50 protein-coding genes (2 of these 50 only partly in view) are annotated in these 57,671 nt (G+C 36.5%); 30 read left to right on the forward strand and 20 right to left on the reverse strand.

The window, feature by feature from the left end; genetic code table 11:
* Window positions 1-612: the 3' portion of an Obg family GTPase CgtA gene (gene cgtA, locus DYE19_RS02565; protein WP_115322503.1), read on the forward strand. Its footprint begins 561 nt before the window's first position; the window shows 612 of its 1,173 coding nt (coding positions 562-1,173); its start codon lies beyond the left edge, outside the window; its stop codon occupies window positions 610-612.
* 66 nt (window positions 613-678) lie between these two features.
* Here cgtA and aroA read toward each other — a convergent pair whose 3' ends face one another.
* From aroA to serC, 3 genes are all read right to left on the reverse strand, one after another.
* The gene (gene aroA / locus DYE19_RS02570) at window positions 679-2,001 is read right to left on the reverse strand and encodes a 3-phosphoshikimate 1-carboxyvinyltransferase (protein WP_115322504.1); all 1,323 of its coding nucleotides are present in this window, start codon (window positions 1,999-2,001) and stop codon (window positions 679-681) included.
* A gap of 32 nt (window positions 2,002-2,033) precedes the next feature.
* Window positions 2,034-3,131 carry a histidinol-phosphate transaminase gene (hisC, locus tag DYE19_RS02575; protein WP_115322505.1) on the reverse strand — a complete coding sequence of 366 codons (1,098 nt, stop codon included), beginning with the start codon at window positions 3,129-3,131 and terminating at the stop codon, window positions 2,034-2,036.
* A 69-nt stretch (window positions 3,132-3,200) separates the two neighbouring features.
* A complete protein-coding gene (serC, locus tag DYE19_RS02580; protein ID WP_115322506.1) occupies window positions 3,201-4,283 on the reverse strand; it encodes a 3-phosphoserine/phosphohydroxythreonine transaminase in 1,083 nt (360 codons plus the stop codon).
* 193 nt (window positions 4,284-4,476) lie between these two features.
* Here serC and DYE19_RS02585 point away from each other — a divergent pair, with 193 nt between their 5' ends.
* A complete protein-coding gene (locus tag DYE19_RS02585) occupies window positions 4,477-4,812 on the forward strand; it encodes a DUF496 family protein (RefSeq protein WP_049213993.1) in 336 nt (111 codons plus the stop codon).
* A 54-nt stretch (window positions 4,813-4,866) separates the two neighbouring features.
* On the opposite strand, the gene DYE19_RS02590 is transcribed toward DYE19_RS02585, so the two are convergent.
* Window positions 4,867-6,084, reverse strand: a complete 1,218-nt coding sequence (locus tag DYE19_RS02590; RefSeq protein WP_115322507.1) for an MFS transporter — start codon at window positions 6,082-6,084, stop codon at window positions 4,867-4,869.
* Between the two features lie 387 nt (window positions 6,085-6,471).
* Here DYE19_RS02590 and manX point away from each other — a divergent pair, with 387 nt between their 5' ends.
* From manX to manA, 5 genes are all read left to right on the forward strand, one after another.
* Complete coding sequence (gene manX, locus DYE19_RS02595) at window positions 6,472-7,449, forward strand: PTS mannose transporter subunit IIAB (protein ID WP_049213918.1); 978 nt, start codon at window positions 6,472-6,474, stop codon at window positions 7,447-7,449.
* 28 nt (window positions 7,450-7,477) lie between these two features.
* Window positions 7,478-8,281: a PTS mannose/fructose/sorbose transporter subunit IIC gene (locus DYE19_RS02600; protein WP_049213919.1), complete on the forward strand. Its 804-nt coding sequence runs from the start codon at window positions 7,478-7,480 to the stop codon at window positions 8,279-8,281.
* Window positions 8,282-8,295: 14 nt separating this feature from the next.
* Window positions 8,296-9,132, forward strand: a complete 837-nt coding sequence (locus DYE19_RS02605) for a PTS mannose transporter subunit IID (RefSeq protein WP_115322508.1) — start codon at window positions 8,296-8,298, stop codon at window positions 9,130-9,132.
* A gap of 146 nt (window positions 9,133-9,278) precedes the next feature.
* A complete protein-coding gene (locus DYE19_RS02610; protein ID WP_115322509.1) occupies window positions 9,279-9,734 on the forward strand; it encodes a DUF986 family protein in 456 nt (151 codons plus the stop codon).
* Between the two features lie 9 nt (window positions 9,735-9,743).
* Window positions 9,744-10,952 (forward strand): mannose-6-phosphate isomerase, class I, encoded by a 1,209-nt coding sequence (manA, locus tag DYE19_RS02615; protein ID WP_115322510.1) that lies wholly within the window; start codon window positions 9,744-9,746, stop codon window positions 10,950-10,952.
* Between the two features lie 58 nt (window positions 10,953-11,010).
* On the opposite strand, the gene argA is transcribed toward manA, so the two are convergent.
* Together argA and DYE19_RS02625 are read right to left on the reverse strand one after the other, a co-directional pair.
* A complete protein-coding gene (gene argA / locus DYE19_RS02620; protein WP_115322511.1) occupies window positions 11,011-12,321 on the reverse strand; it encodes an amino-acid N-acetyltransferase in 1,311 nt (436 codons plus the stop codon).
* A 137-nt stretch (window positions 12,322-12,458) separates the two neighbouring features.
* The gene (locus DYE19_RS02625) at window positions 12,459-12,722 is read right to left on the reverse strand and encodes a GrxA family glutaredoxin (RefSeq protein WP_115322512.1); all 264 of its coding nucleotides are present in this window, start codon (window positions 12,720-12,722) and stop codon (window positions 12,459-12,461) included.
* Between the two features lie 156 nt (window positions 12,723-12,878).
* On the opposite strand from DYE19_RS02625, the gene DYE19_RS02630 reads away from it, so the two are divergent.
* Both DYE19_RS02630 and ycfP read left to right on the forward strand, forming a co-directional pair.
* Window positions 12,879-13,793 (forward strand): ATP-grasp domain-containing protein, encoded by a 915-nt coding sequence (locus DYE19_RS02630; protein ID WP_115322513.1) that lies wholly within the window; start codon window positions 12,879-12,881, stop codon window positions 13,791-13,793.
* Between the two features lie 32 nt (window positions 13,794-13,825).
* Complete coding sequence (ycfP, locus tag DYE19_RS02635) at window positions 13,826-14,365, forward strand: alpha/beta hydrolase YcfP (protein ID WP_115322514.1); 540 nt, start codon at window positions 13,826-13,828, stop codon at window positions 14,363-14,365.
* Window positions 14,366-14,413: 48 nt separating this feature from the next.
* Here the strand turns inward: ycfP and DYE19_RS02640 are convergent, their stop codons facing one another.
* Both DYE19_RS02640 and fumC read right to left on the reverse strand, forming a co-directional pair.
* Window positions 14,414-15,034, reverse strand: a complete 621-nt coding sequence (locus DYE19_RS02640; RefSeq protein WP_049213927.1) for a chalcone isomerase family protein — start codon at window positions 15,032-15,034, stop codon at window positions 14,414-14,416.
* Between the two features lie 97 nt (window positions 15,035-15,131).
* The gene (gene fumC, locus DYE19_RS02645; RefSeq protein WP_049213928.1) at window positions 15,132-16,526 is read right to left on the reverse strand and encodes a class II fumarate hydratase; all 1,395 of its coding nucleotides are present in this window, start codon (window positions 16,524-16,526) and stop codon (window positions 15,132-15,134) included.
* A 236-nt stretch (window positions 16,527-16,762) separates the two neighbouring features.
* On the opposite strand from fumC, the gene DYE19_RS02650 reads away from it, so the two are divergent.
* The 5 genes from DYE19_RS02650 to DYE19_RS02670 all read left to right on the forward strand — a co-directional run bounded on the left by DYE19_RS02650 (window position 16,763) and on the right by DYE19_RS02670 (window position 21,672).
* A complete protein-coding gene (locus tag DYE19_RS02650) occupies window positions 16,763-17,191 on the forward strand; it encodes a DNA polymerase III subunit chi (protein WP_115322515.1) in 429 nt (142 codons plus the stop codon).
* A gap of 11 nt (window positions 17,192-17,202) precedes the next feature.
* Window positions 17,203-17,655, forward strand: coding sequence for a DIP1984 family protein (locus tag DYE19_RS02655; RefSeq protein WP_115322516.1), 453 nt, complete (start codon window positions 17,203-17,205; stop codon window positions 17,653-17,655).
* Between the two features lie 207 nt (window positions 17,656-17,862).
* A complete protein-coding gene (tpx, locus tag DYE19_RS02665) occupies window positions 17,863-18,360 on the forward strand; it encodes a thiol peroxidase (protein ID WP_115322517.1) in 498 nt (165 codons plus the stop codon).
* A 166-nt stretch (window positions 18,361-18,526) separates the two neighbouring features.
* On the forward strand, window positions 18,527-18,700 hold the full coding sequence (locus tag DYE19_RS11235) for a hypothetical protein (RefSeq protein WP_153266351.1): 174 nt from the start codon (window positions 18,527-18,529) through the stop codon (window positions 18,698-18,700).
* Between the two features lie 107 nt (window positions 18,701-18,807).
* The gene (locus tag DYE19_RS02670) at window positions 18,808-21,672 is read left to right on the forward strand and encodes a valine--tRNA ligase (protein ID WP_115322518.1); all 2,865 of its coding nucleotides are present in this window, start codon (window positions 18,808-18,810) and stop codon (window positions 21,670-21,672) included.
* A gap of 124 nt (window positions 21,673-21,796) precedes the next feature.
* On the opposite strand, the gene DYE19_RS02675 is transcribed toward DYE19_RS02670, so the two are convergent.
* Both DYE19_RS02675 and prfC read right to left on the reverse strand, forming a co-directional pair.
* The gene (locus tag DYE19_RS02675; protein WP_049213933.1) at window positions 21,797-22,276 is read right to left on the reverse strand and encodes a Dps family protein; all 480 of its coding nucleotides are present in this window, start codon (window positions 22,274-22,276) and stop codon (window positions 21,797-21,799) included.
* A 231-nt stretch (window positions 22,277-22,507) separates the two neighbouring features.
* Window positions 22,508-24,097: a peptide chain release factor 3 gene (gene prfC, locus DYE19_RS02680; protein WP_049213934.1), complete on the reverse strand. Its 1,590-nt coding sequence runs from the start codon at window positions 24,095-24,097 to the stop codon at window positions 22,508-22,510.
* Between the two features lie 174 nt (window positions 24,098-24,271).
* On the opposite strand from prfC, the gene DYE19_RS02685 reads away from it, so the two are divergent.
* The 4 genes from DYE19_RS02685 (at window position 24,272) to DYE19_RS02700 (ending at window position 28,438) form a co-directional block, all read left to right on the forward strand.
* Complete coding sequence (locus DYE19_RS02685) at window positions 24,272-25,132, forward strand: phosphoribosylaminoimidazolesuccinocarboxamide synthase (RefSeq protein WP_115322519.1); 861 nt, start codon at window positions 24,272-24,274, stop codon at window positions 25,130-25,132.
* Window positions 25,133-25,197: 65 nt separating this feature from the next.
* Window positions 25,198-26,058, forward strand: coding sequence for an SDR family oxidoreductase (locus tag DYE19_RS02690; protein ID WP_115322520.1), 861 nt, complete (start codon window positions 25,198-25,200; stop codon window positions 26,056-26,058).
* 55 nt (window positions 26,059-26,113) lie between these two features.
* Window positions 26,114-27,454 (forward strand): argininosuccinate synthase, encoded by a 1,341-nt coding sequence (argG, locus tag DYE19_RS02695; protein WP_115322521.1) that lies wholly within the window; start codon window positions 26,114-26,116, stop codon window positions 27,452-27,454.
* Window positions 27,455-27,571: 117 nt separating this feature from the next.
* Entirely contained in the window at window positions 27,572-28,438 is an 867-nt protein-coding gene (locus DYE19_RS02700) for a VirK/YbjX family protein (RefSeq protein ID WP_115322522.1), read from the forward strand.
* 71 nt (window positions 28,439-28,509) lie between these two features.
* Here DYE19_RS02700 and argF read toward each other — a convergent pair whose 3' ends face one another.
* The 6 genes from argF to DYE19_RS02730 form a co-directional block, all read right to left on the reverse strand.
* On the reverse strand, window positions 28,510-29,514 hold the full coding sequence (gene argF, locus DYE19_RS02705; protein ID WP_049213939.1) for an ornithine carbamoyltransferase: 1,005 nt from the start codon (window positions 29,512-29,514) through the stop codon (window positions 28,510-28,512).
* Between the two features lie 185 nt (window positions 29,515-29,699).
* Window positions 29,700-31,013: a putrescine-ornithine antiporter gene (gene potE, locus DYE19_RS02710; protein WP_115322523.1), complete on the reverse strand. Its 1,314-nt coding sequence runs from the start codon at window positions 31,011-31,013 to the stop codon at window positions 29,700-29,702.
* A gap of 54 nt (window positions 31,014-31,067) precedes the next feature.
* Complete coding sequence (gene speF, locus DYE19_RS02715; RefSeq protein WP_115322524.1) at window positions 31,068-33,230, reverse strand: ornithine decarboxylase SpeF; 2,163 nt, start codon at window positions 33,228-33,230, stop codon at window positions 31,068-31,070.
* Between the two features lie 301 nt (window positions 33,231-33,531).
* Window positions 33,532-33,693 (reverse strand): leader peptide SpeFL, encoded by a 162-nt coding sequence (gene speFL / locus DYE19_RS02720; RefSeq protein ID WP_082303051.1) that lies wholly within the window; start codon window positions 33,691-33,693, stop codon window positions 33,532-33,534.
* Window positions 33,694-33,970: 277 nt separating this feature from the next.
* Window positions 33,971-36,742 (reverse strand): M16 family metallopeptidase, encoded by a 2,772-nt coding sequence (locus DYE19_RS02725; protein WP_115322525.1) that lies wholly within the window; start codon window positions 36,740-36,742, stop codon window positions 33,971-33,973.
* Between the two features lie 78 nt (window positions 36,743-36,820).
* The gene (locus DYE19_RS02730; protein WP_115322526.1) at window positions 36,821-39,259 is read right to left on the reverse strand and encodes a TonB-dependent receptor plug domain-containing protein; all 2,439 of its coding nucleotides are present in this window, start codon (window positions 39,257-39,259) and stop codon (window positions 36,821-36,823) included.
* Window positions 39,260-39,484: 225 nt separating this feature from the next.
* Here DYE19_RS02730 and cmk point away from each other — a divergent pair, with 225 nt between their 5' ends.
* From cmk to yciH, 7 genes are all read left to right on the forward strand, one after another.
* On the forward strand, window positions 39,485-40,168 hold the full coding sequence (cmk, locus tag DYE19_RS02735) for a (d)CMP kinase (protein WP_049213944.1): 684 nt from the start codon (window positions 39,485-39,487) through the stop codon (window positions 40,166-40,168).
* A gap of 105 nt (window positions 40,169-40,273) precedes the next feature.
* Entirely contained in the window at window positions 40,274-41,923 is a 1,650-nt protein-coding gene (gene rpsA, locus DYE19_RS02740) for a 30S ribosomal protein S1 (protein ID WP_049213945.1), read from the forward strand.
* A 75-nt stretch (window positions 41,924-41,998) separates the two neighbouring features.
* The gene (locus tag DYE19_RS02745) at window positions 41,999-42,283 is read left to right on the forward strand and encodes an integration host factor subunit beta (protein WP_049213946.1); all 285 of its coding nucleotides are present in this window, start codon (window positions 41,999-42,001) and stop codon (window positions 42,281-42,283) included.
* 95 nt (window positions 42,284-42,378) lie between these two features.
* On the forward strand, window positions 42,379-42,672 hold the full coding sequence (locus DYE19_RS02750) for a LapA family protein (RefSeq protein WP_115322527.1): 294 nt from the start codon (window positions 42,379-42,381) through the stop codon (window positions 42,670-42,672).
* The gene (gene lapB / locus DYE19_RS02755) at window positions 42,672-43,850 is read left to right on the forward strand and encodes a lipopolysaccharide assembly protein LapB (RefSeq protein WP_115322528.1); all 1,179 of its coding nucleotides are present in this window, start codon (window positions 42,672-42,674) and stop codon (window positions 43,848-43,850) included. The genes DYE19_RS02750 and lapB overlap by 1 nt, the downstream gene beginning before the upstream one ends.
* Window positions 43,851-43,886: 36 nt before the next feature.
* Window positions 43,887-44,585: an orotidine-5'-phosphate decarboxylase gene (gene pyrF / locus DYE19_RS02760; protein WP_115322529.1), complete on the forward strand. Its 699-nt coding sequence runs from the start codon at window positions 43,887-43,889 to the stop codon at window positions 44,583-44,585.
* A 9-nt stretch (window positions 44,586-44,594) separates the two neighbouring features.
* The gene (gene yciH / locus DYE19_RS02765) at window positions 44,595-44,915 is read left to right on the forward strand and encodes a stress response translation initiation inhibitor YciH (RefSeq protein WP_115322530.1); all 321 of its coding nucleotides are present in this window, start codon (window positions 44,595-44,597) and stop codon (window positions 44,913-44,915) included.
* Window positions 44,916-44,980: 65 nt separating this feature from the next.
* Here the strand turns inward: yciH and DYE19_RS11555 are convergent, their stop codons facing one another.
* Window positions 44,981-45,331 carry a SirB2 family protein gene (locus DYE19_RS11555; protein WP_049213951.1) on the reverse strand — a complete coding sequence of 117 codons (351 nt, stop codon included), beginning with the start codon at window positions 45,329-45,331 and terminating at the stop codon, window positions 44,981-44,983.
* Between the two features lie 55 nt (window positions 45,332-45,386).
* Window positions 45,387-48,077 carry a DNA topoisomerase (ATP-hydrolyzing) subunit A gene (gyrA, locus tag DYE19_RS02775; protein WP_115322531.1) on the reverse strand — a complete coding sequence of 897 codons (2,691 nt, stop codon included), beginning with the start codon at window positions 48,075-48,077 and terminating at the stop codon, window positions 45,387-45,389.
* A gap of 152 nt (window positions 48,078-48,229) precedes the next feature.
* Between gyrA and ubiG the strand changes: the two genes are divergently transcribed.
* The gene (gene ubiG, locus DYE19_RS02780; protein WP_115322532.1) at window positions 48,230-48,958 is read left to right on the forward strand and encodes a bifunctional 2-polyprenyl-6-hydroxyphenol methylase/3-demethylubiquinol 3-O-methyltransferase UbiG; all 729 of its coding nucleotides are present in this window, start codon (window positions 48,230-48,232) and stop codon (window positions 48,956-48,958) included.
* A gap of 128 nt (window positions 48,959-49,086) precedes the next feature.
* Here the strand turns inward: ubiG and parC are convergent, their stop codons facing one another.
* Together parC and parE are read right to left on the reverse strand one after the other, a co-directional pair.
* The gene (gene parC, locus DYE19_RS02785) at window positions 49,087-51,339 is read right to left on the reverse strand and encodes a DNA topoisomerase IV subunit A (protein ID WP_115322533.1); all 2,253 of its coding nucleotides are present in this window, start codon (window positions 51,337-51,339) and stop codon (window positions 49,087-49,089) included.
* Between the two features lie 337 nt (window positions 51,340-51,676).
* Complete coding sequence (gene parE, locus DYE19_RS02790; RefSeq protein WP_115322534.1) at window positions 51,677-53,575, reverse strand: DNA topoisomerase IV subunit B; 1,899 nt, start codon at window positions 53,573-53,575, stop codon at window positions 51,677-51,679.
* Between the two features lie 201 nt (window positions 53,576-53,776).
* Between parE and nspC the strand changes: the two genes are divergently transcribed.
* The 4 genes from nspC to DYE19_RS02810 form a co-directional block, all read left to right on the forward strand.
* Complete coding sequence (gene nspC, locus DYE19_RS02795; protein ID WP_049213994.1) at window positions 53,777-54,892, forward strand: carboxynorspermidine decarboxylase; 1,116 nt, start codon at window positions 53,777-53,779, stop codon at window positions 54,890-54,892.
* 199 nt (window positions 54,893-55,091) lie between these two features.
* Entirely contained in the window at window positions 55,092-56,330 is a 1,239-nt protein-coding gene (locus DYE19_RS02800) for a saccharopine dehydrogenase family protein (RefSeq protein WP_115322535.1), read from the forward strand.
* Between the two features lie 149 nt (window positions 56,331-56,479).
* A complete protein-coding gene (locus DYE19_RS02805) occupies window positions 56,480-57,397 on the forward strand; it encodes a DUF7916 family protein (RefSeq protein ID WP_115322536.1) in 918 nt (305 codons plus the stop codon).
* A 37-nt stretch (window positions 57,398-57,434) separates the two neighbouring features.
* On the forward strand, window positions 57,435-57,671 hold the 5' end (the start) of the coding sequence (locus DYE19_RS02810; RefSeq protein WP_115322537.1) for a class I SAM-dependent methyltransferase. 1,245 nt of this gene lie beyond the right edge of the window; 237 of the gene's 1,482 nt are visible here — the first part of the coding sequence; it begins with the start codon at window positions 57,435-57,437; its stop codon lies beyond the right edge, outside the window.

The raw sequence follows: 57,671 nt of genomic DNA on the forward strand, positions 1-57,671 counted from the left end.
GATTATCCTTTTACGACATTAGTACCAAGCTTAGGTGTTGTCCGTGTTGATGAAAATCATAGTTTTGTAGTGGCGGATATTCCAGGGTTAATTGAAGGGGCTGCTGATGGGGCAGGATTAGGAGTACGCTTTTTGAAGCATTTAGAGCGTTGCCGTGTCTTAATCCATTTAGTCGATATTGCACCGATTGATGAAAGTGATCCCGCCGATAACATTGCGATCATTGAATCTGAATTATTTCAATATAGTGAAGCATTAGAGGATAAGCCTCGTTGGTTGGTATTTAATAAAATTGATACAATGAGTGATGAAGACGCTCATGCGCGAGCAAAAGCGATTACTACGCGCTTAGGTTCGGAAGATGACTACTATCTCATTTCAGCTGTCACAGGTAAAAATGTACAACCACTTTGTCGTGAGATTATGGATTTCATTGAGGCAAACCCACGCCAAGAAGAACAAGATCTTGAACAAGATACAGAAGTGAAATTTAAGTGGGATGACTATCATCAATCACAATTAGCTGAACATCAATTTGATGAGGACGATGAAGATTGGGACGATTGGTCAGAAGAAGATGAAGAAGGGGTAGAAGTCATCTATAAACCATAAAAAAAGAGCGGTCGGTTTTTACTAAATTTTATTTAAAAAGCTAAGGTTAAAACCTTAGCTTTTTTGTTATGTATTGACTGCTTCTGCTAATTTGAGAAACTCTGTAAAAAAAGTAGGGAAGGTTTTTGCCGTACAATTCGGATCCAATATGGTGACTGGACTGTTGGATAGAGCGATTAGCGAAAAACACATTGCTATACGATGATCATTATAGGTTTCGATTTGAGCATGTTGGAATTTGGTTAGTTCTAATGGTTGAATACGAAGAAAATCTTCACCTTCTTCTACGTCTGCACCAATTTTACGTAATTCGGTAGCCATTGCGGCTAAACGATCTGTTTCTTTAACTCGCCAGTTATAGATATTACGGAGGATTGTTTCTCCTTTGGCAAAAAGTGCTGTTGTCGCAATCGTCATTGCGGCATCTGGGATATGGTTCATGTCCATATCAATCCCTTTAAGCTCACCTTTTTCGACTTGAATAAAATCGTCGCCCCATGTAACGTTAGCCCCCATTTGTTCTAATGAATTGGCAAATAGGCGATCGCCTTGGATACTGTTTTTACCAACACCTCTTACTTTGACTTTACCTTTAATTGCAGCAGCAGCAAGGAAGTAGGAGGCAGAAGAGGCATCACCTTCAACTAAAAATGTTATAGGTGACCGATATTGCTGATTTCCTTTAATGAAAAAGCGTTGATAATTTTGATTTTTAACCTCTACACCAAAAGTTTGCATCATATGCAATGTTATATCAATATAAGGCTTTGAAACTAATTCACCGATAACTTCAATTTCTGTATCTGCTTTTGCCATTGGAGAGACCATCAAAAGTGCGGTCAAAAATTGAGAAGAAATGGAACCCTCTATTTTTATCGTGCCCCCATTTAGACCTGTATTGCGAATTGTGATGGGAGGATAGCCTTCTTGTTCTAAATATTGGATATCTGCACCAGCTTGTATTAGCGCGTCAACTAAATGTTTAATTGGGCGCTCTTTCATACGAGGCTCACCAGTGAGAATAATTTCATTTTTTCCTTCAGATTCTGGTGAAGATAAACATAATGCTGCAGCCAGTGGGCGCATTGCAGTACCTGCATTACCTAAAAATAATGCTAGACCATTTTGCCATTTAAATGGTCCACCTAAACCATCTACTTCACAAATAGATTTATCTTCCGATAGTTGATAGTTAACACCTAATTGTTTCAGTGCATTTAGCATGTGGCGTACATCATCACTGTCTAATAAATTAGTGAGAGTGGTTTTACCTTGTGCAAGAGCAGCTAAGAGTAAAGCTCGGTTAGATAAACTTTTTGAACCGGGTAAAGTGACTTCACCTTCGATAAAATTAATTGGATTTAAAGTAATTGATGTTGCTTGTTGCATGATTTGTTTCATCCCTTACATTAGAAGTGCTGCTAAATATCTAACACTTCGCTTAGTGCTTGAATAAAGCGCTGGTTTTCTTCGGGCAGCCCGATACTAATGCGTAAATGGTTTGGTAATCCATATCCACCAACTGGACGAACAATAACACCTTTACGTAGCAATGCATCATAGATCGGCAAAGCAGGTTGTTGTAAATCTAATAGAACAAAGTTACCTTTTGATGCGATATATTTTAATCCTTTACTAATAAAGAGGTTTTCTAATTGTTTTAATCCTTGAAGGTTATTTTCTGCAACTTTGGCAATAAATTCTTCATCATTAATGACGGCGGTCGCAGCAGCCAGAGCCAAACTATTACAATTAAATGGTTGACGCACACGGTTAAACAAATCGGCTATTTCTGTAGATGAAACTGCATAACCGATACGCAAACCTGCTAAGCCATAGGCTTTAGATAATGTACGACAGACAACAAGGTTTGGATGTTTTGCTAATAATTGAAAAGCATCAACTCGTTCTTCAGGTAACGTAAATTCCGTATATGCTTCATCTAGGACAACAATAATATGATGAGGTACCTTATTTAAAAACTCAGCAATTTCAGCAGTACTTAAAAATGTCCCTGTTGGATTGTTTGGATTTGCAATATAAATGAGTTTAGTTTTATCGCTAATCGCATTTAAAAAACTATTTAAATCAGCGCCATAGTTTTTAGCAGGGATTTCAATTTTTTTTGCATTGATAGCTTGTGTTACTAATGGGTAGACGATAAATGCATATTGTGAAAACATGATTTCATCGCCTTCCGAAGCAAATGTATGTGCAATAAGCTCTAATAAATCGTTTGAACCATTACCTAACGTAATTTGCTCAGGCGCTAAGCCAAACTTTTTAGCGACAGCTTGTTTAAAATAAAATCCATTACTGTCAGGGTAACGAGTTAAATTGTTGAGTTCAGCTTGTATTGCTTGCTTAGCACTTTCAGGTAAACCAAGTGGGTTTTCATTTGAGGCAAGTTTAATAATGTTTGAAATGCCTAATTCACGTTCTAATTCTTCGATAGGTTTACCTGCTTGATAAGGCTGAAGTTGTTTTACTCCTTCATTTACGATATTGATATATTGCATATTTTCCCTTTTATTGATGTGGGTAGAGGAGGTATCTACCCATAAAATGTTTAAAAAATTGACCGCACTTTAGCTATTTTCTGATGAGAATCGCTGCATAAATGCGATCAATGCTTCAATCCCTTCAATGGGCATAGCGTTATAAATCGACGCACGCATACCACCTAGTACTTTATGACCTTTAAGTGCATGTAGCCCAGCTGCAGTTGCTTCAGCAACAAATTTAGCATTTAACTCATCATGGCCTGTCGTAAAAGTGACATTCATTAAAGAGCGATTTTGTTTTGCTACTGTATTGTGATAAAAGTCACTTTGGTCTAGATAGTCGTAAAGCAATTTAGCCTTATCTTGGTTATGTTTTTCCATTGCTTTCATGCCACCCTGAGACAATAAATGTTTGAAAACTAATGCACATAAGTACCAAGCAAAAGTAGGTGGTGTATTGATCATGGAGTCTGCATTTTTTTGTACTTCATAATTCCAAATTGTCGGTGTGGTGTTACGCGCACGCCCAATGAGATCATCACGCACGATCACAATAGTAATCCCTGCTGGACCAAGATTTTTCTGTGCTCCAGCATAAATAAGACCAAATTGACTGATATCAATCTCACGTGACAGAATATTAGATGACATATCAGCAACTAAGATTGCATTGCCAACTTTCGGTATATCAAAGATTTCGACACCACTAATCGTTTCATTTGGGCAGTAGTGGACATAATCATATTGAGTGGCAATGTCGCTAAAATCCAAGTTATTTACTTTTAATTCATGACCTTGTTCAAGAATATTGATTTCATCAATCTCACCAAATAAACGAGCTTCTTTTGCTGCAGTCGCTGACCAATAACCACTTGTGAGGTAAAGCGCTTTACCATTTTCGCTGAGTAAATTCATTGGGATTGCCGCAAATTGACCACGAGCACCGCCTTGTAAGAACAGAATCTGGTAGTTTTCTGGTATATTGTAAAGTTGACGTAAATCATCGACAGATTGTGCTGCCAATTCCATAAATAATTTACCTCGATGACTTACTTCCATGACGGAGGTTTGTTGTTCTTGCCAGTTAAGCAGCTCAGTTTGTGCTTGTGCTAAAACTGCACTTGGTAGCATGGCAGGTCCTGCACTAAAATTAAATACTTTTGCCATTTTCACATCCTTAAATAGAGAAAAATAATTCGTTAGTTTTATCACCTCAGTTCATTCTAGGCAATGGTATTTTGTTGAATTTTTGTTATTTTTAGATTTAATGTTGAAAAACTGAATGAACGCTTTGACGGGGAAGCGAAAAATAGATAAATTAGGAATAGTTAATTTTTATTTATTGTAAGAGAGTCGTATGATGGAAAATGTGAATAAACAGTCATTTCAAGAAGTATTAGAGTATGTGCGTATGTATCGTTTAAAAAATAAATTAGCACGAGATCGTGAAGATAATAACCGTAAAATTCGTGATAATCAAAAGCGTGTGTTGCTATTAGATAACTTAAACCAATATATCCGTGATGATATGTCGATTGCTGATGTACGGGCAATTATTGAAAATATGCGTGATGATTATGAAAGACGAGTAGATGATTATATGATTAGAAACGCGGAAATCTCACAACAACGCCGAGATATTCGTGAAAAAATGAAAGAACAAAAACAAGCACATGAAGCATTAATGAAGAAATAATAATACAAAAAATAAAAGCGGCTTAATTTAAAAAAGAGCCGCTTTTATTTTATCTTAATCTAATTGCTTTCCTTTTAATTCAGGAATTAAGAAGATAGTGGCAATCATATCAATGATATAAATGCTCGCCAAGAAAGCAATGGCTAGTTGGAAAGAGTATGTTGAGACTAATGCCCCTACTACAATCGGTCCAAATCCCCCTACTGCACGTCCTAAATTGAATAATACATTCTGTGCTGTTGCACGCGCTTGAGTTGGATAAGCTTCCGACATTAATGCGCCATATCCACCCATCATACCATTCACGAACATACCTAATATGGCACCTGCGAATAGCATATAAGTAGGATCACTCATTTGTGAATAAGTAAAAATACTGATAACAGCACCGAATTGGAAGAGTAAAAAGCTTGGTTTACGTCCAATACGATCAGCTAGTTGACCAAATAGCCATATACCAAACATCATGCCGCAAATCGTGACAGCCGTCCACAAACCAGATTTAGTTAAGCTAAAACCTAGTTGCTTTGATAAGAAGTTTGGCATCCAGATCATGATACCGTAGTAACCAAAATTTTGTACTGAAGTTAAAATGACGATACCAATACTAATTTTAGTTGTTGCTTTGTCTTTTATTAAGAGTCTAAATGGTTCTAAACGAGAGGCTTTTTGACTTTCAAGTGCGGTCTGTTTTTGTACAAAAATCTCTGGCTCATGTAATTTAGCGCGTAAATACCAAGCAACAAAAGCGGGGAAAATACCGACTAAGAACATGCCTCTCCAGCCAATATGTGGAAGTAATAATGGCGTCAATAATGCAGCCCCTAAAACGCCAACTTGCCAACCTAGTGCAACATAAGAAGAGGCCTTTGCACGATGTCGAGCAGGCCATGCTTCTGCTGCTAGCGCCATCCCTATACCAAATTCACCACCGAGTCCAATACCTGCAATTGTGCGGTAAATGAGAAGATCCCAATAACCTTGTGCAAAAGCACAAAGACCTGTGAAAACAGCGAATAAGACGATAGTCCAAGTTAAAACTCGAATGCGACCATATTTATCACTCAATGCACCAAAGATAATACCACCAGCAACTGCACCAATTAATGTCCAAGTTACTAATGAGCCTGATTGCGCTGGTGTTAGAGCAAGATCAGCTGAAATTGCTGATAACATGAAACCAAGGATAAGAAGATCGAATCCATCCATAGCATAACCTACAGCAGATCCTAGTAAGGCTTTCCAGCCATCTTTATTGACATTGTCATTCATTTTTGAACCTTTTGCTACTCTCTGGTAGCCCTTTAAAGTTGAAAGAAAGAATTTCTTTGTTTAAGAAATCGGCGCGTAGTTTACGGATTTTTTTGAACTTTGCAAGAAAAACAAATGAAAAACATATTTTAATTAAATAGTTAATTGTGTTATTAAAATGTTAAAAAATTTGATTGATTTTTTAAATATACAAATGAAGTATTTTATCTTCATTATTACTGAAGCAATACTCCATATTTTTGTGTAAAAATGTGACTAACGTTATCTTTTTTTATTATTTATAGACAATAATTGTGATCTAAATCACATCATTGTATTTGCCTTTACTCTATAATCCGCGATTCAAATAACTCTATTTGATTTTTAATTTTATAAAGGAGTCAAACAATGACTATTGCTATTATTATAGCGACTCATGGTGTTGCAGCAGAGCAGTTATTGAAAACGACAGAGATGTTGATCGGGGAGCAAGAAAATGTTGCGACTATCGATTTTGTTCCTGGCGAAAATGCTGAAACGATTATGACCAAATATCAAGAAAAGCTAGCGACAACACTATCACATTGCGATCATGTGCTGTTTTTAGTGGATACTTGGGGCGGTAGCCCATTTAATGCAGCTAATCGTGTAGCGGAAGGTCAGGATAATATGGATATTGTGACTGGTGTTAATATTCCTATGTTAGTTGAAACGTTTATGGCACGTGATGATGAGCCGAGTTTACAAGAGCTTGTTGCAATTGCTCTTGAAACAGGTCGTACAGGTGTTCGTGCTCTACGTTATCAAGAAGAGGAGGAATCATCTGCTCAAGACGTTACACCAGCTATTAAGCCTGTTGAGCCAGCTGTAGTAACAGCAAATGGTATTGGACATTTAGAAATCGGTTTGGCACGTATTGATGATCGATTAATTCATGGTCAAGTTGCGACACGTTGGACAAAAGAAAGTAAAGTCACTCGTATTGTTGTCGTTAATGATGAAGTGGCGAAAGATAGTGTTCGCTCAACTATGTTGAAAAGTGTTGCACCGCCAGGTGTCACTGCACACGTAGTGAATGTAGAAAAGATGATTCGTGTATATAACAATCCAGAATATGCTGGTGAGCGTATGATGTTATTGTTTACTAATCCAACAGATGTAGTGCGTTTATCTGAGGCTGGCGTTGAGTTTAAATCAATTAACGTTGGTGGTATGGCATATAAAGAGGGTAAGAAAATGATTACCAGTGCTGTTGCTGTAGATGATAAAGATATTGAGGCATTTAAAGTGCTTGATGCGAAGAATATTGAGCTGGATGTGCGTAAAGTATCAAATGATAGCCGTCAATATATGATGGATTTACTGAAGAAAAATAACCTCATTTAAATAAAGATGTTCATGAAAGGAAATTAGAATGGAAATTTCAACTTTACAAATCATATTAGTCTTCCTTGTTGCCTGTATGTCAGGTATGGGGTCAATTCTCGATGAATGGCAAACACATCGTCCACTAATTGCTTGTACCTTAATTGGTTTGGTTCTCGGTGATATTAAAACGGGGATCATTGTGGGGGGAACATTAGAGTTATTGGCGTTGGGTTGGATGAACATTGGTGCTGCACTTGCGCCAGATGCAGCATTGGCCTCTGTTGTATCTACAATCCTCGTCATTGTGGGAGGACAAGATATTTCTACAGGTATTGCGATTGCCATACCACTTGCTGCAGCAGGTCAAGTATTAACTTATGTTGTACGTGCTATTACTGTTGGTTTCCAGCATGCGGCAGATAAAGTCGTTGAAACAGGTGATCTGAACAAGCTAGATTGGATTCATCGCTCTGCATTATTATTACAAGCAATGCGTATTGCTATTCCTGCCTTAATCGTTGCGATGACCGCGGGTACAGATACAGTACAACAAATGCTTAATGCAATTCCTCCAGTTGTTACAACAGGTTTAAAAATCGCAGGTGGTTTTATTGCAGTTGTGGGTTATGCAATGGTGATTAACATGATGCGTGCAGGGCATTTAATGCCATTCTTTTATGCTGGTTTCGTCATTGCTGCATTTACTGAGTTTAACTTGGTCGCGCTTGGTGTGTTAGGGGCAATTATGGCAGTGCTTTATATCCAGCTTCACCCAAAATACAATCAAAGTAAACAAGTGGTGCAAGTTGTGAATAATGGTAACAATGAGCTTGATAACAGATTAGATTAATAGGAATTACAACAATGACAACTGAAATGAAAAAAGTAACGCAAAGCGATTTAAACGCAGTAGTACGTCGTTCTAATCTTTTCCAAGGTTCTTGGAACTTTGAACGTATGCAAGCATTAGGATTCGCTTATTCAATGGTACCTGTTATCAAACGCTTATATCCAGATCCAAATTCACAAGAGCGTAAAGATGCTGTAAAACGCCATTTAGAATTTTTTAATACACAACCATTTGTTGCCGCACCTGTGCTAGGCGTCACTATTGCAATGGAAGAAGAACGGGCAAATGGTAAGCCAATTGATGATGCTGCAATCAATGGTATTAAAGTCGGTCTTATGGGACCTCTAGCTGGTGTTGGCGATCCAATTTATTGGGGGACAGCACGCCCTGTATTTGCAGCGTTGGGTGCAGGTCTAGCGATTAATGGTAATATTTTAGGACCTATTTTATTCTTTGTGTTATTTAATCTTGTACGTTTAGCAACACGTTACTTTGGTGTTACTTATGGTTATAAAAAAGGTCTTGATGTTGTGGGTGACATGAGTGGTGGTCTTCTTCAAAAATTAACAGAAGGTGCCTCAATTCTGGGCTTATTTATCATGGGAGCACTTGTTCAAAAATGGACAAGTATCAATGTCCCATTTGTTGTTGCTAATATTCAGATGCAAGATGGCACTACTAAAGTAGAAACAATTCAGACCATTTTAGATAGTTTGATGCCTGGTTTATTGCCTCTTTTACTGACATTTGCGTGTATGTGGTTATTGCGTAACCGAGTGAATGCACTTTGGATTATCATCGGCTTCTTTGCTATTGGTATTTTTGGTGCATGGACAGGTATTTTAGCGTAGTCATTGATACAACTTACTAAATGATGATTGATAAAAAAGAGGATGAATAAGCAGTTCATCCTCTTTTGTTATAGGTTAAATTTACTTTTTTACTTTAATGAGTAAGTTTGTTACTATTTTTTGCAATTACAATAGTCTAACGTCTTATGATTAATATATTACTGTTTATTGGTATCTTATTTTTCTTTGCTTATGCACTTTATGATCAGTTTGGTATGGATTTTTGGAAAGGAAAATCATTACTGAAACTGAATTTAAAAAAACAGGCAAAGAAAGATGGTGTTATTTTTATTGTGCTGCTCATTGTGATTATCTATCAAACTCAAGCATCGATTACAGCAGTAAGTTTATATTTGCTAGCAACATTGATCATTTTAACTATTTATGCAGCGTTTATTCGTTCCCCTGTATTAATTTTGAAGCAACAGGGGTTTTTCTTTGGTAATGTTTATTTCTCATATAAGAACATTTATCAGATTAACCTTGCAGAAGGAAATATTCTGGTAATTGATATGCAAAGTGGAAAACGTTTATTGGTACATTTGTTGACGGAGAAAGACCGTGAACAAGTTGTTGAGTTTTTTGGTGGCTATAAAAATTAAGGAATCAGCATGGCAATTTATGAATTAACAGGTCAGATACAACATTATGCGTGGGGTGGAAAAGAATATATTCCGCAACTACTTAATATAACGGCAAAAAAAGAACAGCATTATGCAGAATGGTGGTTAGGTGCCCATGTGTCTGCTCCTTCTATGATCTCAGTATCATCAACATTACAACCTCTCACAGAGTTTTTAGCCCAAAAACCAACCGCACTTGGTCAACGTAGTAGAAATAAATTTGGCATGGATTTACCTTATTTGTTAAAAATTTTAGATGTAGCTAAACCTCTTTCTATTCAATTACATCCTACAAAACAACAAGCTGAGCAGGGCTTCATACAGGAGAATGCTAAAGGTATCAATTTGGCAGATCCCAAAAGAACTTATAAAGATAATAACCATAAGCCTGAAATGATGATCGCATTATCAGATTTTTGGTTATTACATGGTTTTAAATCAAAAACACAAATTTTAGAGACATTAAAAGCGCGTCCTTCATTGAATGAGCTTGTCGCAAAGCTTGAATTGCAAGATTTACATCGTTTCTATGCGGATATTATGCAAGCAGATCAAGTCCAATTAGCACGATGGTTATTGCCTATTGTTGAGGAAAATAGAGCTAAATATCAGGCTAACCAGCTTGAATTAAGCAATCCTGATTATTGGTTGCTATATACTATGGATGCTATGGAGATTTCAGCAGAAAAATTAGATGCAGGACTTGTGTGTTTTTATCTATTTAATATTGTGCACTTAAGAGAAGGTGAGGGTATTTTTCAAGATGCTGGCATTCCACACGCTTATTTGCGTGGGCAAAATATCGAATTAATGGCTTGCTCAGATAATGTGATTCGTGGAGGTTTAACGCCAAAACACGTAGATATTCCCGCGCTATTATCGGTTATTGATTGTCGTGAGGTTGAGCCTAATATTATTCCAATTGCACCAGAAGAAGCGAGAATATTTACTTATGCAACACCTGCACAAGATTTTGCGTTAACAAACGTTCGTTACACGCAAGGTGAAGTGCATCAATGTCAATCGAACAGTGCAGAAATTTTACTCGTTATGCAGGGTTCACTTAAAATTTTGCAAAACTCTACCGCACTTTATGTAAAAAAAGGCGAATCTGTATTTATTGAAAGCGATGAAGAATATCAAATCGAAGGTATTGATACAGGTTATTGTGCGATTGCTCATTTGCCAGCAGAGTAATCTATTTATAAGAAAAGGCTAACTTACATTGAGCTTTAAAAGTTAGCCTTTTGTTTTTTTAATCAATTTGACGGATTAAGATTTTAGAGCGGCGTTGGTAATTATAATGTTGGCGTTTTTTGAGTGGTAAATCTTCAATATTAGCCAATTGAAAACCACGTTCTTGGAACCAATGTACAGTACGCGTCGTGAGAACAAAAAGTCTTTCAATACTAAGTTGTTTAGCTCTTTTTTGAATCGCCTCAAGTAAAATATCACCTCGTGATGAATTTCGGTAATCTGGATGTACTGCAACACAAGCCATTTCAGCCATTTTTTCTACGGGATAACAATTTAATGCTGCACAAGCTATAATCACACCATCACGATCGATGATCGTATAATTATGAATATCCATCTCTAATTGTTCCCGTGAACGTTTAACAAGAATACCTTGTTGTTCTAATGGGGAGATAAGTTCAAGCAATGCGGGAATATCAGTGATATTTGCCAAGCGAATAGTTTCGGATAATTCCATCGATAGTTGAGTTCCTACACCATCACGTGTAAATAACTCTTGTAGTAAGGAACCGTCTTCTTCATAACTAATTAAATGAGCACGTTTGATTCCAGATCGACAAGCTTCGATAGCAGCTTGTAAAAAGCGTGCTTGTGAACAATGATATTGATTTTGTGTGATAAATTTCTGTAAATGTAATTCTGCCTCTTGTGGTAATAAATCACTGATAGTTTGATGGTCATTATCTAGAATACCTTGAGTACCAGAAAAACCTATTAGTTTTTCTGCTTTTAATTTTATGGCGACTTGCGTTGCAATTTCCTCAAAAGGTAAATTAAACGTTTCTCCTGTTACTGAAGGGGCAATTGGGCTGATCAAGACGATTGCATTTCGATCTAATTGCTGTTGAATACTTTCCGTATTGATACGACGGATTTTTCCACTTAGCTGATAATCCACCCCGTCGTCCACACCAATTGGCTGTGCTAATACAAAATTACCAGTTACAACATCAATTAACGTCGAATGCGGTAAACGTAATGAAAGGCGAGATACAATATCATAAGTCAATTTGCCAACTGCTTGTTTGACTAATTCAAGACTGGTTAAATCAGTGATACGGATATTTTTATGATAAACGGATTGAATTTGATGTTGTTGTAATAATGTATTGATTTGATAGCGTGCTCCGAAGACAAGCACAAGTTTAGTGCCTAAACTATGCAATAAACTGATATCATTGATGATATTAATAAAATTTGGACAAGCAATAGTATCGCCATCCAGCATAATGATAAAGGTTTTCCCTCTATGCATATTGACATAAGGTGTGGATTGTCTGAACCAATGAACTAATTCTGTATTATGCATATTACACCTGAATTTATAATTATTCATATTTTTTGAATTTATATTCATTTTTGTGAATATGCAAGTAAAAATTTATGTTTGTTTCATGAGCATAAAAAATGCGATGAGTTTTCATCGCATTTTGGGAGTACTATCTTTTATGCAATCACATTAAATTGTGCTTTCATTAAGGCTTCAAAATCAGTACAGCCACCAATTGGTTTTTCATCAATAAAAATTTGTGGCACAGTCTCTACAGGCTTACCAACTGACTTAGATAAGTCAGCTTTAGTGATGCCTTCTGCGACGATATCAACATAGCGATAATCAAAATCAGTAACCGTTTCTTTTAATTTTTCAGCTAAATTTTTAGCACGTACACAATATGGGCAACCAGAGCGACCGAAAATAACAACAAACATATGATTTCCTCTTTTGGGTTGAAAATAATTCATCTAATTTAAGGTTGCTTATTTTACCTTAATGTAAAGAAAAAGAATAAACTATTTTTTAGTATAAGCTGGATGAGTATAATAGAACAATTTCTCATGTGACTTTTCTTTTCCAGTAAACTCGTTATGAAATTATTAATGCTATGCCGCGAACCTCGCTTATATAGTTGCCAACGTTTAAAAGAAGCTGCTGAAAGTAGTGGACATCAAATGGATATATTGGATCCCAATCGTTGTTTATTAAAATTAACTGAAAATAGACCGCACTTTGAGTTGTACTATCAAGCGAATATGGAGGTTGAACCAATACTTTTACCACAATATGATGCAGTTATTCCTCGTTTTGGTACATTAAGTACTAAAATGGGATGTGCCGTATTACGTCATTTATCGGCTAAAAAGGTACCTTGTTTAAATTCAGAAAGCGCATTTTTAACTGCAAGAGACAAATGGCTGAGTCTACAAGTTTTAGCTGAAAATGGCGTTGCGATTCCTCAGTCACTATTATCTGGTCCAGAGTTTCAGGCTATTCCAGCTTTAGAGAAAATGACATCACCTATGATTTTAAAAACTTTAGCTGGCGCACAGGGCATAGGTGTTATTTTGGCCGAAAAGAAACAAAGTGCGGTGAGTATTTTAGAAACATTAAGACAAGCAGATGTCCCCGTGCTTGCTCAAGAGTTTATTGAAGAGGCTAAAGGGTGTGATATTCGTTGTTTTGTGATTGGAGATCGTGTTGTAGCTTGTATGCAACGTATTGGGCAGAATGGTGAGTTTCGCGCTAATTTTCATCGAGGTGGTTTAGCTGAAAAGGTCGTTTTATCTGAGCAAGAAAAACAGATGGCGATACAAGCAGCACAAATATTAGGCTTAGATGTGGCTGGTGTTGATTTAATTCGTTCAAAACGTGGCCCATTAGTATTAGAAGTCAATGCCAGTCCTGGTTTAGAAATGATCGAGAAAACTAGCGGCCTTGATATTGCGTTGCAAATGATCGTTTATCTTGAAAAGAAATGCAAAATAGCGCAAAGTGCGGTATAACATTCAGTAATGTTAATGATTAGGAGTCATAAATGATTATTTATTTACATGGTTTTGATTCAAGCAGCCCAGGTAATCATGAGAAAGTAATGCAATTAAAGTTTATTGACGATGATGTTCGTTTTATTAATTACAGTACGCTACATCCTCGTCATGATATGCAATTTTTGTTAAAAGAAGTGCATAAATTAGTGTCGGAAAGCAAAGACCCAATGCCTTTAATTTGTGGTGTAGGTTTAGGTGGTTATTGGTCTGAACGTATTGGTTTTTTATGTGGTATTAAACAGGCTATTTTTAATCCAAATCTATTTCCTTATGAAAATATGCAGGGCAAAATAGATCGTCCTGAAGAATACGAAGATATTGCAACAAAATGTGTTGAGAACTTTCGTGAGAAAAATCGTGGTGACTGTTTAGTTTTTTTATCAAAAGATGATGGCGTGCTTGATTCACGACGCAGTGCTGATGTGTTATCCCCATTCTATGAAATTATATGGGATGAAGTGGAAACACATAAATTTAAGAAAATTTCTCATCATTTACAAAAGATTAAAGCATTTAAGCAAAGTTAGTTAATAGGTCAAGCCTGAATATAAAAAGGACGAAACTTTATCGTCCTTTTATTTTAACTGTGAAAATTCGTTATTCCTATTTTCTAATTGGTAATTGGGCGGTAATTCTGGATTGGCTGAATCCTCTGTGAGTGGGGCGACTTTGGGTGTCGCATTCGGTGCTTTTTCATCGCTTGCTTCTTGTTTTTCATCACCTAATAACTTAGGTTGTAACTTAGGAAAACTTGTATTAGGAGAGAGCCAAATACTAATTAATGCTTGTGTAAATTGAGTATCAAATTCTTTGTCCAAAATTGTGTCATTCAGTACAAAATAGCCACGATCGTCAAGAGCAATATAATTTAGAACATCATTTGGTGAAATATCAGGTAAAATTTCTTTGAGTGCAGTGAGATATTGCTTACTATCAATTTCTTTTAGCTTCAAATTGTCGATTTCTTTTATCAGGCTAATCGCAAAATTTTTTCCTTCAATTGGTTTTGCATAGTTAAAAGTTAACATCAATGGGCGTAAATTTTCTTCATAATGCCCTGTTTCTGTATAAAGGCTAATTGTATAAACATGAAAAGGTCCCCAGTTATAATCGGCTTTACCGACATTTAGCCATTGTGCAGAAATTGCCGTTGAAAATAAGCATAAAAATGAAAATATTAATGCATTAAATCTCATTATAAACTCGTCATAAACCTGTAATAGTGTCTGATTATAACAAAACAAATAAAAAAAAGGCGAACTTTAGGTTCGCCTTTGTATGAAATTTAATAGTTTATTTTAAGCTTCCCACCATATCTTCTGGACGAACCCACTCATCAAATTGTTCAGCGGTGACTAAACCTAAATTGATCGCTTCTTCTTTTAATGTCGTGCCATTTTTATGGGCTGTTTTAGCAATTTTTGCTGCATTTTCATAACCAATATGCGTATTCAGTGCAGTGACTAGCATTAAAGATTGCTCTAACTGTTGTTTAATACGCGGATAGTTTGGCTCAATACCTATAGCACAATGTTCATCAAATGATACACAAGCATCACCTAATAGTTGTGCAGATTGTAAAAAGTTAGCTGCCATGACAGGTTTATACACGTTGAGTTGGAAATGACCTTGTGTACCAGCAAATGAAATTGTCACATCATTACCTAATACTTGTGCACAAACCATTGTCATTGCTTCACACTGTGTTGGGTTAACTTTACCTGGCATAATAGAAGAACCTGGTTCATTTTCAGGAATTAAAATTTCGCCAATACCAGAACGAGGGCCTGAAGCTAAAAGGCGAACGTCATTAGCAATTTTGTACAATGACACAGCAAGTTGTTTTAAGGCACCATGTGTTTCGACAACTGCATCATGTGTTGCTAAAGCTTCAAATTTATTTTGTGCAGTCACAAAAGGTAAGCCTGTAAATTCAGCAATATAGTTTGCGACTTTAACATCATAACCTTTTGGTGTATTTAAGCCAGTCCCTACTGCAGTACCGCCTAATGCTAATTCAGCTAAGTGTGGTAGGGTGTTTTCTAATGCTTTAATACCAAAAGAGAGTTGTGCAGCATAAGCAGAAAACTCTTGACCTAATGTTAATGGAGTGGCATCCATTAAGTGTGTACGTCCAATTTTTACCACATCTTGGAATGCTGCTGCTTTTTCCGCTAATGTTTTTTGTAAACGTTTGACACATGGTAGAGTATGCTCAACGACTTTTTTATAGGCTGCAATGTGCATTGCTGTTGGGTAGGTATCATTTGATGACTGTGATTTATTTACATCATCATTGGGATGAATAATTGACTTTTCACCCAATTTTCCACCATTAAGTACATGTGCTCGATTCGCAACAACTTCATTCACGTTCATATTAGATTGTGTACCTGAACCTGTTTGCCAAATCACGAGTGGAAATTGATCATCTAATTTTTTTGCTAAGATTTCATCACAGGCTTGGGCAATTAAATCGCGTTTCTCTAAAGGTAATACACCTAAATCATGGTTCGCATAAGCTGCTGCTTTTTTCAGATAACCAAAGGCTTCGATAATTTCTTGTGGCATGGAAGCTTCAGGTCCAATTTTAAAATTATTACGAGAGCGTTCAGTTTGTGCAGCCCAGTATTTATCGGCAGGTACTTGTACTTCGCCCATAGTGTCTTTTTCGATACGGAATGTCATAGTGTTACCTCTTGTTGAAAAATATAAAAATGAATAATGAAATTCTAACACTTGAGTGTTATTTGTGGAACGCTATGCCTCAAGCAAAACTTGGTTTTGTGATTTAGATCATAAAGTGCGGTTTGTTTTATAAAAGTTTTGAAAAAACTAAAGTGAAAAGTCGCAATGACTTTATCTTCGCATGCTTTTTCGTTAGAATCCTACAGTTATACCTTTTATAAAGGATTTATTGCAAAATGTCTAAAAATGCGCAATTTTACTTGTTAAATACTGATGCTCAAGCTGAAAAAATAGCTTGTGATTTAGCTGCTTCTGCATGGCGTTTAGGTAAACGAGTTTTAATTGCTTGTGAAACGGAACAACAAGCATTAGATATTGATGAAGCACTTTGGGCGAGAGAGCCTGATGAGTTTGTTCCTCATAATTTATCTGGTGAAGTGACAACATATGCAACCCCAATCGAGATCAGTTGGAAAGGAAAGCGGAATGCACAACGACGAGATTTATTGATCAACTTACAAGTTGCAGTACCAGATTATATTGGAAGCTTTAATCAACTGATCGATTTTGTTCCTGTTGAAGAGCATCTAAAAGTTTTAGCAAGGGAACGTTATAAACAGCTTCGACAACTTGGTTGGACATTATCGACAGAACAGATGAAATAAAGAGAGATAACATGAAACTAGCTGAAGCTCTTATGCAGCGAGCAGATGCACAGCGTCGCCTTGCACAACTGAATCAACGCTTACAACAAAATGCAAAATATCAAGAGGGTGAAAAACCAGCAGAAAACCCGATAGAGCTATTGATGGAATATCGCCAAGTTGCAGATAGTTTAGAAAAATTAGTAGTACAAATCAATCAAACGAATAACCTAATAGCCCTATCAAATGGGATGAAAATGGTAGAAGCTCTTGCAAAACGCGATCGCTTGAAAGATGAGCATTCTGCGCTGATTAAGCTAGCAGAATCAGCTTTACCAGAGCAAGATCGTTATAGCCGTAGTGAAATTAAAATGCTTTCTGCGGTAGATATTAAAGCAATTCGTCAACAAGCAGATCAGGTTGCTAAAGCACATCGTGAACTTGATGTGTTTATTCAGCAAGCAAATTGGCAATACGATTTGTAGAAAGTGCGGTTCGTTTTAGGTATTTTTAGTCAGGGGCGAACACAAAACACACTCATGGGAACGAAGAGCCGTTCATTTCTCTGAACAACTTCTGCTCCGTACAAGTGAAATCGTACAAAAACATTGTACTGTAACAACCCTGTGTTGATCTGACTAAAAATGGGTGGGATAGGGGATTTAATCTGATGAATAGAAGAGGACAAGATTATGAGTAAAATTACATTGGCTGGCACAGAAATTGAGGTTGCAGGCGTATTTCCACAAGTTGGCGATGTGGTTGCAGATTTCACTACAGTGAGTGCAAAATTAGAGGACACCACTTTAGCAAGCTTTGCTGGTAAACGTAAAATTTTAAACATTTTCCCAAGTATTGATACGGGTATTTGTGCGACATCCGTACGAAAATTCAATGAGCAAGCATCAAAATTAACAAATACCGCTGTATTATGCCTTTCAGCAGACTTACCATTTGCTCAAACACGTTTTTGTGGTGCAGAAGGACTTGAAAATGTTGTGACACTATCGACTTTTCGTAATAAAGCAGTTCATCAGCAATTAGGGGTGGATATAACAGAGGGACCGCTAGCAGGTTTAACGGCACGTGCAGTGATTGTGTTAGATGAAAATAACTGTGTATTGCACAGCGAGTTAGTCTCTGAAGTCAAGCAAGAGCCGAATTATGAAGCAGCTTTAGCTGTTTTATAAACTCTGCTATAGCGATAGTAGTGAGTTCAAATATTAAAAGATGCTTTAAGTAATTAGCTTGAGCACAGCTGTATTTTTAGTAAATATTATTGATGTGATCAGCATAATAATTACTCAAATATAAATGAAAGGTAATTGTACAAAGAAATAAAACGGGAGTGAAACCATGGAAATGCGTTTTTCTTGGTTAAAAATTGCGATACTTTTGGGCGGAGGTTTTTTTGCCTTCCAACAATTAGATAGAAGTAATTTTGATTTGCTTTGGTTTAGATTTAATTCACTGTTAAATCGTTATTTTTTAGATTTTATGAGTGAGTTTGATTTATTTCTTTTTTGGTAGTCAATTTATATATTAATACGCATTGAGAGCATAAACGTTCTATGCTTGTATTTAAACTTAAGAAAAAAATAGTTTAAATTAAGATTTACATCATACAGAGAACTAAAATGACAAAACAATTTGAAATGGCAGATCGTTTTACACCATCTGCAGTGGAACAGGCACTTTATAAACACTGGGAAGAAAGTGGTTATTTTAAACCGTCAGAAGATACGACAAAACCAAGTTATTCAATTGCAATCCCGCCACCAAATGTGACGGGTAGCTTACATATGGGGCACGCTTTCCAACAGACATTGATGGATATTTTAATTCGTTTCAATCGTATGGAAGGGCATAACACCTTATGGCAAACAGGCACTGATCATGCGGGTATCGCAACTCAAATGGTGGTGGAGCGTAAAATCGCTGCTGAAGAAGGGAAAACTCGTCACGATTATGGACGTGAAGCGTTCATTAATAAAATTTGGGATTGGAAAGCGTATTCAGGCGGCACGATCAGTCAGCAAATGCGCCGTTTAGGTAATTCTATCGACTGGGATCGTGAACGTTTCACAATGGACGAAGGCTTGTCTGAAGCGGTAAAAGAAGTGTTTGTTCGTTTGCACGAAGAAGGCTTAATTTATCGTGGTAAACGCTTAGTGAACTGGGATCCAAAATTACATACGGCGATTTCTGATCTTGAAGTAGAAAATAAAGAGAGCAAAGGTTCACTTTGGCATTTCCGTTATCCATTAGCAAACGGTGCGAAAACTACTGATGGTAAAGATTATTTAGTGGTGGCGACAACGCGTCCTGAAACAATGCTAGGTGATACCGCGGTGGCAGTTCACCCTGAAGATGAGCGTTATCAGTCGCTTATCGGTAAAACTGTTGTGTTACCCTTAGCTAATCGTGAAATCCCAATTATCGCAGATGATTATGTGGATCGTGAATTTGGAACAGGTGTAGTAAAAATTACTCCAGCCCATGATTTCAATGACTACGAAGTGGGTAAACGTCACCAATTACCAATGGTGAACGTGATGACTTTGAATGCAGATATTCGTGCTGAAGCAGAAATTATCGGTTCAGATGGCAAAATTCTTGAAAATTACACCGCACTTATTCCAGCAAAATACCAAGGTATGGAACGTTTTGCAGCGCGTAAACAAATCGTGGCAGATTTTGAGGAATTAGGTTTATTAGACGAAATCAAACCACATGATTTGAAAGTGCCTTACGGCGATCGTGGTGGTGTGCCAATCGAGCCAATGTTAACCGACCAATGGTATGTGAGCGTAAAACCGCTTGCTGAAGTGGCTGTGAAAGCGGTAGAAGACGGCGAAATCCAATTCGTACCAAAACAATATGAAAATCTGTATTTCTCTTGGATGCGTGATATTCAAGACTGGTGTATTTCTCGCCAATTATGGTGGGGGCACCGTATTCCAGCTTGGTATGATGAGGAAGGCAATGTATATGTGGCACGTGATGAAGATGAAGTACGCCAAAAACATAATTTATCTGCTGATGTAGCCTTAAAACAAGATGAAGATGTGCTTGATACTTGGTTCTCATCTGGTTTATGGACATTCTCGACATTAGGTTGGCCGAAACAAACACCTGATCTGAAAATGTTCCACTCAACAGATGTGTTGATCACGGGATTTGACATCATTTTCTTCTGGGTTGCACGTATGATTATGTTCACAATGCATTTTGTGAAAGATGAAAATGGCAAACCACAAGTACCATTTAAAACGGTGTATGTCACAGGTCTGATTCGTGATGAACAAGGACAAAAAATGTCCAAGTCAAAAGGTAATGTGATCGATCCATTAGATATGATTGATGGTATTGATCTCGAAAGCTTGTTAGAAAAACGTACTGGCAACATGATGCAGCCACAATTGGCGGAGAAAATTTCTAAAGCCACAGTTAAAGCGTTTCCAGAAGGGATTGCAGAACACGGTACCGATGCGTTACGTTTCACATTAACTGCGTTAGCGACTAATGGTCGTGATATTAACTGGGATATGAAACGCTTAGAAGGTTACCGCAATTTCTGTAACAAATTATGGAATGCAAGCCGCTTTGTTTTAACTAATGATAAATTAGATTTGAGCGAAGGCTCTGTAGAATATTCGGTAGCAGATCGTTGGATTCAATCGGAATTTAATCGCACGGTAGACACATTCCGTAATGCCTTAGCACAATTCCGCTTTGATTTATGCGCAACTGCGCTTTATGAGTTCACTTGGAATCAATTCTGTGACTGGTATTTAGAATTGACTAAACCTGTTTTTGCCAATGGTACAGTGGCGCAAAAACGTGCTGCAAGTCAAACATTGATCAACGTGTTGGAAAAGTTATTGCGTTTAAGTCATCCTGTAATGCCATTTATTACTGAAGAAATTTGGCAAAAAGTGAAAGAGTTCGCTGGCGTAAATGGTGATACTATTATGTTGCAAGCATTCCCGAAATTTGAACAAAATGCATTGGATTATCAAGCGGAAGCGGAAATAAACTGGATGAAAGATGTGATTGTGGCGGTACGTAACATTCGTGCAGAAAGCAATATTCCACCAAGCAAAGGTTTAGATTTATTGCTGCGCAATCTTTCAGACACCGATCAAAACTCATTGGAAAACAACCGCACTTTAATTCAAGCAATGGCAAAATTGGACTCTATTCGTGTGCTCAAAGTAGATGAAAATGCGCCACTTTCTGTGACAAAATTAGTGAATAATGCTGAATTATTAGTACCAATGGCTGGTTTTATCAATAAAGAGGCTGAGCTTACTCGTCTAAATAAAGAAATTGAAAAATACCAAGGTGAAATCCAACGTATTGAAAATAAACTTGCTAACGAGGCCTTTGTTGCCAAAGCACCTCCAGCAGTTATCGAAAAAGAGCGTGCTAAAATGGCGGAATATGCTGAAGGATTGAATAAACTCAAACAACAGTATCAGGCAATTGAAGCATTGTAATATGAATAAGAGGCAAATTTATTTGCCTCTTATTTTAGCTTTCTATAAATTGTTTTGGCATGCTCATAAAAAAATGCGATGACTCGAATATCCATCGCATTTTTTATATTCAGTGTTGTTTAGATTACGCGTTGCAGCTTTCACAAGCAGCAGTAAACATCCAAATTAACTTCTCTTGTTCTTTGATGTAATCACTCATTTGAGATGCAGTACCTTCATCATCAGCATCACCAGCAAGCACTAAAATTTCACGTTGTTGTTTTAATAAAATTTTGAAACCTTCTAATGTTCCTTTCAAGCATTCTTTTGCTGTGCTAACGCCAATGTCTTCTTTAATAGTAGAAACGCTAAGGTATTGGCTATAGGCGTTATTTGGTGTATGGCCTAAAGTTAAAATACGCTCTGCAATTTCATCGACTTTTACTACTAAATCATTGTAAATTTCTTCAAATTTTGCGTGTAACTCAAAGAAGTTCACACCTTTGATATTCCAGTGATAACCACGTACATTAGTGTAAAAAACTTGATAATTAGCTAATAAATTATTCAATTCTTTAGCGAGTTTTTCAGATGAGGTTGCGCATAAACCAATAGCTGTTGTCATGGGTATTTCTCCAATAATTAAAATTTTATTTAAATTTCTGTCATATTTTATAAAACCAAGCTCATTACATGAGCGATATGGAGTCATAATACAACTTATGGGTCAAGAAAGGAAATTGTTAGAAATAATGACTTTGATAGGTAATATAAATTAATGCCTATTTTTTAAAAGGGTATTTTGTGTAAAAAGTGCGGTCTATATTGCTCAATGTTGACCGCACTTATGAATAAGTTAGTGTTCTCTAGTTTTGAAGAATTGCACGTCAGGATAACGTTCTTGTGCAAGATTTAAATTCACCATTGTTGGGGCAATATAGGTTAAGTTATCACCACCATCTAAGGCTAAGTTTTGTTCATTCTTGCGCTTAAATTCTTCAAATTTTTTGCTGTCAGTACATTCAACCCAACGTGCTGTAGCTACATTAATATTTTCATAAATAGCTTCTACGTTATATTCAGATTTTAAACGTGATACTACAACATCAAATTGTAGTACACCTACTGCACCAACAATCAAATCATTGTTCATTAATGGACGAAATACTTGCACTGCGCCTTCCTCTGAAAGCTGCACAAGACCTTTTAATAGTTGCTTCTGTTTGAGTGGATCTTTTAAGCGAATGCGGCGGAATAATTCTGGAGCAAAGTTGGGAATTCCTGTGAATTTTATCTCTTCACCTTGAGTGAAGGTATCGCCAATTTGAATTGTACCATGATTATGTAAACCAATAATATCACCTGCATAAGCCTCTTCAGCATGAGTACGATCGCCCGCCATAAAAGTAAGTGCATCAGAAATGACCACATCTTTACCAATACGCACATGGCGAAGTTTCATACCTTTTTCATATTTACCTGAAACTACACGCATAAACGCGACACGGTCGCGGTGTTTTGGATCCATATTGGCTTGAATTTTAAAGACAAAGCCCGTGAGTTTTTGTTCGGAGCTTTCCACTGTGCGACTATCGGCTTGGCGAGCTTGTGGTGCGGGTGCCCATTGTGTTAAACCATCTAGAAAATGATCAACACCAAAGTTACCTAATGCGGTACCAAAAAAGACAGGGGTCAATTCACCATTTAAAAATGCCTCAAGATCAAATTCATTGGACGCACCTTGCACTAATTCTAATTCATCACGTAATTGTTGAGCTAAATCATCGCCTACAGCCATATCAAGTTCAGGGTTATTTAAGCCTTTTACAACACGCACTTCTTGGATAGTGTGTCCTTGTCCAGTTTGATATAAATAAGTTTCATCTTTATATAAATGATAAACGCCTTTAAACAACTTACCGCACCCTATTGGCCAAGTAATAGGTGCACAATGAATATTAAGCACGCTTTCTACTTCATCAAGTAATTCCATTGGATCACGAATATCACGATCTAATTTGTTCATAAAAGTGAGGATTGGTGTATCACGTAATCGAGCCACTTCCATCAATTTAATTGTACGCTCTTCAACCCCTTTAGCACTATCGATCACCATTAAGCAACTATCTACTGCTGTTAAAGTGCGGTAAGTATCTTCAGAGAAATCTTCGTGTCCTGGTGTATCTAATAAATTGACTAAGCAATCATGATAAGGAAATTGCATAACAGAAGTGGTAATTGAAATTCCACGTTGTTTCTCCATCTCCATCCAGTCTGATTTAGCATGTGCACTTGAACCTTTCCCTTTTACAGAACCTGCAGTTTGGATTGCTTGTCCGTAGAGGAGAACTTTTTCTGTGATTGTAGTTTTACCTGCATCGGGGTGAGAGATAATTGCAAAAGTGCGGCGTTTATTAACTTGTTGTGGGTAATCGTTTAATGACATGGTCTGTGTATTCATTTATGAGATTAAAAAATAATGGCGTATTTTCGCTTATTTTAGCGTTGTTCTCAAATTTATTTATAGAATTATAAAAAATGCAAACGTTTGCTTATCTTTCAGAGTAAAGTGCGTTACAATACTTCGCAATTTTATAATACAAAAACAAGGTGTAAACACATGACACAGCTAAGTCTAAACAAAATCTATTCAGGTAAGGTACGTGATCTATATGAGATAGATGAGAAGCGTATGTTAATGGTAGCAACTGACCGCTTATCCGCATTTGATGTGATTTTAGACGATCCTATTCCTCGTAAAGGGGAGATTTTGACGCAAATTTCTAATTTTTGGTTTCAGAAATTAGCACATATTATGCCGAATCATTTCACAGGTGAAACAGTATATGATGTGCTACCCAAAGCTGAAGCTGACTTGATAAAAGACCGTGCAGTAGTCTGCAAACGCTTGAAGCCAATTAAAATTGAATCTATCGTTCGTGGTTATTTAACGGGGAGTGGATTAAAAGATTATCAGAAAACGGGCACGATCTGTGGATTAGTATTACCAGCAGGTTTAGTTGAAGCAAGCAAATTACCTGAGCCGATTTTTACGCCTTCAAGTAAAGCCGAAGTAGGCGATCATGATATTAATATTAGCTATGAAGAATGTGAAAAACTAATTGGTCAAGAGTTAGCTGCTCAAGTCAAAGAAAAGGCTATTGCACTTTATAAAGCTGCTGCAGACTATGCTTTGACGAAGGGGATTATTATTTGTGACACTAAATTTGAATTTGGTTTAGATGAAAATGGTAAATTAACTCTCATGGATGAAGTATTGACGCCAGACTCAAGCCGTTTTTGGTCAGTTGATACTTATCAAGAAGGGATTAATCCTCCGTCATTTGATAAACAATTTATTCGAGATTGGTTAGAAAATAGCGGTTGGAATAAAGAACCTCCAGCGCCTAAAGTGCCTATGGAGGTCATTCAAAAAACTGTTGATAAATACCAGGAAGCATTGGATTTGTTAACGAAATAAGTGGAAAATAGGCTTTCTTCCTTTGGGAAGAAAGCTTTTTTCAATATAAAAATGCAAGGAGAATTATGAAATCGGTTTCAATAGTGGGGTTGGGTTGGCTAGGCTTACCTTTAGCTCGCCATTTGAAAAATTTAGGTTGGGAAGTGAAAGGAAGTAAACGGACACATGAAGGTGCAGAACAAATGCGGCTTATTCGTCTTGAATCTTACCCATTGGAGCTTACTCCTGAAATTAATGCCGATCCTGATGATTTGACTATGCTTTTATCAGTAGATTCGTTAGTGATCAACATTCCACCAAGCCAGTATTTTTTTAATCCACAACATTATGTATTAGGGATTCAAAATTTAGTTAATGAAGCCTTGTTACAGGGCGTTAATCATATTATTTTCATTAGTTCAACCTCTGTTTTTCCTGAAATTACAGGACAGTTTGATGAGTCTTCTATACCGCAGCCAAATTCTGAAATAACAAAAGCGCTTATCGAAGTTGAGCAATGGCTTTTCCAGTTAGACAATATTGATTGTGATATTATTCGATTTGGTGGGTTGGTAGGTGATGATCGTCATCCTGTTTATTCGTTAGCAGGAAAAGAAGTCAAAGCAGGCAACTCACCTGTCAATTTAGTCCATTTTGATGATTGTGCGCGAGCGATTCAATTATTACTCGAAACGCCAAGTCATCAGCGCTTATATCATGTCGTTGCGCCAGAGCATCCACGTAAAGCGGAATATTATTCCATAATGGCGAAAAAACTGGGTGTAGAAGCACCGCATTTCATTTCTTCTGACGACGATCCTGTACGTATCATTCTTGCAAATAAAATTTGTCAGGAAATTGATTTTGTTTATCAATATCCTGATCCTTATTCAATGCTACCAAATAAAGAAAAGTATAGTGGACTTTCTGACGAATTTTTGAAATAATAAAGTGATTATTTAATCACTTTTTTTGCGTAATTATTTAGTTTAAGGTTTTAGTATGTCAAACACAATTTTACAACAGCTCCCAAAAGGTCAAAAAGTGGGAATTGCATTTTCTGGTGGTTTAGATACCAGTGCAGCATTATTATGGATGCGTCAAAAAGGAGCAGTACCTTATGCATATACCGCAAATTTAGGTCAGCCAGATGAAGAAGACTATAATGCTATTCCACGCAAAGCGATGGAATATGGTGCTGAAAATGCGCGTTTGATTGATTGTCGTGCACAATTAGCGTATGAAGGTATTGCAGCTATTCAAAGTGGTGCATTTCATATTTCAACAGGCGGAATTGCTTATTTTAACACCACGCCATTAGGTCGCGCCGTAACAGGTACAATGCTAGTGTCTGCAATGCGTGAGGATGATGTAAATATTTGGGGAGATGGCAGTACTTTTAAAGGGAATGATATTGAGCGTTTCTATCGTTATGGTCTATTAACCAATCCAAATTTAAAAATTTATAAGCCATGGTTGGATAATCAATTTATCGAAGAATTAGGCGGTCGCCATGAGATGTCTGAGTTTTTAATTGCGAATGGTTTCGAGTATAAAATGTCTGTGGAGAAAGCGTATTCTACAGATTCAAATATGCTTGGTGCAACGCATGAGGCAAAAGATTTAGAGTTTTTAAATACGGGGATTCGTATTGTTAAACCTATCATGGGTGTAGCATTTTGGTGTGATGATGTTGATGTGAAAACTGAAGAGGTAACAGTACGCTTTGAAGAAGGTATTCCTGTTGCTTTAAATGGTAAAACATTTAGTGACCATGTTGATCTGTTTCTTGAGGCCAATCGTATTGGGGGACGTCATGGTTTAGGGATGTCAGATCAAATTGAAAACCGTATTATTGAAGCGAAGTCACGTGGTATTTATGAAGCACCAGGGATGGCACTATTACATATTGCTTATGAGCGTTTAGTGAGTGGTATTCATAATGAAGATACGATAGAACAATATCGTATTAATGGGTTACGTTTAGGTCGTTTACTTTATCAAGGGCGTTGGTTTGATCCTCAAGCATTAATGTTACGTGAAACTGCACAACGTTGGGTAGCTCGAGCTATTACTGGTGAAGTCACTTTAGAATTACGCCGAGGTAATGATTACTCGATCCTTAATACAGAATCACCAAATTTAACCTATATGCCTGAGCGTTTAAGTATGGAAAAAGTGGAAAATGCACCATTTGACCCAATTGATCGTATTGGTCAGTTAACAATGCGTAATCTGGATATTGTTGATACTCGTGATAAGTTAGGCATTTATACTCAAACTGGCTTATTGAGTATTTCTAAGGATTCTTTTTTACCTCAGTTAAATAATCAAAAAGACTAATACAAACTCTTTTTAAAAATAAACCGCACTTTTCTATGATGTAACATTGAAAGTGCGGTTATTTTTGATTAGAATTTGCCCTTAAATTTTTCCTTTCTCACCAGTTTTAGTGTTGTTATGTCTAATATATTCTCATTTCCTAACTTTTCTCAGATGTATCCTAATGAAAAGCGTTTTTTAAAACGTTTACGTGAGTTTTTACGTTATATGGGTAGAATGGCTTTATGCTATAAGCAGACAAAAAGGTTAGAATCATTTCTAAATCAGCAAACTCTATGGGCAAGGCTTTTTAATCAACACTTGTATCGTGTGAATACTTTGCTGTATGTTTATTGTGATAAAAGATTTAATGCACAACAACGCTTAGACGCAATAACACAGCACTTTACCTTGGCAGAACAAAAGCTAGGAGCAACACTCTGTGAGCAATTAATTACACAGAAATCAATTACGTTATCTCATTTAACTGAAAATTTATCATTGCAATTGAATATTAATAATATTGATCCATTGGAAGGTTTTTTTTCATTAAATATTCAAGACCATGAAACTGGACAAAGTGTTTATGATGCTTCATTTACTTTTTTAGCCTCAAATCAACTCTTAATCACTTCAATACAGGGACCTAAAGGAGAAAATTCACAAGAACTTGTACGTATTGCGACAAAACAGTTACATGGTGTGAGACCAATGTTTATGTTAGTGAATGCCTTTAAAATGTTAGCACAAACATGGAATTGTGAATTAACAGGAATTCCACATAAGAAGCAAGCAAAGTATCGTTGGAATGACTCTGCCCGTTTATTATTTAATTATGATGAATTTTGGCAAGAGAATAAAGCTCAATTAGCCCAGTATTGGTGGATTCCAGTAGAAATAGAACGTAAACCATTAGATGAGATTCAGAGTAAAAAGCGTTCAATGTATCGAAAACGCTATGAGATGTATGACAAAGTATTACTCGATATACAAACTCGTTATTAATCATGAACTCTCCAAAAGTGCGGTATATTTTTGGAGAGTTTTTTATGCGTAAATAAGATATTCGTTTTTAGTTAATTACCTAAAGTTGCGACCATGACCGCTTTAATTGTATGTAAACGATTTTCTGCTTCATCAAAGACAATAGATGCTTCTGATTCAAAGACATCGTCTGTGACTTCTAAACCATTCATACCATATTTCGCTGCCATTTCTTTTCCAATGGTTGTATTTTCATCATGGAATGCAGGTAAACAGTGCATGAATTTTACTTTTGGGTTTCCTGTTTTCATTAATAATTCATGATTGATTTGATAAGGTTTCATTAAATTAATACGTTGTTCCCATGCTTCCTCTGGTTCGCCCATTGATACCCAAATATCGGTATAAAGGAAATCTACGTCTTTTACACCTTCTTCTACATTTTCTGTACAAGTGATGCGAGCTCCCGTTTTTTGTGCCATTTCTGCAACCTCATCAAGTAGTTTCTGTTCTGGCCAATATGCTTTTGGTGCAACTAGTCGTAAATCCAGCCCCATTAATGCAGCTCCCTCTACGAAAGAGTTACCCATATTGTTTCTTGCATCTCCCAAATATGCCATTTTCATCTGATTTAAACGTTTACCTTCACCATGTTCAAGCATAGTAAGGAAATCAGCGAGTATCTGTGTTGGGTGAAAATCATCAGTCAATCCATTCCAAACAGGCACACCAGAGTAATTAGCAAGTGTTTCTACAAGTGTCTGACCATATCCTCGATATTGAATACCATCATACATTCTTCCTAAGACTCTAGCGGTATCTTTCATGGATTCTTTATGACCAATTTGAGAACCACTTGGTCCAATATAAGTGACGTTTGCACCTTGATCGTAAGCGGCCACTTCAAAAGCACAGCGTGTACGAGTAGAGGTTTTTTCAAAAATCAATGCAATATTTTTTCCTTTTAGGCGAGGTTGTTCTGTCCCTGTATATTTTGCTTTTTTTAGATTTGTAGAAAGGTCAAGTAAGAATTGAATTTCAGTTGGAGTAAAATCCATTAAGCGTAAGAAATGACGATTATGTAAATTGACTGGCATATATTCTCCTAATTTGAATTGATTTATGGTGGGATTTTAAGCAAACGTTTGCGTAGAAAATTATACTCTAATTTTTTGAAAAGGCTAGAGAGAAAATTGAGTAAATAGAAAGAGATAGTAAGGGAAAAACAAAATAAAAAAATGCGGCTTAACAATATAAGCCGCACAATAAAAAGATGTATGATTTATGCTTTTGCTTTCATATCGAATTTATATGAGACAAAACCATATAATGTCCAACCAATGAAGGTAGCAATAGAACCATATAACATTGCTTGTTCACCAGCAGCATATAGCGCGTATAAGCTATAAACAGAGCCGATAAATGCAACAATTGTGGTGATTTTTGCCTTGTTTTCTGGTACTTTTTCTACTTTTTGTAATACCATTAATGCAGCCATAGATAATAAATATGGAATGACATTAGTGACTACGGCTAAATCAACGAGCACATTGAATTGTTTATTTAATGATGGGCTGATTGTCATTAGTGAAAGCAAACTTTGAATTGTAGTAATTGTTACCATACCTACAATTGGAGCATCTTTACTTGTAACTTTTTTGAAGAACGCAGGGAAATAGCCTTCTTCGGCAGAGCTTTTAAAGACCTGTGCAATTGTAAACTGCCAGCCTAAAAGTGAGCCGAAACAAGACATAACCATTAATCCCATGACAATTTTACCAGCTGTTTCTTCAAACATATGTGCGAATGCGAGACCGAATGGCGCAGTTGAGTTTGCAAGCTCCATGTTTGGTACAATACCTGCAATCACATTTGTTGAAACGATATAAATAACCGCAGCACCTAGCGTTCCACCTAACACAGCAATTGGTACATTACGTTCTGGATTTTCAACAACATCAGTATTAGCACAAGCAGATTCTAGCCCTAAGAATGCCCATAATGTCATTGAAATTGAAACACCGATGGCTTCAAATGTTGGAACATTGTGTGGATTCCACGCACTAACGTACATTTCACCATCAAACCAATACCAACCAATTAAACAGATACCGACGACTGGAATAATGACACCCCAAATGGTAAATGAACTGATATTCCCCGTGATTCTTGCACCACCAAAGTTTAATACTGTGGCTAACCATAAAGTAAAAATTGTCCATCCAGCAATGGCAGTCGGAGAGAGTGTTACCTCAAGTAGCTCTGAACCATAGCCTACAGCAGATATTGCAATTGCGGTATTAGCAATAACAAGTGATACCCCATAGGTATAGTTTGCCATAAAGTTTCCTGCTTTACCGAAGGAATATTCAGCGTAGCCGCCCATCCCGCCAGATTTTTTACTGAACATCCCACATTGTGCGAAAGCATAAGCAAGTGCGGTTGATCCTACTGCTGTAACTAACCAAGAAACAATTGAAATTGTACCAATTTCAGCAAGTTTAGTTGGTAACATGATAATACCTGAACCCATCATGTTTACCATTGTAAGAATGGTGAGTTGGACAACGCCAATTTTATTATTTTTTGCACTCATAATTTTGTCCTCACAAAAGTGCGGTAGATTTATACCGCACTTTTAATTAATAGTTTAGTTTTCAGTTAATACATATCCATAAGCACGAGTACGACCATCAGGATCTTTTTGTAAATAAACGCCTTGAATTTCTGGGGCAAAACCAGGTAATACGTTGATACCTTCTTCTAAAGCAAGGAAGTATTCTTGCGCAGTTTTACTCCATTTTTCTCCTGGTACAACACAAAGAACACCTGGAGGATATGGTAAAGCACCTTCTGCAGCAATACGACCAACGATATCTGTTAACGGAACAAGCTCGACTTTATTACGTACAAACTCAAGGTTAGCTTCATGTGGGTTCATTGCATATTCAGGTAATGTTGCTTTACGGAATAAGTTGCGTTGTAAAGTTTTCACATTACGGCTTACATAAAGATCGTGCATTTCTTGGCAGAGACGACGGATGGTATAGCCTTCATAACGTTCTTCATTATTTTTATAGACAGTTGGTAAAACATCTTTTAATAATGAATCGTTTTTAATGTGTTGTTCAAATGCAGCGATTTGAGCAACTAAGCTTTGCATTTTTGTTAGTGTTTCTGCTGGAGTTAATAAAAAGAGAATTGAATTTAAGTCACATTTCTCAGGAATAATGCCGTTTTCACGTAAATAGTTAGCTAAGATAGTTGCTGGCACACCGAAGCTTTCATATTCGCCTGTTTCAATGTCAATACCTGGTGTTGTTAACATGAATTTACAAGGGTCTACAAAATATTGATTATCGACATAACCTTCAAATTTATGCCATTTATCTTCGGCATGGAATTTAAAGAATTCTAAGCTATTAGCCATTTCTTCAGTGTCATAATCTTGCCATTTTTTACCATTCACATAAGGTGGGATGAATGGTTTGATTAAATCACAACTATTTAACACCATTTTACGGGCTTCAATACCAATTTTGACACAGTCATGCCATAAGCGGATACCTGCAGGAGTACCTTGGATTCTTGCATTAACATCTAATGTTGCAAATAATGGATAGAATGGACTTGTTGAAGCATGTAACATAAAGGCATTATTGAAACGTTTATGATTACAATAACGATCTTGTCCTTTGATGTGTTTATCTTTTTTATGGATTTGAGAGGCTTGTGAGAAACCTGCTTGTTGTTTATGAACAGATTGTGTAACAAAGATACCAGGATCGTTTTCATTTAACTCTAATAATAATGGAGTACAATCTCTCATCATTGGAATGAATTGCTCATAGCCAACCCAAGCAGAGTCAAATAAGATGTAATCACAAAGGTGACCAATTTTATCTACAACTTGACGTGCATTATAAATAGTACCGTCATAAGTACCTAATTGAATGACTGCAAGACGGAATGGACGTTTTTGGTTGAGTTTTTCTGGTGCGACTTCTTTGATTAATGATTTTAAATAATCCTCATCAAAGCAATGACTATCAATACCACCAATGAAGCCAAATGGATTACGTGCGGTCTCTAAATAAATTGGTGTAGCACCAGCTTGGACAAGTGCACCATGATGGATTGATTTATGGTTATTTCGGTCGAAAAGAACTAAATCGCCTGGAGTAAGTAAGGCATTAGTGACGACTTTGTTTGCAGAAGATGTACCATTTAATACAAAGTAGGTTTTGTCTGCATTAAAAACTTGGGCCGCGTGTTTTTGGGCATCACATGCCGCACCTTCATGAATGAGTAAGTCACCTAATTTCACATCCGCATTACAAATATCGGAACGGAAAATATTTTCACCGTAAAAGTCATATAAGTAACGTCCAGCAGGGTGCTTACGGAAATATTGTCCGCCTTGATGTCCTGGACAATCAAATGCAGAATTTCCCATTTCGACATATTCACTTAACATTTTGAAAAATGGCGGTAGCACTTTTTCTTCATAAAGGTGTGCTGCTGTTTCAATTTGACGGCTGTATAAAGTGATATCATAATTGTTTAGATCTTGAACATGATAGACTTTATCAAAGAGTTTAGGGTCGAGAAATTGACCTTCTGTTACAGCGACAAAAACAGGAATATTAAACTTAGTTGCACGAATCTCATCAATATAATCATTAATATCTTCGGCACTCAACACAACTGCTGCTACATCAGTAAAATCTGTTTCTTGAACAGAAACTAATGCTCTTGTTGTATTAAAGTAAGGTTGAATTAATGGACTATATGCAATTTTAAAATTTAACATAAATGACTCCTTATTTATTTTTTTCTGGTAATAGAATCCCCTCTGTTATTATTTAATAACAGAATAGAATTTTACGCATAATTTAATTAATTCTATTTTCATTATTCTTAATAAATAATAAAAATTGAAATTAATAATTTATTCGTATTTTAAAATCGGTTTGTGATTTTTAAATATAACAATGATGTATAAGAAATATAGTGAATGTTTCTTATGAATACAGTTATATTTAATAATGATAAGCTATTACGCGCATGCAAGTACGAGTACAAGCACGAACATATACTTAACAGGAATACGCTCAACGAGCGTCGTTGTATGCGGATATTTGCGAGTTAAAAATTGAATAAGAGAAACAAGAACGATGTGAAGGCATCATGATATGTCTTGTTCTACGAATGTGGGCCATAATGGATCGCCCTTTATCTGGGTGATATTCTTTGTAGTAGTCATGTATTAGCATAAAACTCTCCAATTATCTTTATTTAACATCAGATTGCTTTGCCTTAATTTTTAAACGTAGGATTTACGTGTCTTATATTCTATGCTTTTTTTTATAATTTTCAATATTCTTTTTTTATTATTTGTGATGTATATCACCTTTTTTATACATTTAATTTTTTATTAACATTTTTTTAAATTAATTAACAGTGATTTATTTCTCTATGTTTTAATATATTATTCCCGCTTTTTTATATCAATATAAAGAGCGGGAATGTTTTATATAATTTAAATATATATTAAGGTGTTAATGTTGCTTGAAAACGAGCAGAAGGATGTAAAATTTTCCGTACGATATCATCAATTTTATTTTTATGTGAGAGTTGCTCTAATTTTTGATAGAGATAGATTCCTTCTGTACTATTCGTGTGCCAAAAACTCTGCTCAATAATAGCCGCAATTGAAACTAAAGAATCAAATTGTTGCTTAATTTGTGTATGCTTTTCATTCACTTTCTTTTGTAATAAAGACGATTCAACACCATTGCGCATCATTTCATCTAAGATTTGGTGAGTTTTTGCCGTCAGCTCTTGCACGCGTTCTGGCGCACAGCTAAATTCAATTTTTCCTTCCAAGTAATCCTGATCCTTATCTTGTCCAAACCAACTATTTACAGCATAGATCCCCGAGGATTGTTCACGCAAAGCAAGACGCAATTTTTCTTGCAAAATATCACCTAGTAAATCTAATTGATATTGTAATTCAGGTTGCCATTGATTTTGAGTGCTCAGATAAATTTCTACTTCTGCACGAGGTTCTCCTAAACCATGCATCACAAATGGTTTATTTGGTGTTTTCGGTGACACATCATAAGTTTGACGGCTTTGAGTGTTGACTTGAATAGATGCTAAATAAGTTTTAGCTAATGCTTCGACTTGTTTCTGGCTAATATCACCAATGATAAAGTAAGTAAAATCAGTTTTACCTAACACTGCATGTTGATAGAAGTCGGTCAATTGTTTTGCCGAGAAAGAGAGTAATTCTTGGCGAGTTGAGTTATAAACCGTCGCAATATTTGGATAGCGCAGCGCAGAAACTTTTTGGATGAACTCTGTTTCTTTATCTATTTGACGGAAATAATCTATCGTTTCTTTTTTATAACGTTCAAGTACTTGTTCGGTGACTGCTGTACCTTGTAGCTTTAATCGAAACAATTTCAATAAATCGTCAAGTTGTTCTGTTTTACCTACTGCTGTAAAACCCTGTTTATAATCGTCAACAATAGTTGCTAATGCAATTGGGCTCTGACTAAACAATTGATTAATATCAGAGAGGGTTAGATTACCTACACCAGAATCGTCAGTTAATGTGACTGCTGTTTTGAAAAGATGATAGTCTTTAGAAGAGACCGAACGTAATCCTCCGTTTGTAATTGCTTTAAAATAAACTTGATTTGGAGTTTTATCACTATAGTGATAAATTAATTTACTCCCATTTTCTAATTGATATTCTGTAATATCGCCTTTTTGCCAATATTTATATTTTTTGATTTCCCCACTTGCGATATTGATTGCTGGCATTTCTGCTTTTTGTTTTTGTTGTACCCAGTTATGTTGAGGGGTAGTAATTGTTTTCTGCCACATTTTTTCTACATCATTCTGTTTTAATAACAATGTTGTAGCAGGGTAGGGCTGGGTGATTAACAATAATTTTGCTTGGATATCTAATAATCGTTTAAATTGTTGGTTAATGTCATCCAGCGTAATATCTTGTAAAAAACGTTGGTTGAGACGATAGCGATCTTCATTACTCACGACGATTTGGTTATTCGCAGCAGATATAATGAGGTCATCAGCTATTTTTAAACTGCCCGATTTGATTGTTCGTTGTTTTTCATTGAGCTTAACTAAACGAGAGATTTCTTGCTGGAACTCTTGCTCAGAGAAACCATGTTGCTTGATCTCCGCGATAAATGAAAATAAAGACTGTGTTACTTTTTGATAGTCAGTATCAAAAAGTTGTAATAAGAAAATGTTTTGTAAGGTTTCTTTGCCTAAATGAGCTCGATAGAAATTGGCTGATTCTATGTTTTGATTTTCTACCTGTTCCCAAGTTTGTAAGCGTAAATTAGTTAAGCGGATTAAAATTTGTTGAATTAAGTCTTGTTTATAAGACGCCAGTGTATTTTTTTCTTTAAATGTTTCAAAAAAACTCAGTTCTATTGTTGGAATATTTGTCCCCTTTTCTGAGATACTAGCAAGCCGCCATTGATTTACTAGTGGGATAGAAAAATCAATTTTTTGTAATGGTGTTTCACTGATTGGATTAACAATATTAAGCTGCTCTTTTAACAAGGAAGTGACTTCTTTTGGCTTAATGTCACCAACAATAATGACTGACATATTATCAGGGCGATACCATTTATGATAAAAATCGGCGACACGTTGTCTAGATATATTGCGGATAATATTCATATCGCCAATTGGATCACGTAAAACGTAACGAGAACCAGCCATTTCAACCGCACTTTTTTTATCGCCTAAACGTAGCATTGGACTTAAGCGACGTCGCCATTCTTCTTGTACAATACCTCGTTCATTATCTAAGTCTTTTTGTAAGATAGTTAGGTTGTGCATCCACTCATTTAACACATCAAAAGCTAATGCAAGACTCTTATTATCATTTTTATCTAAGTTCAGAGTATAAACCGTATTTTCAAAATCTGTGAACGCATTAATATCACGAGCAAATTTCATACCTAATTTTTCAAGGGCATTAATAATTTGATTCTCGGGGAATTTTTTTGAACCATTAAATGCCATGTGCTCAACTAAATGTGCAATGCCTTTTTGATCGTCATCTTCATGCATAGAACCTGCGTTCACCACTAAACGAATATAGACTCGATTAGCAGGATCAGGATTTTGCATAACATAATAAGTTAAACCATTTTCTAGCTTGCCATGTTGAATACTGTGATCAAAGGGCAATTGTTCAGAATGAGTTTGAGTTGTCGAGTGACAAGCGAATAAAAACAAAAATGCACTTAAAAGTGCGGTTAGTTTTTTCATTATTTTTACCTAATGTAGAAACAGTAAAATCTACGTATTATAAACATAACACGTAGATTTTTTGTGAGAAAAGGTTATTTAAAATTCATAACCTACTTCAAGCCAGAACTCACGACCAGGGGTGTAGATGCTATATTCGGATGTGCTTGAAATAGAAACAGAGCGAATTTTTCGTGTTTTATTTAAGACATTCAGAATATCAGCTTGAACATAGATATTATGTTTACCTGCAAATTTAGGTTGCCAGCGAATACTTGAGTCCCATTGTGTGTGTGTTCCATAGTCAAAAGTACGGAAACGAGGAATACCATCTGGATGATTTATATCAAGCTCATCATACCCTTTAATAGGTGCTTTAATATACACTTTATTTGACCAAGTTAAATCCCAACTAGGCATAGCCATATCAAGACCTAAACGAGCAATCCAGTCTTCAGTATTTGAATTTACTTTTTGTTGCATGGTTTTGCGATTCATTAAGCGTCCATCCAAATACACAGGATCATTTGGATTGAGTGAGTTTGCTAAGTCAGCTCGTTTTGTTTTTAGCCAATCGAATCCTAATGATGCATTCCAGTAAGTTTTCCCTAACTGCCAAGGCTCAATATTATTGATTTGGATAGTGTGGATATCTACTTTATAATTATTCGAATTACTATAGTATTTGGCATATTCAGGACGACCTGTCTTATTGATTTGTTTACGTTTTAAAGTTATGCGGTTTTTGTTTTCACGGTGGATATAGCCTAACTTAAATAACAAGTTACGATATTCTTGCTCAAAGCTTAAGCTTAATTCGTCAGCATAAGGCGTTTTTAAGCGACCAGATAATTGGAAATCGCGAATATTGGTCGTATCTCGATTAATTTTTAAAATTTCATTAGTCAATTTTAGTGAAGCAAAAGAACGTCCATAATAGCGGTTCAAACCTAAACTTAAACGGGTTTCTTCTAGAGGCTTAAATCTTGCAACAAAACGAGGCGCGATATTATTATTTTTTAAATAATCATCACGTTCAAAACGAATACCTGGACGTAATTCAAATTTTTTCCAGCTAATTAAGTCTTCAATATATAAGGCAACATTCTGGTAACGCGTTTTGGCATTCCCTTTAGGTATAATAGAAGTGGTAGAGCCATCGTTATTCGGATACCAAGTAATATTAGAGTCTCCTAATTGTGCTTCACCTATTCTAGAATAAACATCTTTAGGACGATAGAATTTATATCGTGTAAATTGATAAATTCCACCCAATGAAATAGAGTGGGTGAATGAGCCCAAATCAAAGGGTTCAAAGGCATATTCGGTAGAATAATGGAGGTTTTGTTGTGTCAGTTGACTATCTCCATAACCCCCTTTTTCATAATCATATAATATGTCGTAGTTATCATCCATTACACTCACTGTGTCTACGTGATTAGAACTGGAATTGCGTTTATCTTTAAAATGATCGTAGGCTAAGGTATTTGTCCAAACACCAGAGTTAAAGCTACGAATCCAAGCTAATGTTGCACCAAATGCTTTATGGTAGTCAGATACGTTACTATTTACATTGGTTTGAGAATATTTTTCTTCTCGATAATTGGAATAACGGGTACTCAGTTCTAAACGATTATTATCATTAATTGTCCAGTTAAAATTTAAAAGAGCATTATCAGAATCACGAGTATGTGCTTGTTGGTGTAATTGTGCTTCTGTAGAGAAGCCGATGAGACGATATTGATCAATACGTGAGGTACGGCGGCTTAATCCAAACACTAATCCTAAGTTATCAGTTAATCCTTTTTCAGTAACTAAGCTAAAATTATGTTTTGTATATTTAGGTTGTAAATCAGTTGCACCATCCAACCCTGGACGGACTTTGTTTAACACTTTTTTTGAGTCGCCACTTTCTACAAGTTTGCCCCATGAGGAATCAGTTGTGCGATATTTTAATTTAATACCATCTTTACCACTGTATTGTTTTGTTTTTGCAATGACAGCTCCCCCAGTAAATCCACCAAGACTAGCAGAGATATTACTGTCTTGTACTTCAACTTTCGATAACATATTTGCATCAAAGAAATAAGCTTGAGTATGTGAGATGCCAGGTAAAGTTTGCATTGCACCATCAAATAATTCACTTTCAATTGTTAAATCATTATTAACATTCACATTATCTACAAAGTAAGCTGTTTGGTTTGTATCTGCACCATTAATGGAAATATTTTCGGGTTTGATTTCACCGCGTTGTAATCCATTTTGATCGCTATTTTCATAACGTACATGTGGATTTGACCGTAAATAATCAGTAATGTTGCCATTAGTGACAGGTGTTTTTTTCATATCATCCTGACTCACACTTTGTGTTGATGTCATTGATTTATTTTGATCACCGTATACAACAATTTCAGTTAGTATATTGCTTTTTTCTTGGCTTTCTTTTTTTGTATCAGTTTCTGCATGAACAGGTGTGATAGCTGCACAGACCAAAATTGCAATAAGTCCTTTCTTAAATGTTTTTAATTGCGCGTCCATTTTTTTATTCTCTTTTTTATTGAATTGATAACGATTATCAATTTTATTTTTATTTTTGCTTTTTGCAAAGAAAAAAATGAATAAAAATATAACAAGTTGTTTAAAGTTTAATCATTATCAAATTTTTTTAAAAAATAGACTATAGACTATACTGACAATCTCATCAAAATCCTGTGGATTATGGTATGCTTTAGCATAATTTTTAGATAAGAAAGAGTATTCTATATGCAGAAAAATATTGTGATTACTGTTGATGGCCCAAGTGGTGCGGGTAAAGGCACATTATGCTACGCGTTAGCAGAAAAGCTAGGGTTTGCTTTATTAGATAGTGGAGCTATTTATCGTGTCACAGCATTAGCAGCTTTAAAAAAGGATGTTGCATTGGATAATGAAAGTGCGTTAGCTGAGTTAGCGAGAAAATTGGATATTCAATTTTTACCACAAGATGGTGAAGTAAAAATTATCTTAAATGGTGAAAATGTAAGCAGACAAATTCGTACTCAAGAAGTGGCTGAAGCAGCCTCTAAAATTGCTGTTTTTCCAAAAGTACGAGCAGCATTACTGCAACTTCAACAAGATTTTTCGACTATAAAAGGTTTAATTGCAGATGGGCGAGATATGGGGACGGTGGTTTTCCCACAAGCTCAAGTGAAATTATTTTTGGATGCAAGTGCGGAAGAAAGAGCAAAAAGACGCTATAAACAGTTGCAAAATAAAGGGATTAGTGGTAACTTTGACCAGATTTTAGCCGAGATAAAAGATCGTGACTTTCGTGATAGAAATCGCACAGTTGCGCCCCTCAAACCTGCTGAAGATGCTTTATTGTTGGATAGCACGACATTAACAATTGATGAAGTGATTCAACAAGCAATAAATTATATTCAGCAACATCTTGATATTAAAGCTTAAATTATTTTTAACCGTTTATCCAGGGAAGGATGAACATGTATTCTCAACCCCACATTCAACGGATTTTGAAGTGGACGTTATTATATTTTAAATTGAAGATTAATTATGACTGAATCTTTTGCTCAACTATTTGAAGAATCATTAAAAGAACTTGAAACCCGTCAAGGTTCTATCGTTAGCGGTACTGTTGTTGCTATTCAAAAAGGCTTTGTGCTTGTTGACGCTGGTTTAAAATCTGAATCAGCAATCCCTGTTGAAGAATTCTTAAACGCACAAGGCGAATTAGAAGTTCAAGTTGGTGATGTAGTTAATGTTGCGTTAGACGCTGTTGAAGATGGTTTCGGCGAAACCAAACTTTCTCGTGAAAAAGCAGTTCGTCACGAATCTTGGATTGAGTTAGAAAAAGCATACGAAGAGCAGGCAACTGTTATCGGTTTAATCAACGGTAAAGTGAAAGGTGGCTTCACAGTTGAGTTAAACGGTGTTCGTGCATTCTTACCAGGTTCATTAGTGGATACTCGCCCAGTGCGTGAAACTCTACACTTAGAAGGTAAAGAGTTAGAGTTCAAGGTTATCAAACTTGACCAAAAACGTAACAACGTTGTTGTTTCTCGTCGTGCTGTAATCGAATCAGAAAATAGCCAAGAACGTGAACAAATTCTTGAGAACTTACAAGAAGGTTCTGAAGTTAAAGGTATCGTTAAGAACTTAACCGACTACGGTGCATTCGTAGATTTAGGTGGTGTTGACGGTTTATTACACATCACTGATATGGCTTGGAAACGTGTTAAACACCCAAGCGAAATCGTCAATGTTGGTGATGAAATTACTGTTAAAGTATTGAAATTTGACAAAGATCGCACTCGCGTATCTTTAGGCTTAAAACAATTAGGTCAAGATCCTTGGGTTGCAATTGCTGAAAATCACCCAGTTAACAGCAAATTAACAGGTAAAGTAACTAACTTAACCGATTATGGTTGTTTCGTTGAAATTTTAGATGGTGTTGAAGGTTTAGTTCACGTTTCTGAAATGGATTGGACAAACAAAAACATCCACCCATCTAAAGTTGTAAGTTTAGGTGATGTTGTTGAAGTCATGGTATTAGAAATTGATGAAGAACGTCGTCGTATTTCTTTAGGTTTAAAACAATGTAAACCTAACCCATGGTTACAATTCGCTGAAACACACAATAAAGGCGACAAAGTTGAAGGTAAAATCAAATCAATCACGGATTTCGGTATCTTCATCGGTCTTGAAGGTGGTATTGACGGTTTAGTTCATTTATCTGACATTTCTTGGAATGTATCTGGTGAAGATGCTGTTCGTAACTACAAAAAAGGTGACGAAGTTGCAGCAGTTGTATTACAAGTCGATGCAGTGAAAGAGCGTATTTCTTTAGGTATTAAACAACTTGAAGAAGATCCATTCAACAACTTCGTAGCAGTAAACAAAAAAGGTGCAGTATTAAGCGCTAAAGTTGTTGAAGCTGATGCGAAAGGTGCAAAAGTTGAATTAGACGGTGGTGTAGAAGGTTATATCCGTGCAGCTGACTTAACAAATGAAGTGAATGCAGGTGATGTAGTTGAAGCGAAATACACTGGCGTTGATCGTAAAGCTCGTATTGTTCACTTATCTGTACGTGCGAAAGACCAAGCTGAAGAAGCAGCAGCAGTTGCAACTGTGAATAATAAGCAAGAAGAAGTTGCTATTCCGAATGCAATGGCTGAAGCATTCAAAGCAGCTAAAGGTGAATAATTAAGTTTCCCTTGTAAAAGTATAGCTAGCGTGAATTATTCACGCTAGCTTTCTATATTAAGTTAGGAGAAAATTATGACTAAATCAGAGCTTATTGAGCGTTTAGTTCAAAAAAATCATTCAATTGCAGCAAAAGATGTTGAAAATGCAGTAAAAGAAATTTTGGACCAAATGTCATTCGCCTTAGAAAACGGTAAGCGTATTGAAGTGAGAGGATTTGGTAGTTTCTCTTTGCATTATCGTCAACCTCGTTTAGGGCGTAATCCTAAAACGGGTGAACAAGTGAAATTAGACGCAAAATCTGTACCGCACTTTAAAGCTGGTAAAGAGCTAAGAGAGCGTGTTGATATTTACGCATAATTTCAACTAACTTTATATAACGACACTTTAAAGTGTCGTTTTTTGTATTTATTTTTGGCATAATGAGAACACTCATTTTTGTCAGGAGATAGTTGATGATTAAATATATTTTGGGATTAATACTTGTACTTGCCATTGTGCTTGTTGCTATCACGATCGGTGCGAACAATGATCAAATCATTAGTTTCAATTATATGGTAGCGCAGAGTGAGTTCCGTTTATCAACTTTAGTTGCGATTTTATTTGGTTTAGGTCTGATTTTAGGTTGGTTAATTAGCGCTCTTTTTTATATCAAATTAAAATTGAAAAATATTTCATTAGCTCGTCAAATTAAACGCCAGACTTTACAAATTAATGAATTAACAGCTCGAGATAAGGTTATTAAATAATGCTCGAGTTACTCTTCCTACTTTTACCTATCGCAGCTGCTTATGGCTGGTATATGGGGCATCGTAGTGCTAAAAAAGATCAGGAAGATATGACCAATAAACTCTCTCGCGATTATGTGACGGGAGTGAATTTTCTATTATCAAATCAACCAGATAAAGCAGTTGATTTATTTCTTGATATCCTACAGAAACAAGAAGCGGAAAATGAAATCGATAGTGCCTCACAATTTGAAGCCGAGTTAACATTAGGTAACCTTTATCGTTCTCGTGGTGAAGTTGACAGAGCACTACGTATTCACCAAGCGCTTGATCGTAGTCCTAATTATACTTTTGAACAAAAGCTGCTAGCTAAACAACAATTAGCAAAAGATTTTATGGCGGTTGGTTTTTATGATCGAGCAGAATCTCTTTATATTATGTTGGTAGATGAGCCAGATTTTGCAGAAAATGCACTACAGCAGCTAGCTGTTATTTATCAAAAAACAAAAGAGTGGAAGAAAGCAATCAATGTTGCAGAAAAGCTTACTAAGATTTCGCCACAGCAAAATAATATTGCATTAGCTCAGTATTATTGTGAATATGCACAAAATCTACCTTCTGATCATAAACAAAATCCAAAAGCGCTATTAGAATCTGCTTTAAAAGTTGCGCCTAATTGTGTTCGTGCATCTATTTTATTAGGTGAAATCTTAATCAAAGAAAAACGATATCAACAAGCCGTTGAAGTGTTAGAAAATGTGCTTGAGCAAAATGCTGCATATGTTGGTGAGGTTTTAAGTCTGTTAAAGGATAGTTATCATAAACTTAATCAATTAGAAAGTTTTGAGCTCTTTTTAATTAAAGCAAGTCGGATTACTAAAAATAGTGCAGTAGAACTTGCCTTATCTGATCTGATAGAAGAAATGGATGGTAGAAGTGCTGCACAAGCAAAACTCTATCAACAGTTAAATCAGCATCCAACAACGTTTTTATTTCACCGTTTTATTCAATATCAGATTAATGATGCAGAAGAAGGACGAGGGAAAGAAAGTCTCGTTTTGCTACATAAAATGGTGGGCGAGCGTATTAGACAAAATTTTGATTACCGTTGTACTAATTGTGGTTATCAAGCCCATAAACTTGCGTGGTGCTGCCCATCATGTCGGCATTGGGAAACTATCAAGCCTATTGAAGATTAACTGAACATAATTAATTGAACACTGAGAGGGAAAATTATGACGAATAAAATTATTGTAGCGCTAGATTATGAAAAGGAAGAAGACGCATTAGCGCTAGTTGATCAAATTGATCCAAGTTTGTGTCGTTTGAAAGTAGGTAAAGAAATGTTTACTACATTGGGCACTAAATTTGTGAAAGAATTACATAATCGTAATTTTGATGTATTTCTCGATCTCAAGTTTCATGATATTCCGAATACAGTAGCAAGAGCGGTGCGTTCTGCAGCAGATTTAGGGGTATGGATGGTAGATTTACATGCAAGTGGTGGTTTACGCATGATGGAAGAAGCAAAAAAAATTCTTGAACCTTATGGCAAAGATGCACCATTGTTGATCAGTGTTACTGTACTCACAAGTATGGAAGATCTTGACCTACTTCAAATAGGTATTAATGCTTCACCAATGGAACAAGTAATTCGTTTAGCCAATTTAACGCAACGTGCAGGACTAGATGGTGTTGTATGTTCACCACAAGAAGTTGAAATTTTACGTGCTAATTGTGGTAAAGATTTCAAATTAATCACACCAGGAATTCGCCCAATTGGCAGTGATTTTGGTGATCAACGTCGTGTGATGACTCCTGCGGGGGCAATTCAAGCAGGCTCTGATTATTTGGTGATTGGTCGTCCAATTACACAAGCAGAGAATCCAGCTGAAGTGCTTAAAGCAATTAATGCATCGTTACCAACAAATTAGTGAAGATCTATGAGTAGTAGTGAATTAGTTTATTCTACCAAGTTAGGCCGAATTAAAGCGGAAAAACCAGAGGTAGTTCGTCCAAAAGGGGATGGTATTGTCCGTATTCAACGCCAAGTAAGCGGTCGTAAAGGCAGCGGTGTTTCTGTGATTACAGGCTTAGATTTATCGGATGCTGAATTAAAATTACTTGCTGCAGAACTTAAAAAACGTTGTGGTTGTGGTGGTTCTGTTAAGAATAGTTCTATTGAAATCCAAGGCGAAAAACGGGATTTACTTAAACAGCTGCTTGAACAAAAAGGATATGTAGTAAAACTCGCGGGCGGATAGCTATTTTTTATAAAAGAAAAGGATTGAATTTAATAGTTTCAATCCTTTTTTGTTTGCTAGCCTATTTAAATAAAATAGGCGATGATTATCACGCACACCAAAGAAAGTATTGAGCTAACAAGATAGGCTTTTTTAAGTTGATAGTCTTTTTTATTGAATGCTTTTATAGACTCCGTAATATACATAATGATCAGTACCATTTTCACAATGAAAAGAGGTTCAAGACTACGATCAGACAGAATAAAAAGAACTATGCCTGTTGCGAGCAATAGTGTGTCAGTTAAGTGTGGTAAAATTTTAAGGAGTGTGTAGTCACGCCAATTTTTACCAGTGGCTACCATTGCCGCTCGTATGAGTAATAGAGCCAGGCTTAGAAATGCACAGATAATATGTGTATAGATTAAGTTAATTATCATAGGTTCCCCACAAATAAAAAAGCAGTAGCAATGTACTGCTTTTATTCAACATTATTTATTCAGCTGAAATGTCTTCAATATCGACCGCACTTTCATTATCGATGACTTCTGGATCTTCATCATCGACTTCACAAACACGTTGTAAACCAACCAAGGTTTCATTTTCGGCGGTACGAATTAAACGCACTCCCTGTGTGTTACGACCAACAATGCTAATCTCACTGACACGTGTGCGGACTAGCGTACCTGCATCGGTAATCAACATGATTTGATCGGCTTCATCTACTTGTGTTGCAGCAACAACTTTGCCATTGCGATCACTCACTTTAATTGAAATGACACCTTTAGTATTACGCGATTTAGTTGGATATTGTTCCAATTCAGTACGTTTACCATAGCCATTTTGTGTTGCTGTCAGAATTGCACCTTCACCTTTAGGAATGACTAATGAAACAACTTTATCAACATTTAAATCCAATACATCGTTTGTGTTGTCATCTGAAATTTCTTCAATTTCGACCGCACTTTCATCTTCAGATATATCGTTAGTGAGTGCTAGTTTGATACCACGTACACCTGTTGCTGCACGCCCCATCGCACGTACAGCACTTTCACTGAAGCGTACTACACGACCTTGAGCAGAGAAGAGCATGATTTCATTGCTACCATCAGTAATATCGACGCCGATTAATTCATCTTCATCACGTAAATTTAATGCAATAATACCACTTGAACGTGGGCGACTAAATTCAGTCAAGGCAATTTTCTTCACAATACCACCTGCAGTTGCCATGACCACGAATTTGTCTTCTTCATAAGCGGTTACTGGTAGAATAGCAGTGATACGTTCATTTTCATCTAAAGGCAAGATATTTACGATTGGGCGACCACGTGCACCACGACTAGCTTGTGGTAATTGATATACTTTCAACCAATATAAGCGTCCACGACTTGAGAAACACAAAATTGTATCATGTGTATTGGCAACAAGTAGGCGTTCAATGAAGTCTTCCTCTTTTGTTTTTGCTGCTGATTTACCCTTACCACCACGACGTTGCGCTTCGTAATCAGTTAATGGTTGGTATTTAACATAACCTTCATGTGAAAGGGTGACAACTACGTCTTCTTGAGCAATTAAGTCTTCAAGATTAATATCTGCAGAACTTGCAGTGATTTCAGTACGACGAGGATCATTAAATTGTTCGCGAATTTGTTCTAATTCTTCGCGTATCACTTCCATTAAACGTTCTGGACTGCGTAAGATATAAAGTAGTTCGCCAATTACATCGAGTAATTTTTTGTATTCATCTAGGATCTCATCATGTCCTAAATTAGTTAATTTTTGTAAGCGTAGATCTAAAATAGCTTGTGCTTGGACTTCTGTTAAATAATACATTCCATCACGGATGCCATATTGTTCTTCTAATTCTTCTGGACGAGCTGCATCAACGCCTGTTGCTGCAAGCATATCGGCGACATTGCCTAATTTCCAAGCTTGAGCAATTAATTCACGTTTTGCTGTTTCAGGGTTTGGTGCTCGACGAATTAATTCAATAATCGGATCAACATTAGCTAATGCGATAGCTAAACCTTCTAAGATATGTGCACGTTCACGTGCTTTACGTAATTCGTATACAGTACGGCGTGTAACTACTTCACGGCGATGTAAGACAAATGCTTCAATAAGCTGTTTTAAATTAAGGAGTTTTGGTTGACCTTTGTCTAAAGCAACAATATTGATCCCAAAAGTCACTTGTAATTGAGTCAGTGCATAAAGATTGTTTAATACCACTTCACCCACGGCATCGCGTTTGATTTTAATTTCAATACGCATACCGTCTTTATCAGATAAGTCAGTAATGGCACTAATGCCTTCAATTTTTTTCTCTTTGACTAGATCAGCAATTTTTTCAATCAGTTTGGCTTTATTAACCTGATAAGGAATTTCATGTACAACGATAGTTTCACTACCTTTTTCGTCTGTTTCTACTTCGGCTTTCGCTCGTACATAAATTTTCCCTCGCCCTGTTTTATAGGCTTCTTCGATTCCTTTACGACCGTTGATTAATGCAGCAGTAGGGAAGTCTGGACCAGGAATATACGTCATTAGCTCATCAATCGTAATCTCATTATTTTCAATATAAGCTAAACAACCGTCTAATACTTCGCCTAGGTTATGTGGAGGAATATTTGTTGCCATCCCAACGGCAATACCTGATGAGCCGTTAACTAAAAGTGCAGGGACTTTAGTGGGTAATACTTCGGGAATTTGTTCAGAACCATCATAGTTTGGTACGAAGTTAACGGTTTCTTTGTCAAGATCAGCTAATAATTCGTGTGCAATTTTAGTCATACGGGCTTCGGTATAACGCATAGCTGCAGCAGCATCACCATCAATCGAACCAAAGTTACCTTGTCCATCAACTAACATATAGCGTAAAGAGAATGGCTGTGCCATGCGTACAAGCGTGTCATAGACTGCACTGTCACCATGAGGGTGATATTTACCGATAACGTCTCCAACGATACGCGCAGATTTACGGTAAGGCTTGTTATACGCGTTACCGCCTTCATGCATAGCAAATAACACACGACGATGTACAGGTTTTAAACCGTCACGTACATCAGGTAACGCACGACCTACGATGACTGACATCGCGTAATCAAGATATGAAGATTTTAGTTCTTCCTCAATGCTGATTGGGCTAATATCTTGATGAATAGTATCTTGGACTGAATCGGTCATTGAAAACTTCCTACTCATTGAGTTTGATTAATCAAAAAATTAGCGGAATTATAGCATAAAATCTGTTGCTTCCCTAATTTTATAGTGAAATTTTATGGGATTTGAGGAATAATAACGCATTGTTTCTATTCAAAATCATAAGAAGAACGCACATGCAAAATATTGATCAGCAAGAACTTGATAAATTTGAAAAAATGGCGAAAAGTTGGTGGGATCCACAAGGGGATTTTAAGCCGATTCATCAACTTAACCCGTTACGTTTAAGTTACATCGCTCAACAAGCGAATGGGTTATTAGGTAAAAAAGTTTTAGATGTTGGCTGTGGTGGCGGTATTTTATCAGAAAGTATGGCAAAACAAGGTGCCAGAGTAACGGGGATTGATATGACATCAGCACCGCTGCAAGTTGCAAAACAGCATGCACAAGAAAGTGGGGTGACTATTGATTATCAACGAACTACGGTTGAAGAATTTTTGCAAAAACAGACCGCACTTCATGGTGAAAATTGGCACACTGAGAAGTTTGATGTCATTACTTGTATGGAGATGTTAGAACATGTGCCAGATCCAAATTCTGTGATTGAAAGCTGTAAGCAATTGCTGAAACCAAACGGTAGCATTTTTTTCTCAACAATTAATCGTACTTTGAAAGCATGGACACTGGTGATCTTGGGCGCGGAATATGTATTAAAAATGCTACCAAAAGGTACCCATGATTATGAAAAATTTATTAAACCTGCTGAATTATTGAATTGGTGCGATGAGTCACAGTTAACTTGTTTAGATATGGTTGGTTATCATTATAATCCACTTACAGGAAAATTTTGGCTCAATAAAGATGTCAGTGCTAACTATATAGCCAGTTTTAAAATCATTTCTTAAGTTTATGAAGCTAGCTTAAAATGAGCTATCTTAATCTTACTAGTAGAAATTGTAGCTAGGCTACAGAGGATTTAAAAATAAGCACCTGAAAAGAGAATCATATCAATCTCATTTTTCAGGTGCATTTTTTATTCACTTTCAGGTGCAATCACTTCAATTTCAGCATGGCTATGTAAGCCACGAGGGAGTTGAGTTCCTTTTCTGCCTCGCTCTGCACGGAATTTTTGCAGTTCTTCAGGTTTTAAGGTGATTTTCCGTTTACCTGAATGGAAAACAAGCGTAGAGTTTTCTCTAATTAATAATAACCGTACGAGCAACTCTGTACGGGCTTTTGCGTTGGCTGCTGGAATTGTCACAATTTTGTTGCCTTTACCTTTAGTCAGTGAGGGTAAATCATTGACTGGAAAGATCAACATTCTGCCAGCTGAAGTCAGTGCGACTAATAAGGCGTTGTTATCAGTAAGCGTTAAGGGCATTAATACTTTAGCGTTTTCAGGTAATGAAATCAGTGCTTTACCTGCTTTATTGCGTGCAACTAAATCCTCAAATTTACAAATAAAGCCATAGCCAGCATCAGATGCCATCAGCAATGCTTGATTTTCATTTTCAATTAAAACATGCTCAATTGTTGCTCCCGATGGTAATGTCAATTTACCTGTTAATGGTTCGCCCTGAGAGCGTGCAGAAGGTAAGCTGAGTGGATCTAATGCATAGCTGCGTCCGGTACTGTCAATAAATACTGCAGGCTGATTACTTTTACCATATGCATGATCAAGATATTTATCACCCGCTTTATAACTGATGTTTTGGACATCAATATCATGGCCTTTAGCGCAACGCACCCAACCCATTTCTGAGAGAATAACGGTTACTGGCTCAGCCGGTGTCATTTCATTTTCCGAAATTGCTTTAGCTTCCGCACGTTCAACTAATGGTGATAAACGTGGACTGGCATAAGTTTTTGCATCTTGCTGAATTTCTTTTTTGATTAATGAATTTAAACGGCGATCAGATCCTAATGTGAGTTGTAAACTATCACGTTCCTCTTCTAAACGTTTTTTTTCTGCTTGTAATTCGTGCTCTTCTAATTTAGCTAAATGACGTAAGCGTAAGTTTAGAATCGCTTCGGCTTGTTCATCTGTTAAACTAAAGCGAGTCATTAATACAGGTTTTGGCTCGTCTTCATGACGGATAATGTGTATCACCTCATCGATATTGAGATATGCAATCATTAAACCTTCAAGAATATGTAAACGTGTTAGGACCTTATCAAGGCGATGCTGGAGGCGACGAGTCACGGTAGTTCGACGGAACTGAAGCCATTCCGTCAGGATTTCGACTAAATTTTTTACAGCTGGCTTATTATCTAAGCCAATCATATTCATATTGACACGATAACTCTTTTCTAAATCAGTAGTTGCAAATAAATGTGCCATTAACGCATCTACATCAACACGATTAGAGCGAGGGACAATAACAATACGAGTGGGATTTTCATGATCGGCCTCATCACGAATATCTTCTACCATAGGTAATTTTTTGGCAGTCATTTGATCCGCGATTTGAGTAATGATTTTTGAAGGCGAGGCTTGATGTGGGAGCGCGGTAATAATAATTTCACCATCTTCTTTTTTCCATACTGCACGCATACGGATAGAACCGCGACCTTGCTCATATAATTTACGAATATCGTCTTTTGATGAGATAATTTCAGCTTCTGTCGGATAATCTGGGCCTTGTACTACACTTAATAAATCATCTAACGTAGCTCTCGGATTCTCAATCAACATAACTGCGGCATCAGCAATTTCATTAATGTTATGTGGTGGGATATCCGTTGCCATTCCTACCGCAATCCCTGTTGTGCCATTCAATAAAATATGTGGCAAACGTGCAGGTAAATATTGTGGTTCAGATAATGTGCCATCAAAGTTAGGTTGATAATCAACAGTACCTTGTCCTAATTCAGACAATAGAACCTCAGCAATTTTTGATAAGCGAGATTCAGTATAACGCATGGCAGCAAAAGATTTGGGATCATCGGGAGCGCCCCAGTTACCTTGCCCATCGACTAAAGGGTAACGATATGAAAAAGGCTGTGCCATTAATACCATTGCTTCATAACAAGCAGAATCTCCATGTGGATGAAATTTTCCCAGTACGTCCCCGACTGTACGTGCAGACTTTTTGTATTTTGCGGCTGCATTCAAGCCTAACTCAGACATAGCGTAAATGATACGGCGTTGGACAGGTTTTAATCCATCGCCAATAAAAGGTAATGCACGATCCATAATGACGTACATGGAATAATTCAAATAAGCTTTTTCGGTGAACTCGCGTAATGGCGTTTGTTCAATACCTTCATAGTTAATTATGTTCATAATGTTATTTTATTTTGAGATTATTTTTTATGTTTTGTATTCGGTTATATCGTTATTTTTCAGTTTTTATATTGAATTTCGCTGGTTGTAATTCTCTTTTTTGTTTGCTTAAAAAAGAACGCAAAAGAAAAAAGGTTATTAGCTAAACAGCTTATCTTCATTGTAAAATTGTCATTTACACAAAATAGATCATTTTTTTCATTGTTTCGCTATTTTATTTGGTTAAAGAATTTTTCTTTATTTACACTCGTTACATGAGAAAATTTAGGTAAAATCTACCGCACTTATCGATTTACTCATCTTTATGTATAAATTTATTTTATTCAGAAATGTCAATTTATACACTCAAGTCAACTTGATCACCTTTTGTTTGCAACCAATTTTTACGATCTTCTGAGCGTTTTTTCGCAAGCAGCATATCCATTAACTCCAAGGTTTCAGCACCTTCATTCTCTTCTTTATGGTAAGTGAGTTGTACTAAACGGCGAGTATTGGGATCCATTGTGGTTTCGCGTAATTGGATCGGATTCATTTCACCGAGTCCTTTAAAACGTTGTACGTTAGGTTTACCTTTTTTATTTTTCAAGCGATCTAAAATCGCTTCTTTTTCTCCTTCATCTAAGGCGTAGAAGATTTCTTTCCCTAGATCTATACGATAGAGTGGAGGCATGGCGACATAAACATGGCCATTTTGTACTAATTTAGGGAAATGACGTAAAAATAAAGCGCAGAGTAATGTCGCAATATGTAAGCCATCGGAGTCAGCATCGGCAAGGATACACACTTTACCATAGCGTAGTTGAGAGAGATCTTCACTATCAGGATCAATACCTAGTGCAACAGCAATATCATGAATTTCATTAGAAGATAGCACTTGTTCAGAAGACACTTCCCATGTATTTAAAATTTTGCCACGCAAAGGTAATATTGCTTGATATTCACGATCACGAGCTTGTTTGGCAGACCCACCTGCTGAGTCACCTTCTACAAGAAATAATTCAGTTTTTGCTAAATCTTGTTGACTACAATCAGCAAGCTTACCAGGTAATGCAGGACCACTGACTAATTTTTTACGCACTACTTTTTTGGTGGCGCGTAAACGACGTTGTGCTGAGCTAATGGCAATTTCAGCAAGCTGTTCGGCTTGTTGTACATTTTGGTTTAACCACAAGCTAAACGCATCTTTAACTACACCGCTGACAAAAACAGCACTTTGGCGTGAGGATAAGCGTTCTTTGGTTTGCCCTGCAAATTGAGGATCTTGCATTTTAAGAGACAGAACGTATGCACAACGTTCCCAAATGTCGTCTGCCGTTAATTTTACACCGCGTGGCAATAAGTTACGAAATTCACAGAACTCACGCATTGCATCAAGTAAACCTTGGCGTAGACCGTTAACATGTGTTCCACCTTGAATAGTTGGAATGAGATTAACATAACTTTCGCCTAATAATTCACCGCCTTCAGGTAACCATAATAACGCCCAACTGACAGCTTCTGTATTGCCTTTGAAATCACCAATAAAAGGTTTTTCGGGAAGAGTAACGAAACCATCCACTGCTTCACTTAAATAATCTGCTAACCCATCTTCATATAGCCAGCAGTCTTCAGTATTATTAACTTTATCAATAAATTTAATTTCTAGACCTGAACACAGTACTGCTTTCGCGCGTAATAAATGTCGTAAGCGTGATACTGAGAATTTATCGCTATCAAAATATTTTGGATTGGGTTTGAAATGAACAGTAGTACCTGTATTGCGTCGACCACAAGTACCAATGACTTCAAGTTCTTCTACTTTCACACCATTTTCAAAGGCAATTTTATATACTTCTCCATTGCGTTTTACTGTGACGTCAACACGTTCAGACAATGCATTGACCACGGAAATACCCACACCGTGTAAACCACCTGAAAACTCATAATTTTTATTGGAGAATTTACCACCAGCGTGCAGTTTAGTGAGTATGACTTCAACACCTGAGACTTTTTCAATAGGATGAATATCTACAGGCATTCCCCTTCCATTATCAATGACTTCAAGGGATTGATCCTTATGCAAAATCACTTCAATTTTTGTTGCATGCCCTGCTAATGCTTCATCAACACTGTTATCAATGACCTCTTGACCTAAATGGTTTGGGCGAGTGGTATCTGTATACATACCTGGACGTAACTGTACAGGTTCAAGATCTTTTAATACGGTGATTTCGTGTGCTGAATAATTGGTTGTCATAATCGTTTGTTATATTTATCTATTTTTATCGTCAAAATTGACCAGATTCTAGCAAAAAAAGCATATTTTTGCACTATGGCATATTTATTCAAAAAAGAACAATAAATAATGGGGAAAACGATTGCTCATTAATTGGAGTTGGCTATAATGGCTAGCTTTAATTTTTATGAATAAATGAGTAAAAAAGGGGTTAAAAATAAAATGACTGAATTACAAACACCTTATTATCTGATTGATAAAAGTAAGCTGTTACGTAACATGGAAAAAATCGCCTATTTACGTGAAAAGTCAGGTGCAAAAGCATTACTTGCCTTGAAGTGTTTTGCGACATGGGGGGTGTTTGATTTTATGAGTCAATTTATGGATGGCACAACTTCATCATCATTATATGAGGTAAAGCTTGGTAAAGAAAAGTTTGGTGGTGAAACCCACGCTTACAGCGTTGCTTATTCAAATGAGGAAATTGATGAAGTGGTCGCGAATGCAGATAAAATTATTTTTAATTCCATTAATCAGTTACAACGCTTTGCAGATCGTACTGGGGATTTACCACGTGGATTACGTGTGAATCCTCGTGTCAGTACGTCAAGTTTCTTACTTGCTGATCCTGCACGTCCACATAGTCGTTTAGGGGAATGGGATATTCATAAAATCCGTGAAATCATGCCTTTAATAAATGGTTTTATGTTTCATAATAATTGTGAAAATGAAGATTTCGATAAATTTTGCGAGATGCTTGATCGCATTGAAAATGAATTTGGCGAATTATTACACCAAGTGAAATGGGTCAGTCTTGGAGGAGGCATTCATTTTACTGGTGAAAATTATCCATTAGAGGCATTTGCAGAACGTTTAAAACAGTTTTCTGATAAGTTCGCTGTACAAGTATACCTGGAGCCAGGTGAAGCTTCGATTACGCTAAGTACAAGTTTAGAAGTCACGGTGTTAGATGTTTTAAATAACGGTAAAGAATTAGCGATTGTGGATGCGGCAACAGAAGCACATATGCTAGATTTATTAATTTATCGCTCCGAAGCGAAATTATTGCCAGATGCCTTCAAAGGCAAAGGTGAATATGAATATATGGTTTGTGGTAAATCTTGTTTGGCTGGTGATATTTTTGGTGAATATCATTTTGAAAAACCATTAAAAATTGGTGATCGCATCTCATTTTGTGATGCGGCTGGTTATACCATGGTGAAGAAAAACTGGTTCAATGGTGTAAATATGCCAGCCATTGTGATTAAAGAACTTGATGGTTCAGTTCGAGTGGTAAAAGAATTTGGCTATCAAGATTATGTTGAGAGTCTATCTTAATAATGAATAAGAAGTGCGGTTGATGTTAGCAAAATTTTGTTAAAACAGACCGCACTTTTTCGGTTTAACTTTATCGTATTGGATGATAAAGCTATCTCTGCCCTGATATTGACTTTTTAGGTTTTCAATATGTATCAGGTTTTTATTAACGCCTATGCCGATCCTTTAGCAAGCTCGGTACTTGGGAGGAAAATGCTAAATGAAAAAAAATGTTTTGGTTATTGGTGCGGGTGGCGTATCACAAGTTGTGGTACATAAATGCGCGCAACATAATGATGTACTTGGTAAAATCTCTCTTGCTTCACGCAAAATTGAAAAATGCCAAGCCATTGCGGAAAGTGTGGTAGAAAAAGGTAATTTTAAACTACCAGCGACCATTGAATGCTTTGAAATTGATGTATTTGACGTAGAAGCGACGAAAGCATTAATTCAAAAAACAGAATCACAAATTGTGATTAATGTGGGGCCATCATTTGTCAATATGTCCGTATTACAAGCTTGTATTGAAACTGGTGCTGCATATATTGATACCGCAATGCACGAAGATCCAAGTAAAGTTTGCGAAACACCACCTTGGTATGCAAACTATGAATGGAAACGTCGTGAGTTATGTAAACAAAACAATGTGACTGCAATTTTAAGTGCAGGCTTTGATCCTGGGGTTGTTAATGCCTATGCCGCATATGCAGTCAATGATGAGTTTGATAGCGTAGATAGTATTGATATTATTGATATTAACGCAGGGAGCCACGGTCGTTATTTTGCTACTAACTTTGATCCAGAAGTGAATTTTCGTGAGTTTACAGGGACAGTTTGGAGTTGGCAAAATAGTCAATGGGTAGCTAACAAGATGTTTGAAGTGAAGCGTACGGATGATCTGCCAATAGTTGGTATGCAAAATTCTTACTTGACAGGTCATGAAGAGCTACACTCGTTATCAACACATTTAAATGTCCCAAATATCCGTTTTTGGATGGGCTTTGGTGAGCATTATATTAATGTATTTAATGTACTGAAGAATCTGGGGTTATTATCGGTTCATCCTGTAAAAACCGCTGAAGGTTTAGAGGTGATTCCAATTAAGGTTGTGAAAGCCGTGTTGCCAGATCCAGCGTCTTTAGCACCAACATATACTGGTAAAACCTGTATTGGTAATTTGGTGAAAGGTAAAAAAGACGGTAAAGAGAAAGAAATTTTTATTTATAACGTCGCAGATCACAAAGAAGCTTATGAAGAAGTCGGTAGCCAAGGCATTTCCTATACTGCCGGAGTGCCAGCGGTAGCCGCTGCATTACTCATTGCCACAGGTGAATGGGATGTCGGTGAGATGTGTAATGTTGAGCAGCTTGATCCAAAACCATTTTTGAATCTTTTAAACAACATTGGCTTGCCAAACCGTATTAAAGATGAAAATGGTGATCGTGAATTAGTATTTTAACAGATATTAAGAATGAGAAGGTGCGAGTAATGACTCGCACTTTTTTTCAAATTGCTAAAAATAGAGAAAAACAGACCGCACTTTCTTTCGTCAATTCGGCTTGTTACAATGCAAACATGTTTAAATGAACACACTTAAGAGATGAACTTATGAAACGACTACTTGACTGTACTGCTACAGATTTCAAACAAATGAATGGACAACAATTAAAACAAGCTATTCGTGCGAGTGAAGGGCGAGTGATGCTGTCAGAAAACATGGTAGCGGTTCAACCTTTATATCCGAATATAACGAATTCTGAATTAGCCGCAGCATTTGGTGCCGACTTGATTTTATTGAATTTGTTTGATGTTTTTCAACCACATGTTAATGGATTAGAATGTGATAAAGCAGATCAAACGATTCATACTTTAAAGCAATTAATTGGTCGCCCAATTGGTATTAATTTAGAACCTGTAGACATCAATGCAGAACAAATAGAAGCCCTAGATACGATAGCAACGGGACGAATTGCGACAACCGAATCTTTACAGCAAGCAAAAAAATTAGGTTTTGATTTTATTTGTTTAACAGGTAATCCCAAAACTGGAGTAACCAATCAGGAAATTGTCAATGCGATTAAACGTGCTAGAGCTGTTTTCGGTGAAGAGGGGTTGATTATTGCAGGTAAAATGCATGGTGCTGGTGTCGCAAATGAAACGGGCAGTAACATCATCTCACAACAGGATTTAGCTAATTTTATTGAAGCAGGTGCAGATATCATTCTACTTGCCGCACCTGGGACAGTACCTGGTATGACGGTCGAGAAAGTAGAAAAATATGTCCAGTTTATTCATGCCAAGGGCGCATTAGCCTTACTTGCCATTGGAACCAGTCAAGAAGGGGCTGATGAAGCCACTATTCGCCAAATTGCGTTAAACAGTAAAATGGCAGGCGCAGATATTTACCATATTGGCGATGCGGGTTTCTATGGTATTGCTGTGCCTGAAAATATTATGACTTATTCGATTGCTATTCGTGGGCGTCGTCATACTTATGTCCGTATGGCTATGTCAGTTAATCGTTAGGTCTATTTGTTAATTTGAATGAAAATAAGTATAAAAAATGGAAAAGACGGATTTAATTAAAGAAAGCTATAATGAGCTACCTTATGCTTCAAAAGGTTTTTCACATACTTTGCCAGAAAGACAAAAAGCAGTACTGACTTTGCTCGGGTTTAAAACACCTGATATTACCCAAGCAAATGTTTTAGAAATAGGTTGTGGTTTTGGTGGCAATATCATTTGTAGTGCGTTTATTCATGATAAAGCACATTTCATTGGCGTTGATTTATCTGAAACA

Origin of the sequence: Pasteurella canis, assembly GCF_900454865.1 — a bacterium.
GTDB classification, from domain to species: Bacteria; Pseudomonadota; Gammaproteobacteria; order Enterobacterales; family Pasteurellaceae; genus Pasteurella; species Pasteurella canis.

What these genes read in the sequence shown, in the direction of transcription:
- argG (WP_115322521.1), top strand. Translation starts at nt 26,114, where the DNA reads ATGTCAAACACAATTTTACAACAGCTCCCAAAAGGTCAAAAAGTGGGA.
- DYE19_RS02590 (WP_115322507.1), bottom strand. Translation starts at nt 6,084, where the DNA reads ATGAATGACAATGTCAATAAAGATGGCTGGAAAGCCTTACTAGGATCT.
- argF (WP_049213939.1), bottom strand. Translation starts at nt 29,514, where the DNA reads ATGCCAGTCAATTTACATAATCGTCATTTCTTACGCTTAATGGATTTT.
- hisC (WP_115322505.1), bottom strand. Translation starts at nt 3,131, where the DNA reads ATGCAATATATCAATATCGTAAATGAAGGAGTAAAACAACTTCAGCCT.
- manX (WP_049213918.1), top strand. Translation starts at nt 6,472, where the DNA reads ATGACTATTGCTATTATTATAGCGACTCATGGTGTTGCAGCAGAGCAG.
- rpsA (WP_049213945.1), top strand. Translation starts at nt 40,274, where the DNA reads ATGACTGAATCTTTTGCTCAACTATTTGAAGAATCATTAAAAGAACTT.
- serC (WP_115322506.1), bottom strand. Translation starts at nt 4,283, where the DNA reads ATGGCAAAAGTATTTAATTTTAGTGCAGGACCTGCCATGCTACCAAGT.
- ycfP (WP_115322514.1), top strand. Translation starts at nt 13,826, where the DNA reads ATGATTATTTATTTACATGGTTTTGATTCAAGCAGCCCAGGTAATCAT.
- speF (WP_115322524.1), bottom strand. Translation starts at nt 33,230, where the DNA reads ATGTTAAATTTTAAAATTGCATATAGTCCATTAATTCAACCTTACTTT.
- fumC (WP_049213928.1), bottom strand. Translation starts at nt 16,526, where the DNA reads ATGACATTCCGTATCGAAAAAGACACTATGGGCGAAGTACAAGTACCT.
- DYE19_RS02650 (WP_115322515.1), top strand. Translation starts at nt 16,763, where the DNA reads ATGTCTAAAAATGCGCAATTTTACTTGTTAAATACTGATGCTCAAGCT.
- pyrF (WP_115322529.1), top strand. Translation starts at nt 43,887, where the DNA reads ATGACGAATAAAATTATTGTAGCGCTAGATTATGAAAAGGAAGAAGAC.
- DYE19_RS02805 (WP_115322536.1), top strand. Translation starts at nt 56,480, where the DNA reads ATGAAACGACTACTTGACTGTACTGCTACAGATTTCAAACAAATGAAT.
- DYE19_RS11555 (WP_049213951.1), bottom strand. Translation starts at nt 45,331, where the DNA reads ATGATAATTAACTTAATCTATACACATATTATCTGTGCATTTCTAAGC.
- parC (WP_115322533.1), bottom strand. Translation starts at nt 51,339, where the DNA reads ATGAACATAATTAACTATGAAGGTATTGAACAAACGCCATTACGCGAG.
- DYE19_RS02725 (WP_115322525.1), bottom strand. Translation starts at nt 36,742, where the DNA reads ATGAAAAAACTAACCGCACTTTTAAGTGCATTTTTGTTTTTATTCGCT.
- DYE19_RS02605 (WP_115322508.1), top strand. Translation starts at nt 8,296, where the DNA reads ATGACAACTGAAATGAAAAAAGTAACGCAAAGCGATTTAAACGCAGTA.
- DYE19_RS02675 (WP_049213933.1), bottom strand. Translation starts at nt 22,276, where the DNA reads ATGACAACAGCTATTGGTTTATGCGCAACCTCATCTGAAAAACTCGCT.
- lapB (WP_115322528.1), top strand. Translation starts at nt 42,672, where the DNA reads ATGCTCGAGTTACTCTTCCTACTTTTACCTATCGCAGCTGCTTATGGC.
- DYE19_RS02610 (WP_115322509.1), top strand. Translation starts at nt 9,279, where the DNA reads ATGATTAATATATTACTGTTTATTGGTATCTTATTTTTCTTTGCTTAT.
- DYE19_RS02800 (WP_115322535.1), top strand. Translation starts at nt 55,092, where the DNA reads ATGAAAAAAAATGTTTTGGTTATTGGTGCGGGTGGCGTATCACAAGTT.
- prfC (WP_049213934.1), bottom strand. Translation starts at nt 24,097, where the DNA reads ATGTCATTAAACGATTACCCACAACAAGTTAATAAACGCCGCACTTTT.
- ubiG (WP_115322532.1), top strand. Translation starts at nt 48,230, where the DNA reads ATGCAAAATATTGATCAGCAAGAACTTGATAAATTTGAAAAAATGGCG.
- DYE19_RS02670 (WP_115322518.1), top strand. Translation starts at nt 18,808, where the DNA reads ATGACAAAACAATTTGAAATGGCAGATCGTTTTACACCATCTGCAGTG.
- argA (WP_115322511.1), bottom strand. Translation starts at nt 12,321, where the DNA reads ATGCATAATACAGAATTAGTTCATTGGTTCAGACAATCCACACCTTAT.
- nspC (WP_049213994.1), top strand. Translation starts at nt 53,777, where the DNA reads ATGACTGAATTACAAACACCTTATTATCTGATTGATAAAAGTAAGCTG.
- cmk (WP_049213944.1), top strand. Translation starts at nt 39,485, where the DNA reads ATGCAGAAAAATATTGTGATTACTGTTGATGGCCCAAGTGGTGCGGGT.
- DYE19_RS02750 (WP_115322527.1), top strand. Translation starts at nt 42,379, where the DNA reads ATGATTAAATATATTTTGGGATTAATACTTGTACTTGCCATTGTGCTT.
- parE (WP_115322534.1), bottom strand. Translation starts at nt 53,575, where the DNA reads ATGACAACCAATTATTCAGCACACGAAATCACCGTATTAAAAGATCTT.
- DYE19_RS02640 (WP_049213927.1), bottom strand. Translation starts at nt 15,034, where the DNA reads ATGAGATTTAATGCATTAATATTTTCATTTTTATGCTTATTTTCAACG.
- yciH (WP_115322530.1), top strand. Translation starts at nt 44,595, where the DNA reads ATGAGTAGTAGTGAATTAGTTTATTCTACCAAGTTAGGCCGAATTAAA.
- speFL (WP_082303051.1), bottom strand. Translation starts at nt 33,693, where the DNA reads ATGCTAATACATGACTACTACAAAGAATATCACCCAGATAAAGGGCGA.
- DYE19_RS02730 (WP_115322526.1), bottom strand. Translation starts at nt 39,259, where the DNA reads ATGGACGCGCAATTAAAAACATTTAAGAAAGGACTTATTGCAATTTTG.
- aroA (WP_115322504.1), bottom strand. Translation starts at nt 2,001, where the DNA reads ATGCAACAAGCAACATCAATTACTTTAAATCCAATTAATTTTATCGAA.
- DYE19_RS02685 (WP_115322519.1), top strand. Translation starts at nt 24,272, where the DNA reads ATGACACAGCTAAGTCTAAACAAAATCTATTCAGGTAAGGTACGTGAT.
- DYE19_RS02625 (WP_115322512.1), bottom strand. Translation starts at nt 12,722, where the DNA reads ATGTTTGTTGTTATTTTCGGTCGCTCTGGTTGCCCATATTGTGTACGT.
- DYE19_RS02600 (WP_049213919.1), top strand. Translation starts at nt 7,478, where the DNA reads ATGGAAATTTCAACTTTACAAATCATATTAGTCTTCCTTGTTGCCTGT.
- gyrA (WP_115322531.1), bottom strand. Translation starts at nt 48,077, where the DNA reads ATGACCGATTCAGTCCAAGATACTATTCATCAAGATATTAGCCCAATC.
- tpx (WP_115322517.1), top strand. Translation starts at nt 17,863, where the DNA reads ATGAGTAAAATTACATTGGCTGGCACAGAAATTGAGGTTGCAGGCGTA.
- DYE19_RS02585 (WP_049213993.1), top strand. Translation starts at nt 4,477, where the DNA reads ATGGAAAATGTGAATAAACAGTCATTTCAAGAAGTATTAGAGTATGTG.
- DYE19_RS02690 (WP_115322520.1), top strand. Translation starts at nt 25,198, where the DNA reads ATGAAATCGGTTTCAATAGTGGGGTTGGGTTGGCTAGGCTTACCTTTA.
- potE (WP_115322523.1), bottom strand. Translation starts at nt 31,013, where the DNA reads ATGAGTGCAAAAAATAATAAAATTGGCGTTGTCCAACTCACCATTCTT.
- DYE19_RS02655 (WP_115322516.1), top strand. Translation starts at nt 17,203, where the DNA reads ATGAAACTAGCTGAAGCTCTTATGCAGCGAGCAGATGCACAGCGTCGC.
- DYE19_RS02700 (WP_115322522.1), top strand. Translation starts at nt 27,572, where the DNA reads ATGTCTAATATATTCTCATTTCCTAACTTTTCTCAGATGTATCCTAAT.
- manA (WP_115322510.1), top strand. Translation starts at nt 9,744, where the DNA reads ATGGCAATTTATGAATTAACAGGTCAGATACAACATTATGCGTGGGGT.
- DYE19_RS02745 (WP_049213946.1), top strand. Translation starts at nt 41,999, where the DNA reads ATGACTAAATCAGAGCTTATTGAGCGTTTAGTTCAAAAAAATCATTCA.
- DYE19_RS02630 (WP_115322513.1), top strand. Translation starts at nt 12,879, where the DNA reads ATGAAATTATTAATGCTATGCCGCGAACCTCGCTTATATAGTTGCCAA.
- DYE19_RS11235 (WP_153266351.1), top strand. Translation starts at nt 18,527, where the DNA reads ATGGAAATGCGTTTTTCTTGGTTAAAAATTGCGATACTTTTGGGCGGA.